The sequence below is a fragment of the Micromonospora musae genome (genome assembly GCF_003626635.1).
In the GTDB taxonomy this organism is placed as follows: Bacteria; Actinomycetota; Actinomycetes; order Mycobacteriales; family Micromonosporaceae; genus Micromonospora; species Micromonospora musae.
Window position 1 is genome coordinate 1 of the sequence record NZ_RAZT01000024.1, and the last position, 57,124, is coordinate 57,124.

At 72.2% G+C, this 57,124-nt stretch carries 53 protein-coding genes, 1 tRNA gene and 4 pseudogenes (1 of these 58 cut by a window edge); 29 read left to right on the forward strand and 29 right to left on the reverse strand.

What is annotated here, in order from left to right:
* Positions 1-127 (forward strand): annotated as a pseudogene (locus D7044_RS31115) (IS5 family transposase); the annotation flags it as partial.
* Positions 128-375: 248 nt separating this feature from the next.
* Here the strand turns inward: D7044_RS31115 and D7044_RS31120 are convergent.
* A tRNA-Leu gene (locus D7044_RS31120) sits at positions 376-462 on the reverse strand.
* Positions 463-682: 220 nt separating this feature from the next.
* On the opposite strand from D7044_RS31120, the pseudogene D7044_RS33600 reads away from it, so the two are divergent.
* From D7044_RS33600 to D7044_RS31150, 7 genes and pseudogenes are all read left to right on the forward strand, one after another.
* Positions 683-904 (forward strand): annotated as a pseudogene (locus D7044_RS33600) (tetratricopeptide repeat protein); the annotation flags it as partial.
* Between the two features lie 1,800 nt (positions 905-2,704).
* The gene (locus D7044_RS32755) at positions 2,705-3,466 is read left to right on the forward strand and encodes a fibronectin type III domain-containing protein (RefSeq protein WP_199716851.1); all 762 of its coding nucleotides are present in this window, start codon (positions 2,705-2,707) and stop codon (positions 3,464-3,466) included.
* Positions 3,467-3,616: 150 nt separating this feature from the next.
* Entirely contained in the window at positions 3,617-6,256 is a 2,640-nt protein-coding gene (locus tag D7044_RS31130; protein ID WP_120691021.1) for a fibronectin type III domain-containing protein, read from the forward strand.
* Positions 6,257-6,283: 27 nt separating this feature from the next.
* Positions 6,284-7,279: an AAA family ATPase gene (locus D7044_RS31135; RefSeq protein WP_120691022.1), complete on the forward strand. Its 996-nt coding sequence runs from the start codon at positions 6,284-6,286 to the stop codon at positions 7,277-7,279.
* The gene (locus tag D7044_RS31140; RefSeq protein ID WP_120691023.1) at positions 7,276-8,556 is read left to right on the forward strand and encodes a DUF58 domain-containing protein; all 1,281 of its coding nucleotides are present in this window, start codon (positions 7,276-7,278) and stop codon (positions 8,554-8,556) included. Before D7044_RS31135 ends, D7044_RS31140 begins: the two co-directional genes overlap by 4 nt.
* On the forward strand, positions 8,532-10,925 hold the full coding sequence (locus D7044_RS31145) for a DUF3488 and transglutaminase-like domain-containing protein (protein WP_411711013.1): 2,394 nt from the start codon (positions 8,532-8,534) through the stop codon (positions 10,923-10,925). The genes D7044_RS31140 and D7044_RS31145 overlap by 25 nt, the downstream gene beginning before the upstream one ends.
* A gap of 94 nt (positions 10,926-11,019) precedes the next feature.
* Positions 11,020-11,514, forward strand: coding sequence for a GNAT family N-acetyltransferase (locus tag D7044_RS31150; protein WP_120691024.1), 495 nt, complete (start codon positions 11,020-11,022; stop codon positions 11,512-11,514).
* A gap of 288 nt (positions 11,515-11,802) precedes the next feature.
* On the opposite strand, the gene D7044_RS31160 is transcribed toward D7044_RS31150, so the two are convergent.
* The 5 genes from D7044_RS31160 to D7044_RS31180 form a co-directional block, all read right to left on the reverse strand.
* Positions 11,803-12,042, reverse strand: a complete 240-nt coding sequence (locus D7044_RS31160; RefSeq protein ID WP_120691025.1) for a hypothetical protein — start codon at positions 12,040-12,042, stop codon at positions 11,803-11,805.
* Between the two features lie 685 nt (positions 12,043-12,727).
* Positions 12,728-13,153, reverse strand: a complete 426-nt coding sequence (locus tag D7044_RS31165) for a hypothetical protein (RefSeq protein ID WP_120691026.1) — start codon at positions 13,151-13,153, stop codon at positions 12,728-12,730.
* Between the two features lie 274 nt (positions 13,154-13,427).
* Entirely contained in the window at positions 13,428-13,733 is a 306-nt protein-coding gene (locus D7044_RS31170) for a hypothetical protein (protein WP_120691027.1), read from the reverse strand.
* 25 nt (positions 13,734-13,758) lie between these two features.
* A complete protein-coding gene (locus tag D7044_RS31175; RefSeq protein WP_120691028.1) occupies positions 13,759-14,382 on the reverse strand; it encodes a DinB family protein in 624 nt (207 codons plus the stop codon).
* A 40-nt stretch (positions 14,383-14,422) separates the two neighbouring features.
* Positions 14,423-14,875 (reverse strand): MarR family winged helix-turn-helix transcriptional regulator, encoded by a 453-nt coding sequence (locus D7044_RS31180; protein WP_233565190.1) that lies wholly within the window; start codon positions 14,873-14,875, stop codon positions 14,423-14,425.
* A gap of 89 nt (positions 14,876-14,964) precedes the next feature.
* Between D7044_RS31180 and D7044_RS31185 the strand changes: the two genes are divergently transcribed.
* The gene (locus tag D7044_RS31185) at positions 14,965-16,293 is read left to right on the forward strand and encodes a haloalkane dehalogenase (protein WP_120691029.1); all 1,329 of its coding nucleotides are present in this window, start codon (positions 14,965-14,967) and stop codon (positions 16,291-16,293) included.
* A 9-nt stretch (positions 16,294-16,302) separates the two neighbouring features.
* Here D7044_RS31185 and D7044_RS31190 read toward each other — a convergent pair whose 3' ends face one another.
* The 3 genes from D7044_RS31190 to D7044_RS33180 all read right to left on the reverse strand — a co-directional run bounded on the left by D7044_RS31190 (position 16,303) and on the right by D7044_RS33180 (position 19,020).
* Positions 16,303-16,791: a YcxB family protein gene (locus tag D7044_RS31190; RefSeq protein ID WP_120691030.1), complete on the reverse strand. Its 489-nt coding sequence runs from the start codon at positions 16,789-16,791 to the stop codon at positions 16,303-16,305.
* 154 nt (positions 16,792-16,945) lie between these two features.
* Positions 16,946-17,830, reverse strand: coding sequence for an alpha-amylase family protein (locus D7044_RS32760; protein ID WP_325050928.1), 885 nt, complete (start codon positions 17,828-17,830; stop codon positions 16,946-16,948).
* Complete coding sequence (locus tag D7044_RS33180) at positions 17,791-19,020, reverse strand: alpha-galactosidase (protein WP_233565196.1); 1,230 nt, start codon at positions 19,018-19,020, stop codon at positions 17,791-17,793. Before D7044_RS33180 ends, D7044_RS32760 begins: the two co-directional genes overlap by 40 nt.
* A gap of 508 nt (positions 19,021-19,528) precedes the next feature.
* Here D7044_RS33180 and D7044_RS31200 point away from each other — a divergent pair.
* The 7 genes from D7044_RS31200 (at position 19,529) to D7044_RS31230 (ending at position 27,300) form a co-directional block, all read left to right on the forward strand.
* Complete coding sequence (locus tag D7044_RS31200) at positions 19,529-20,320, forward strand: GntR family transcriptional regulator (RefSeq protein WP_199716842.1); 792 nt, start codon at positions 19,529-19,531, stop codon at positions 20,318-20,320.
* A 781-nt stretch (positions 20,321-21,101) separates the two neighbouring features.
* On the forward strand, positions 21,102-22,403 hold the full coding sequence (locus D7044_RS31205; protein ID WP_120691032.1) for a D-tagatose-bisphosphate aldolase, class II, non-catalytic subunit: 1,302 nt from the start codon (positions 21,102-21,104) through the stop codon (positions 22,401-22,403).
* Positions 22,400-23,647 (forward strand): SIS domain-containing protein, encoded by a 1,248-nt coding sequence (locus tag D7044_RS31210; protein ID WP_120691033.1) that lies wholly within the window; start codon positions 22,400-22,402, stop codon positions 23,645-23,647. Before D7044_RS31205 ends, D7044_RS31210 begins: the two co-directional genes overlap by 4 nt.
* A gap of 5 nt (positions 23,648-23,652) precedes the next feature.
* Complete coding sequence (locus tag D7044_RS31215; RefSeq protein WP_120691034.1) at positions 23,653-24,636, forward strand: N-acetylglucosamine kinase; 984 nt, start codon at positions 23,653-23,655, stop codon at positions 24,634-24,636.
* 10 nt (positions 24,637-24,646) lie between these two features.
* Positions 24,647-25,609: a DMT family transporter gene (locus tag D7044_RS31220; RefSeq protein ID WP_120674052.1), complete on the forward strand. Its 963-nt coding sequence runs from the start codon at positions 24,647-24,649 to the stop codon at positions 25,607-25,609.
* Positions 25,610-25,745: 136 nt separating this feature from the next.
* Entirely contained in the window at positions 25,746-26,333 is a 588-nt protein-coding gene (locus D7044_RS33605; RefSeq protein WP_411711014.1) for a hypothetical protein, read from the forward strand.
* A 103-nt stretch (positions 26,334-26,436) separates the two neighbouring features.
* On the forward strand, positions 26,437-27,300 hold the full coding sequence (locus D7044_RS31230) for a MarR family winged helix-turn-helix transcriptional regulator (RefSeq protein ID WP_120691035.1): 864 nt from the start codon (positions 26,437-26,439) through the stop codon (positions 27,298-27,300).
* A gap of 137 nt (positions 27,301-27,437) precedes the next feature.
* Here the strand turns inward: D7044_RS31230 and D7044_RS31235 are convergent, their stop codons facing one another.
* A complete protein-coding gene (locus D7044_RS31235) occupies positions 27,438-28,082 on the reverse strand; it encodes a hypothetical protein (protein WP_120691036.1) in 645 nt (214 codons plus the stop codon).
* 530 nt (positions 28,083-28,612) lie between these two features.
* Here D7044_RS31235 and D7044_RS32765 point away from each other — a divergent pair.
* Complete coding sequence (locus tag D7044_RS32765) at positions 28,613-28,903, forward strand: hypothetical protein (protein WP_199716843.1); 291 nt, start codon at positions 28,613-28,615, stop codon at positions 28,901-28,903.
* A 3-nt stretch (positions 28,904-28,906) separates the two neighbouring features.
* Here D7044_RS32765 and D7044_RS31245 read toward each other — a convergent pair whose 3' ends face one another.
* The 4 genes from D7044_RS31245 to D7044_RS31260 all read right to left on the reverse strand — a co-directional run bounded on the left by D7044_RS31245 (position 28,907) and on the right by D7044_RS31260 (position 31,328).
* Complete coding sequence (locus D7044_RS31245) at positions 28,907-30,040, reverse strand: methyltransferase (protein ID WP_120691037.1); 1,134 nt, start codon at positions 30,038-30,040, stop codon at positions 28,907-28,909.
* A gap of 277 nt (positions 30,041-30,317) precedes the next feature.
* On the reverse strand, positions 30,318-30,500 hold the full coding sequence (locus D7044_RS31250) for a Tn3 family transposase (protein WP_120691038.1): 183 nt from the start codon (positions 30,498-30,500) through the stop codon (positions 30,318-30,320).
* Positions 30,472-30,810, reverse strand: coding sequence for a hypothetical protein (locus tag D7044_RS32770; RefSeq protein WP_199716844.1), 339 nt, complete (start codon positions 30,808-30,810; stop codon positions 30,472-30,474). The genes D7044_RS31250 and D7044_RS32770 overlap by 29 nt, the downstream gene beginning before the upstream one ends.
* Before the next feature lie 131 nt (positions 30,811-30,941).
* Positions 30,942-31,328, reverse strand: coding sequence for a nuclear transport factor 2 family protein (locus D7044_RS31260; RefSeq protein WP_120691039.1), 387 nt, complete (start codon positions 31,326-31,328; stop codon positions 30,942-30,944).
* A gap of 224 nt (positions 31,329-31,552) precedes the next feature.
* Here D7044_RS31260 and D7044_RS31265 point away from each other — a divergent pair, with 224 nt between their 5' ends.
* The gene (locus D7044_RS31265; RefSeq protein WP_120691040.1) at positions 31,553-32,521 is read left to right on the forward strand and encodes an SLAC1 family transporter; all 969 of its coding nucleotides are present in this window, start codon (positions 31,553-31,555) and stop codon (positions 32,519-32,521) included.
* Between the two features lie 89 nt (positions 32,522-32,610).
* Positions 32,611-33,606: a DUF1152 domain-containing protein gene (locus D7044_RS31270; RefSeq protein WP_120691041.1), complete on the forward strand. Its 996-nt coding sequence runs from the start codon at positions 32,611-32,613 to the stop codon at positions 33,604-33,606.
* 155 nt (positions 33,607-33,761) lie between these two features.
* Here the strand turns inward: D7044_RS31270 and D7044_RS31275 are convergent, their stop codons facing one another.
* The 3 genes from D7044_RS31275 to D7044_RS31285 form a co-directional block, all read right to left on the reverse strand.
* Positions 33,762-34,514: a GNAT family N-acetyltransferase gene (locus D7044_RS31275; RefSeq protein WP_120691042.1), complete on the reverse strand. Its 753-nt coding sequence runs from the start codon at positions 34,512-34,514 to the stop codon at positions 33,762-33,764.
* A gap of 262 nt (positions 34,515-34,776) precedes the next feature.
* Positions 34,777-35,961, reverse strand: a complete 1,185-nt coding sequence (locus tag D7044_RS31280; RefSeq protein ID WP_199716846.1) for an RNA polymerase sigma factor — start codon at positions 35,959-35,961, stop codon at positions 34,777-34,779.
* Positions 35,962-36,043: 82 nt separating this feature from the next.
* Positions 36,044-36,406, reverse strand: coding sequence for a YciI family protein (locus tag D7044_RS31285; RefSeq protein WP_120691044.1), 363 nt, complete (start codon positions 36,404-36,406; stop codon positions 36,044-36,046).
* A 447-nt stretch (positions 36,407-36,853) separates the two neighbouring features.
* Between D7044_RS31285 and D7044_RS32205 the strand changes: the two genes are divergently transcribed.
* From D7044_RS32205 to D7044_RS31295, 3 genes are all read left to right on the forward strand, one after another.
* A complete protein-coding gene (locus D7044_RS32205; protein WP_147434747.1) occupies positions 36,854-37,102 on the forward strand; it encodes a hypothetical protein in 249 nt (82 codons plus the stop codon).
* A gap of 45 nt (positions 37,103-37,147) precedes the next feature.
* On the forward strand, positions 37,148-37,426 hold the full coding sequence (locus tag D7044_RS31290; protein ID WP_120691045.1) for a hypothetical protein: 279 nt from the start codon (positions 37,148-37,150) through the stop codon (positions 37,424-37,426).
* A gap of 200 nt (positions 37,427-37,626) precedes the next feature.
* Positions 37,627-38,991, forward strand: a complete 1,365-nt coding sequence (locus D7044_RS31295) for an acyltransferase family protein (protein ID WP_120691046.1) — start codon at positions 37,627-37,629, stop codon at positions 38,989-38,991.
* 108 nt (positions 38,992-39,099) lie between these two features.
* Here D7044_RS31295 and D7044_RS31300 read toward each other — a convergent pair.
* Positions 39,100-39,300 (reverse strand): annotated as a pseudogene (locus D7044_RS31300) (dehydrogenase); the annotation flags it as partial.
* A 59-nt stretch (positions 39,301-39,359) separates the two neighbouring features.
* Positions 39,360-39,722, reverse strand: coding sequence for a YciI family protein (locus D7044_RS31305; protein WP_120691047.1), 363 nt, complete (start codon positions 39,720-39,722; stop codon positions 39,360-39,362).
* 225 nt (positions 39,723-39,947) lie between these two features.
* Between D7044_RS31305 and D7044_RS31310 the strand changes: the two genes are divergently transcribed.
* On the forward strand, positions 39,948-40,754 hold the full coding sequence (locus tag D7044_RS31310; protein WP_120691048.1) for a LysR family transcriptional regulator: 807 nt from the start codon (positions 39,948-39,950) through the stop codon (positions 40,752-40,754).
* Between the two features lie 44 nt (positions 40,755-40,798).
* Here D7044_RS31310 and D7044_RS31315 read toward each other — a convergent pair whose 3' ends face one another.
* From D7044_RS31315 to D7044_RS31325, 3 genes and pseudogenes are all read right to left on the reverse strand, one after another.
* On the reverse strand, positions 40,799-41,551 hold the full coding sequence (locus tag D7044_RS31315) for an SDR family NAD(P)-dependent oxidoreductase (protein WP_120691049.1): 753 nt from the start codon (positions 41,549-41,551) through the stop codon (positions 40,799-40,801).
* A gap of 137 nt (positions 41,552-41,688) precedes the next feature.
* Positions 41,689-42,480 (reverse strand): SDR family oxidoreductase, encoded by a 792-nt coding sequence (locus D7044_RS31320; protein WP_120691050.1) that lies wholly within the window; start codon positions 42,478-42,480, stop codon positions 41,689-41,691.
* 96 nt (positions 42,481-42,576) lie between these two features.
* Positions 42,577-43,533 (reverse strand): annotated as a pseudogene (locus tag D7044_RS31325) (LLM class F420-dependent oxidoreductase); the annotation flags it as partial.
* 194 nt (positions 43,534-43,727) lie between these two features.
* On the opposite strand from D7044_RS31325, the gene D7044_RS31330 reads away from it, so the two are divergent.
* From D7044_RS31330 to D7044_RS31340, 3 genes are all read left to right on the forward strand, one after another.
* On the forward strand, positions 43,728-44,582 hold the full coding sequence (locus tag D7044_RS31330) for a hypothetical protein (protein WP_147434748.1): 855 nt from the start codon (positions 43,728-43,730) through the stop codon (positions 44,580-44,582).
* Positions 44,579-45,970 (forward strand): outer membrane protein assembly factor BamB family protein, encoded by a 1,392-nt coding sequence (locus D7044_RS31335; RefSeq protein WP_120691053.1) that lies wholly within the window; start codon positions 44,579-44,581, stop codon positions 45,968-45,970. The genes D7044_RS31330 and D7044_RS31335 overlap by 4 nt, the downstream gene beginning before the upstream one ends.
* A gap of 145 nt (positions 45,971-46,115) precedes the next feature.
* Positions 46,116-46,982 (forward strand): DUF1028 domain-containing protein, encoded by an 867-nt coding sequence (locus tag D7044_RS31340; RefSeq protein WP_120691054.1) that lies wholly within the window; start codon positions 46,116-46,118, stop codon positions 46,980-46,982.
* Between the two features lie 68 nt (positions 46,983-47,050).
* Here the strand turns inward: D7044_RS31340 and D7044_RS31345 are convergent, their stop codons facing one another.
* From D7044_RS31345 to D7044_RS31360, 4 genes are all read right to left on the reverse strand, one after another.
* Positions 47,051-47,653: a class I SAM-dependent methyltransferase gene (locus tag D7044_RS31345; protein WP_120691055.1), complete on the reverse strand. Its 603-nt coding sequence runs from the start codon at positions 47,651-47,653 to the stop codon at positions 47,051-47,053.
* A gap of 250 nt (positions 47,654-47,903) precedes the next feature.
* Entirely contained in the window at positions 47,904-48,245 is a 342-nt protein-coding gene (locus D7044_RS32515; RefSeq protein ID WP_158610049.1) for an MmcQ/YjbR family DNA-binding protein, read from the reverse strand.
* Positions 48,246-48,355: 110 nt separating this feature from the next.
* Positions 48,356-49,543 (reverse strand): low temperature requirement protein A, encoded by a 1,188-nt coding sequence (locus D7044_RS31355; protein ID WP_120691056.1) that lies wholly within the window; start codon positions 49,541-49,543, stop codon positions 48,356-48,358.
* A 222-nt stretch (positions 49,544-49,765) separates the two neighbouring features.
* On the reverse strand, positions 49,766-50,434 hold the full coding sequence (locus D7044_RS31360; protein WP_120691057.1) for a maleylpyruvate isomerase N-terminal domain-containing protein: 669 nt from the start codon (positions 50,432-50,434) through the stop codon (positions 49,766-49,768).
* A 108-nt stretch (positions 50,435-50,542) separates the two neighbouring features.
* On the opposite strand from D7044_RS31360, the gene D7044_RS31365 reads away from it, so the two are divergent.
* Complete coding sequence (locus D7044_RS31365) at positions 50,543-50,914, forward strand: VOC family protein (RefSeq protein ID WP_120674032.1); 372 nt, start codon at positions 50,543-50,545, stop codon at positions 50,912-50,914.
* Between the two features lie 35 nt (positions 50,915-50,949).
* Here D7044_RS31365 and D7044_RS31370 read toward each other — a convergent pair whose 3' ends face one another.
* The gene (locus D7044_RS31370; protein WP_120691058.1) at positions 50,950-51,831 is read right to left on the reverse strand and encodes a phosphatase PAP2 family protein; all 882 of its coding nucleotides are present in this window, start codon (positions 51,829-51,831) and stop codon (positions 50,950-50,952) included.
* A 194-nt stretch (positions 51,832-52,025) separates the two neighbouring features.
* Between D7044_RS31370 and D7044_RS31375 the strand changes: the two genes are divergently transcribed.
* Together D7044_RS31375 and D7044_RS31380 are read left to right on the forward strand one after the other, a co-directional pair.
* Complete coding sequence (locus D7044_RS31375; protein WP_233565194.1) at positions 52,026-52,637, forward strand: DUF3159 domain-containing protein; 612 nt, start codon at positions 52,026-52,028, stop codon at positions 52,635-52,637.
* Between the two features lie 244 nt (positions 52,638-52,881).
* Positions 52,882-54,222 (forward strand): GH1 family beta-glucosidase, encoded by a 1,341-nt coding sequence (locus D7044_RS31380; RefSeq protein WP_120674030.1) that lies wholly within the window; start codon positions 52,882-52,884, stop codon positions 54,220-54,222.
* Between the two features lie 72 nt (positions 54,223-54,294).
* On the opposite strand, the gene D7044_RS31385 is transcribed toward D7044_RS31380, so the two are convergent.
* Complete coding sequence (locus D7044_RS31385) at positions 54,295-54,717, reverse strand: roadblock/LC7 domain-containing protein (RefSeq protein WP_120674029.1); 423 nt, start codon at positions 54,715-54,717, stop codon at positions 54,295-54,297.
* Positions 54,714-57,124: the 3' portion of a sensor histidine kinase gene (locus D7044_RS31390; protein ID WP_233565191.1), read on the reverse strand. It continues 82 nt past the right edge of the window; 2,411 of the gene's 2,493 nt are visible here — the last part of the coding sequence; its start codon lies beyond the right edge, outside the window; it ends in the stop codon at positions 54,714-54,716. Before D7044_RS31390 ends, D7044_RS31385 begins: the two co-directional genes overlap by 4 nt.

A 57,124-nucleotide genomic window follows, 5' to 3' on the forward strand; every position in this document is an offset into this window, starting at 1 on the left:
CATCAACCGGCTCAAACGCCATCGCGGCCTGGCCACCCGATACGACAAGCTGGCCGTCCGCTACGAAGCCACCATCCACGTCACCGCCATCAACGAGTGGCTACACGCACTTCGAGACAGGACCTAGAGCCAAGCCGAACGGACACACGCACAGGAGGATTTCACACGGCGGACTTCGCGACAACACACCAGATGAGCCACGCGGAGATCGCCACGCTGGTCCCAGCCCTCGGGGAAATCGTCACCGCACTCCTGCTGCCGACTCCGCCGACAAGGCCGAGGTCTACCTGCAGCTCGAGCGTCGACTCACTTTCAGCAGAAACACAAACGGTGCGCGCTGTCGTGGATCTCAGCGCACACCGTTGGATAAGTGTTTGGTGTCCGAGGGGGGACTTGAACCCCCACGCCCTATACGGGCACTAGCACCTCAAGCTAGCGCGTCTGCCATTCCGCCACCCGGACTTACTCGTTCAGCCTACCGTGTCGACCAGGATGATCTCGCACCCCTATGGCCGCCCCGGCGGGCCGCACGGGGAGTTACTGTACACGGCCGCCGTGGATCATGCACATCGTGTTCCCCCGCTCCATTGGGCGCGCCGTCTGCCCAGGTCACGGCGGCAAGCTCGGGCACGCGGTCAGGTCCGGGTAGCGTGCGGAGGCTTTCTACAGGCAGCATGACTATGTGTCCCATCCCTCCCCTCTGGCCGCCGTTCAGCACCGGGCGCTCGCTCTGCGCGCCGCGGGCGACTTGTCCGCCGCCCGTCAGGTGCTGACCGAGGCCGTCGATTCGGCGCGCCCGCCGTACGGGAAAGACCACCCGGACGTGCTCAACACCGCACATCTGCTGGCCCGGCTGCATCGGGAGGCCGACGACCCGCTCGCCGCACGGCGGGTGCTGGAGGAGGCGTACACCGCCGGTGAGCGCCGCTGGCCGCCGACGGACCCGATGATGTTGGCCCTCGTCTACGACCTGGCCGGGGTCTCGGAGGAGCTCGGCAATCGGCACGAGGCCCGTCGCAATTACACCCGGATCGCCGACGCCGGGCCGGCGGTGCTCGGTGCGGATCATCCGGCGGTACGCGCCGCGCGTCAGTACCTCGCGCAGCACGGCGGCACTGCCCCGCCTGTCGCTCATCCGGCCGCCGCGCCGCCCGACCCGGCCCGGGCCGGCGCGATGGCGGCTCTGTCCGAACCGACGCTGGCGTTTCGCGCCCTGCCGCCGGTCCAGCGGACCGCCTCGCCGGCGGCCGGCAGCCAGTCGCCGGCCGCCGTTCCGCCGCCGCCGGGTCCGTTCCCGTCGGCTCCGCAGCCGGCCCCTGCCGCTCCGGTGCCACCGCCTCCGTCGCCGTGGGCGCAGCGCGGCGCCACGGTTCCGTCGCCTCCGGTCCCGCCGCGGACCGGTGGGCCGGTGCCGCCTCCGCCCGCGGTTCCCCCGGTTTCACCGGCCGCGCCGGGCGCTGCGGCGGCGTCCCCCTCGTCGCCTTGGGCGCCGCAGCCCGGTGCCCCTGTTCCGCCGCCGTCCCCCCGGCGGCCCGGCTCGGCGGAGCCGCCGGCTCCGCCGAGTGGGGCGTGGGCGCCGACCGCAGAGCCCACGCCGGCGCAGGTCCCGCCGCCGCCTGCCGTGCCCGCACCGCAGGTCCCGCCGCCACCTCCGCCCGCGCCCGCGATCCCGCCGCCACCGGTGATCCCTTCCCCGCCGCCGGGGTACGCCGGGCCGCCTCGGCAGCCCGTGCCGCCGGTCCCTCCGCCGCCGGCACCGCGCACCGTGCCGGCACCGCCCACCGTGGCGGCGGTGCCGCCGTCCCAGGTGTCTCCGGCGGCACCGCCGCACCTGGCGGGGTCTCCGGTGCCGCCGCCCCCGATGCCGGCGCCTCCGGCGGTGCCCCCCGCCCCGCCGGCGCAGCCGGTGACGTCTGCCCGGCCGGCCGCCGGCACGGAGCCCGTGCCGACCCGTGCTGAGCCCGAGCAATCGGCACCCGGGGAGGCCGCGATCGGCCCGGACTCGTCGCCGGCGGCCGGCTCACCGGGCTGGGACAAGCCGACGATCCGGGTCCAGCAGATCGAGCCGCTGCTCGCCGCCGAGCCCAGCCGGGACCGAGCGGACCGGCAAGGCGGGGTCCAGGAGCCGGCGCCGTCCCGGGCGAACGAGGCCGGGGCGCCGGTACAGCAGCCGGTTCCGCCGCCCCCGGCCGCCGGAGCGGTCGGTCACACCGCGCCCGTGTCGGCGCCGCCCACCCACGTACCGCCCGTGAGCGCGCCGCCGCAGCAGCCCAATCCGGTGTCGGCACCGCCGCACCAGCCCGGCCCGTTGTCGGCACCGCCCACCAACACGCAGCCCGTCAGCGCACCACCGCACCAGCCCCAACCAGGACCGGCACCGCAACCCGTCAGCGCTCCACCGCACCAGCCGGTGTCGGCGCCGCCCGTGAGCTCACCACCCCATCAACCCGGCCCGGTGTCAGCGCCGCCCGTGAGCGCACCACCCCAGCAAGCCGGGCCAGGAGCGGCACCGCAGCCCGTCAGCGCGCCACCGGGCCAGGCCGGGCCTGTGTCGGCCTCCGCCACCGGCCAGGTGCTCTCGCGGGGCCAGTCGCAGCCGATCCCGGTGCCGCCGCTCCCGCCGCCGCCGTTCGGCGGATCACCGGTGCCCCCGCCGCCGACCACCGCTCCTGCGCGATCCACGCCCACGGCCGGCGAGCCGGGGGTGAGCATCCCACCGGCGCCGGCGTGGGGGCCGAACGCGCTTCCGTGGGGGGTCACCGCCGAGTTGCAGGTGCTGCCGGCGGGCGCGCCCGCGTCCACTCCGATATCCGAGTCGACGCCGCGGACCGAACCGGCGCCGCACCCGTCGACAGAGCCGGTGAACTTCGCGGCGGCGCAGGCCCCGACCGGAGCGCTGCCCCTGGCCACGCCGCAAACGACCGGGGCGGACGCGCCGACCGCCGGTTGGAACACCCAGGCTGCCGATCCGGGCGGGCCGCAGCGACCGCCGTCCGGGTCGACCGGCCCGGCGCCGGGCGAGCCGGGGCGGCGCGGCCGTAGCCGGGCGGCGACGACCGTGGCGGTGACCGCCGCCGTGGTCGTGGCCGCGGCAGCGGCGGCGACCGGGGTGGGTGCTCTGGTGGTGGGCGGCGAGAACGGGGCGGCGGCGACCACGCCGTCGGCCTCGGCCGTGACCGGGCCGCCCCCCGGCGACGTGCGGTTGCACGACGACTTGAGCACGATCACGTTGAACTGGACGGACCCGTCCGGCGGAAAGGTGCCGTTCATGGTGGTCGGCGGTCGGGCCGGGCAGCCGATGCGGGCGATGGCCACGGTGGACCCGGGCCAGAACAGCTACACGGTGAACGGGTTGAACCCGGGGTTCGACTACTGCTTCACCGTGCTCGCGGCCTGGTCGTCTGGGACCTTCGCCACCTCCGCGCAGGTGTGCACGGCGCGTGGAGGTGGCACCCCCACGACCTGACGTGAGGATCTTCCGCACACGCTCGGTGTCCACAGGGGGACGCTGCGGGTTCCCCCGACTGTGACCTGGCCCATATGATGGCAGCGGCTCAGGCCGGGGGTTGCCGACAGCGGCCGTCACCTGGCACGACGACGCGGAAGGCAGCCGGTAGTGGCCACCATCGACGACGCGGTGAAGACCGGGTCCGGCACCCCTCGGCGCCGGCGCCGGCCGCGCGGCGGCCTGGTCACCATCGCGACGGTGGTCGCGTTGCTCGCCGCGATGGGGCTCACCGTCCACGGGCTCGGCGCGGCCGACAACGCGGTCAGCAACTACGACGCCAGTTCCTGGTTGTGGAGTGCGGGGCGCAGCGAGTTGGCCCGGGTCAACGGGGTCACCGCCCGCGTCGACACGCGTACCGAGGTGCCGGGCACCCGGCGGCATCCGATGGAGGTCACCCAGACCGACCGGCTGCTCATCCTGCGCGACCTGAGCACCGGGCAGGTCAGCTCGCTGGACCTGGCCACGCTCCAGATCACGGCGACCACGCGGACCACCCCCGGGTTGGGGGTCAACGTCGCCCTGCACGAGGACGCGGCCTTCGTGGTCGACGCCGTGCAGGGGGTCGTGCGGCAGTTGGATCCACGTTCGCTCGCGCCGGTCGGCGAGCCGGTCCGGTATCCCCCGGGCATCACCGGCGGCGCGTTCGACGGTGCGGGTCGGCTCTGGATCGCGGTGCCGAGCGAGGGCACCGTCTCCGCGATCACCGCCGCCGACCTGCCGGACACTCCGGCCTCGGCCCCCGCCGCCGGGGGCGGGGGCGGGCTGAGCCCGGAGCGGGTCGAGACGTACGACGTGGCCGACCCGGCGCACGAGCTGGTGGTCTCCACCCTGGACGACGGTGTGGCGGTGCTCGACCGCACCGCCGGCGCGCTGGTCACGGTGCACGGCGGCAAGGTCCGGCCGACGACGCTCACGACGACCGCGCCGGGTGCGCTTCCGGCGCGCACCAGTGGGTCGATGGTGCCGGTCACGGTGCCCGGGCAGCGGCGGGTGCACGTGGTGGCCGAGGGCGGCGGCGAGGTGGGCGCGTTCACGGTGCCGGGCAGCGGCGACCGGCTCCGCCCGGCAGTCGCCTGGGCGGACCGCTTCTACTGCGCCGACGAGGCGACCGGGCTGATCTACACGTTCGACGCGCAGGGCAGGCTGGTCGACACCATCCGTGGCCGGAGCGCGGGGCCGTTGGAGCTGGAGGTGCGGGAGAACTACCTCTTCATCAACGCGCCCGACTCGGCGACCGCGCGGGTGGTGGACGACAAGCATCAGGTCCGCGAGGTCGACAAGTACGCCAACGACGTGCTCGGCGGTGACCCGCCGCCGGCTCCCCCGCCGCCGCCCCCGCCGAAGAAGCCGAAGGTCGGCAAGCCGGGAGCGCCGCGCAGCGTGACCGCCACCGCCGGGAACGCGCAGTCCCGGGTGAGCTGGCGGCCGGCGCCCGCCAACGGCGCCGAGATCATCCGGTACGTGGTGGAGGGCGCCGGGCAGCGGCGTGAGGTGGGCGCCAACCAGCGGGCCGTGGAGGTCAAGGGCCTGACGAACGGTGAGACGTACCGGTTCTCGGTGCACGCGGTCAACGCCAAGGGCGCGGGCCCGCCGCGGAGCAGCAACCGGGTCACGCCGACGGCGGCCGTGCCCGATCCGCCGGCCCGGGTCACCGCGCAGGCGCGGGCGGACGGCACCGTCGTCGTCCGGTGGCCGGCCGCGAACGGGCAGGGCAACCGGATCGCCCGGTACGCGGTGACCGCCTCGTCGGCGGGCGCGAACGCCCCGGCCGGGGAGTCCACGAAGACCGAACTCGTGGTGCCCGCCGGTGAGCTGGAGTTCGGCCGGCAGTACGCGTTCACCGTCTCCTCGGTCAACAACCGGGGTGTCGCCTCGGCGGCCTCCCCGGTGAGCAACACGGTGGTGCCGTACGCGGCGCCGGGACGCCCGACCGACCTGCGGGCCGCCACGGTGCCGGACCGGCCGGGCACGGTGTCGCTGCAGTGGGCGCCGGCGGAGCCGAACGGCCGGCCGGTGGCGAAGTACCTGGTGGACGTGGGTGGGCGCAGCATCGAGGTGACCGACACCCGGGCCACGGTGGACGGGCTGGGCAACGGGCGCGACGTCACCGTGCGGGTGAAGGCGGTCAACGAGGCCGGGCCCGGTCCGGAGAGCACCGCGACCGCCCGTACGGTCGCCGAGCCGCGGGTCACGGTGACCGGTTCGTCGGCGACCACCACCTCGGCCACGGTGAGCTTCACCGTGGACGCCGGTGGCGGGAAGGCGACCTGCACGTTGAGCACGCCCGGGAAGCCGGCGAAGTCCGGCGGCTGCTCCGCCCTCACCGTGAGTGGTCTGAGCCCGGGGACGAGCTACACGTTCACGGTGACCGCGAGCAACGCCGCCGGCCGAGGCACGACCACCCGCGCCCAGGCCACCGACGCCCTGTACGGCATCGCCACCTGCAAGAACGGGGACTCCGGCGAGGAGGCCACGTACTGCGACCGGGACGTGGACGGCCGCAACGGCAACGAGATCTTCGCGGTGACCCGGCAGGACAACGACCGGCAGGTCGGGTGGGCGAAGCCCGGGACCCGGCTGAAGGCGTACTGCAAGAAGCGGGGCGAGGAGGTGTACGCCTACATCTACAACCGGGACAAGCGCAGCACCTGGTGGGTGCAGGTCGCGTACGAGGGGAAGAACTACATTCCCTGGGCCTGGCTGAACCTGGAGGGTGGCGACAACATCAACGTCCTGCCCACCTGCTGACCCGCCCAGGCAAGGAGCGCCACGCACGTGAACACCCCCGAACCGCTCGGCCAGGCGGAGGTACAGCGCTTCGCCGCCCTCGCCGCCCGCCTGGCGGAGAACGTCAACGCGGTCGTGTTGGGCAAGCCGCAGGTGGTCCGGCTGGCGCTCACCGCCCTCTTCGCCCAGGGGCACGTGCTCCTCGAGGACGTGCCCGGCGTCGGTAAGACCACGCTCGCGCGGGCGGTCGCCGCGACGGTGCAGGGTCAGTGGCGGCGCATCCAGTTCACCCCGGACCTGCTCCCGTCGGACGTCTCCGGGGTGACCATCTTCAACCAGGCCACCCGGGACTTCGAGTTCCATCCGGGCCCGGTCTTCGCCAACATCGTCATCGCCGACGAGATCAACCGTGCGTCGCCGAAGACCCAGTCGGCGCTGCTGGAGGTGATGGAGGAGCGCACGGTCACCGTGGACGGTGTCCGGCATCCGGTGCCGCAGCCGTTCCTGGTGGTGGCCACGCAGAACCCGGTGGAGATGGACGGCACCTACCGGCTTCCGGAGGCCCAGCTCGACCGGTTCCTGGTGAAGCTCTCCGTCGGCTATCCGGACGAGGCGGTCGAGGTGGAGGTGCTGCGCGGCGCGACAGTGCGCTCCCCGGAGGCGCTCGCCGCGATCACCGACACGGAGACCGTCGGGGAGATGGTCCGGATGGCCCTTCGGGTGCACATCGCCGAGCCGCTCTACGGGTACGCGGTGCGCCTCGCCGCGGCCACCCGAACGCACCCGCAGGTACGGGTGGGCGTCAGTCCCCGGGGCGTCATCGCGTTGACCCGCGCGGCGTGCGCGTACGCGCTCATCGACGGCCGGGGCTGGATCATGCCGGAGGACCTGAAGACGCTGGTGGAGCCGGTCTTCGCGCACCGGCTGCTGCTGACCCCGGAGGCGCAGGTGCGGGGGGTGACCGCCGCCGAGGTGCTGCGTCAGGCGGTCGCCTCGGTGCCGGTGCCGCTCCCCTCGGGTCAGCCGGCCCCGGTGCAGAGGTGACCGGTCGTACCGGCCTCGTACTGTCTGCCCGGGGTGTCGGGCTGCTCGTCGCTGCCCTCGTGCTGCTCGGCGCCGGCGTCCGGTTCGCGTACCCCGAGTTGACGCTGCTCGGCGCGGCGGCCGGCGTCGCCGTCGGCTACGCCGTCGCGGTCGCGGCGCGGCGGCCCCGGCTGACCGTCACCCGCGTCGCCTCCCCGGACCGGGTGGGGCGCGGCGAGCCGGCCAGCATGGAGCTGACCGTAGGCAACTCGGGGCGTCTGCGGGCGGTGAACCTCCTCGCCGAGGACCGCTGCGGCGGCCGGCCGGTGCCGGTCCCGCTGCTGCGGCTGCGGCCGGGCCGGGACACCACCGTCCGGTACGACGTGCCGACGGTGCGCCGGGGCGTGGTCCGGGTGGGGCCGCTGCGGGTGGTCCGCCGGGACCCGCTGGGGCTGGTCGCGTCGGCCCGCCCCTACGGCGGCACCGTGCCGGTCTGGGTGCATCCGCGGATCCACCCGCTGGACGCGGTGCCGACCGGCGCGGGGCGCAGCCTCGACGGCCGCGTCGACGCGGTGCCGCACGGGTCGATCACGTTCGACTCGTTACGCGAGTACGTGATCGGCGACGAGCTGCGCCGGGTGCACTGGCGTACCAGCGCCCGGGTGGGGCAGCTGATGGTGCGGGAGAACGTGGACACGAGCCTGCCGCGCTTCGTGGTGCTGCTGGACAACCGGGCCGCCGCCCACCCGGACCGCGGTGGCGGGTCGGCCGCGTCGTTCGAGGCGTGCTGCGAGGCGGCGGCGTCGATCGTCACCGCCGCGCACCGCGCGGACCTGCCGGTGCTCCTGCTGTTCGTGGCACCGGAGCGGGCGGCGAGCCCGGCTCCGGCGGCGAGCGGCGACGCGCCGGCCCGCGGCGGGGCCCGCGGATGGGTGGGCCGGCGGATCAGGTCGCGTCGGGCGGGGGACGGCGACGCCGGCTCCGGCGGTGACTCCCCCGCCGCTCCGCTGGACCGGCTGGCCGCCGCCGAGCTCGTCGCCGAGGACGACGCGCTGCGGGCCACCGCGACCCGGCTGCGCGCCGACCGGCTCGGCGACACGCTCGTCTTCCTCACCGGGCCGGGCGGCCGCGGCGACCTCGGGCACGTCGGGGCGCTGCGCGGCGCGTACCCGTCGGTGGTGGTCGGAGTGCTCGGCGCGGCCGAGCCGACGCCGCCGGGCGCGGCCGCGCTGGTGGTGATCGACGCGGCCGACGGGGCGGGCTTCGCCGCCGAGTGGGACGGGATCAGCCGATGGTGACCGTCCACGACGCCCCGGCGGCGGCCGACGTGGAGCGGGCCGCCGCCGGAAGCGGCCCGGCCGGCGGACCAGGCCGGCGGCGTTGGATCGTGGCAGCGCTGCGGGCGGCACCCGTGCCGCTCGCGCTCATCGTCATGACCGCGTTGTCGGGGGTGGTGCTTGGCCGGGTGTACGCAGGCCCGCTGCTGCCCCAGCTCGTCGCCGTCGCCGCAGCCGGTTCGGTGCTGGTCGGGGTGGCCGCCCGACGGCTGCCGTCCTGGCTGGTCGCACCGCTGTCGGTGCTGGCCATGGCGGCCTTCACCGGCTGGTCGATGCGGCTGGCCGCGGCCCGCGCCGACCTGCCGGGCGGCCTGGCCGACGTGACCGTGGACGCCGCCCGCAACGGCATCCCCCGCCTGCTGACCGCGATGATCCCCGTCGAACCCACGCCGGACACGCTGCTCGTCCCGCTGGTGGCAACCTGGCTCGCCGGGCTCGCCGCCGCCGAGGTGGCGCTGCGGGGCGGCCGGGTGCTCGCCGGCTACCTGCCCGCCGTGCTCCTGTACGCGGGCGCGCTCTACCTGGTCGGGCCGAACGCCGCGCCCGCGCTGTGGCCCACCATCGTCTTCGTGACGGTCGCGGCCCTCGGCCTGGTCACCTCCGCCCGGCCGGGCCCGGACGCCGTCGACCCGGTCGCCGGGCCGGCGCCGACGCTGCGGGCCGTCGTACGGCTGCGCCTCGCGGCGGGCACGGTGCTCGGGCTGGTCGTGGTGATCGGCCTGGTCGCGGCGCTCGGCCCGACGGTGGTCGCGCAGGTCGACGGCCGGCCGGTGGACCCCCGCCGGTACGTCGAACCGCCGAGGGTGGAGACGCTGGACGAGAACCCGCTGGTCCGGATCTCCGGCTGGGCGCTGCACCCGGAACAGGAGCTGCTGCGGGTACGCACCGACGGGCCGGTCTCGGACGCGACGGCGTCGCCCGGTTCGTCGGTGGGGCCGGCCGACCGGTCGCGCGGCGACCGGGCCCGGATCCGGCTGGCGGTGCTCAGCGACTACGACGGGGTGACCTGGCGGGTCGGCGCGACGTACCGCAACGCGGGGCGGATCCTGCCGGCGGTCACCCCGACGTCCGGCAGCACCATCGAGACCGTCCGGCAGGAGATCACCATCAGCGAGTTGAGCGGACGGCTGCTGCCGGCGGTCGCCACTCCCCGCGAGGTCAGCGGCTCGCGGGTGGCGTACGACCCGCTGACTGGCACGCTGATCCGGCCCGAGGGGCTGGCCCCCGGACTGCGGTACACGGTCACGTCGGACCGGGAACGCCCCGACGAGAATCTGCTCTCCATCGCGGACGTACCGGCCGGTGACCCGGTGGGCCGGGTGCTGCGGGTACCCGACGGGGTGCCCGAGCCGCTGCGTCGCCTCGCCGCCCAGCTCGTCGAGGAGAACGGCGCCCCGTACGCCCGGGCCACGGCCGTCGAGGAGTTCCTCGCCGAGCACTACCGGCTGGTCGCGGACGCGCCGAGCGGGCACGCGTACCCGAACCTGGCGTTCTTCCTCTTCGGCCCCCGTAACGGCGGCGGGCAGCGCGGCACGTCGGAGCAGTTCGCCGCCGCGTTCGCGGTGCTCGGCCGGCTCACCGGCCTGCCGACCCGGGTGGTGGTCGGCTTCGAGTCGACCGGGGACGGGCCGGTGCGGGCCGGCGACGCCTACGCCTGGCCGGAGGTGCTCTTCGACGGGGTCGGCTGGGTGCCGTTCAATCCGCTGCCCCGCCCCGACGACGAGCCCCGACCGGTGGAGGAGGACTTCCGCCCGACGCCGGAGGACCCGCCGCCGTCCGAGGCGCCCCAGCCGTCCGCGGAGCCCACCGGGTCACCGGAGCCCGCGGCGGCACCGGGCGGGCCCGCGCAGAGCCGGGGCGTACCGACAGCGGTGCTGGTGGGGGGCGGGACCGGCGGCCTTCTCCTGCTCGTCGGGGCGGCGCTGCTGGTCCTGCTGGCGATGCGCCGGGCCCTCACCCGCGGCCGGCTGCGACGGGGTGACCCCGGTGAGCGCATCGCCGGCGCCTGGCGGGAGGTCACGGACGCGCTGCGGCTGGCCGGCCGGCCGGTCGGCGCCGACCTGGCCGCCACCGAGGTCGCCCGGCTGGCCCGCAGCGCCGTGCCCGGGCCGACGCCCGCCGTGCCGGACCGGCCCGGGGTGGCCGCCGACGTCGGCGAGTTGGCCGACCTGCTCAACCAGGTCGGCTTCGCCCCCGGCTCGGCCACCGGTGAGCAGGCCGACCGCGCCACCGGGATCGCCCGGGCCTACGTGGACGGTCTGCGCGCCAGCCGTCCCCGCTGGCGGCGGCTGCTCTGGCCCATCCACCCCGGCCCGCTGCGCTGGCGCTGACCGGATCGAGGTGCGGGTCGGCTGTTCGTCGACCCGTCGACGATGCGACCGAAAGGCCATTGCCTGCTTCTCCGGGCTGCGGCAGCCTTCAGGGGTGATCGAGACGCTTGTGCTGACCGAGGGTGACTGGAAGATCTGGCGGGAGCTGCGGCTCGCCGCGCTGACGGAGGCCCCGTACGCCTTCGGTTCGCAGCTGGCCGACTGGCAGGGCGACGGCGACCGGGAGGACCGCTGGCGTGGTCGGCTCGCCATCGCCGGCGCGTTCAACGTGGTGGCGATGCTCGACGGGCAGCCGGTCGGGATGGCCAGCGGGGTGCCGACCGATCGGGACGGCGTCGTCGAGCTGATCTCGATGTACGTGGCGCCGGTCGGACGTGGCCGAGGGCTTGGCGACCATCTCCTGCGCGCCGTGGAGCGGTGGGCTCGGCAGGTGGGCGCCGGAACGCTACGGCTGGCCGTGGTGGAGGGGAACGAGAACGCCTCTGCGCTTTACCGACGCAACGGCTTCCACAACACGGGCGAGCTCGGCGACCTGATGCCCGACGGGGTCCGCCGGGAGCACATCATGGTCAAGCCTCTGGCTGCTTAACGCGCCGGCTGCTCTCGGCCGGTTCACCGCCGGCCGTGGGCGTCCGGCGCTGCACTCGGCCGTCGCCTCGCCGAGCACTTCGCCGCCGCCGAACGCGAGCCCGGCGTCAGCCACCGACGCCTTCTTCGACCCAGCTCCGAGGAACTGGTGGCGAACCTGCTGCTCGCCGCCGCCGTTTCCGGCCGGGACATCCTCGCCGCTACAGGTGGTCGGTCAGCCCCCGCGACGACGAACCGGCGATGCTGCTGCGCGAACATGCGCTGGGGCGGACGACCGCTCGCCGCGTGATCAGTCGCTGACGTTCAACGTCGCGTACTCCTGCACGCCGAGCCCGGCCAGCACGGAACGAACCCGTTCCAGTGTGACGCCGCGATCGAGGCTTCCCTCGATCTCCAGGTCGAGATGACAACGTCCGATCCCGCTGCCCGCGCCCGTGATCTCGCCGTCGGGGCCGAACGCGGCGTCCAGCGCTTCCTCGACCTCATCCCGGTCGATGGGCAGACCGGCAAAGACGATCTCAACGAACACCGCGTTCCTCCCCTGCGACCCGGCGAACCATACCGGTCACGGCACTAGCTCGGCCAGCCATGACCAAGGGATGTGCGTGCTCCTTTGCGCACTCTTCGTCGTCGGGAAGCACGGCGTTCAACACTTGCTGGGTGATGCTTTCCCGAGTCTCAACGAGCGGAATGACACCACCCGGGACGCCGGTTGATCTAGCAGTGACAGCGAACCCACGTTGCGCGTGCAGGAGCACGCGCCGCCCGTCCTCCAGAATCGCGAGCTCACTGACCGTGAAGCTCCGGGTAGTCGCATCATGGCGGTACGCCCCTCGGAGATTGCAGCTGGCAACTAGGCCAACGATGCGGCCGGGCTCGACTGGGGAAAGATTTTCGGGAGCACGGTAGGCGCCCGGGTGCGGGCGCCAACCGGCTTCTCCGCTGCTCACTGCCTAACTCCCGAGATTCCCGTGATCGTTCCTGCTGTACCTAACTAAACCGTGTCATCTGATCACCGGTTACGGGCGTCGCCGGGACGGCGGCAGCTAACGATCAGGGGCTACACGCGCGGTTCACGGCACCCCCGTAGTACCACCCAGAAGCGTCGACAACACCGTTAGATCCACACTCCCGGCCGCGCATCGTGGAGAAGTGCTTGGAGTCATCACCGAGGTGGTCGGCCTGCCGCTTCGCACGGTGAAGGCGTCGACACGCTACAGATGGAGTACGGGTTGGTCGCCATAGGGACCGATGGCTAACACTCTGGTGAGACCCTCTCGGAGGGCAGCGCGGTCGTCGGCGCTGACGGCGAGTTGGAGTTCCAGGACTGGTGGCCAGCCAAAGATCCGCTGGGCTTCGTCGTTGACCGTGAGCATGAGGTGGTCGTGGGTCATTCGGCATTCGGCTACGCCGCCGTAGAGCGTCCGGTGGCCGGCGACCATGGCTGCAACCGCGAGAGGATTGGTGACATTCACCGGCTCTGGTGGACTGTCGACCATGCAGTACCCCTCCTCCCGCTCATCCTCGTCATCGGCGAGTTGGAACTCGAGGTACCGGCCGGTCAAGTCTGGCAACTCGGCGAGGCTGACAGCGAGGTACGCCATCCCCACCTGGTCTTCGGTGTGCTGGGTGACATCCACCCGGCGAATAGTCCATGCCATCTGGCGCTCCCTTCCACGCGCGTGACCGTACGCTATCTCGCTACAGGCCCCCCATGTCCGCGGTGCCACCTACCTCGGAAACCTCGATCAGTGAGCCTTTGCTGGCCAGAGGGGCCTTGCCCGCCAGCAGGTACCAGTGGGGATGGCGGACCCACTCGAGGTCGGTACTCGGTGAACTGCTCTCCCTCAGCCCTGTCGATGTCATTGAGCAACGACTGCGAGGCCACCGGCGGGAAGTCCTGTCAGCTCATGGTCACTGCAGGTAGGCGCAAGTGGCGAGGAAGGTCTTCATCGACTCGGCGTCAGCCACCATCCGCACCTCGTGGATAGTGGATGTCCCACCGGGGCCGTCGATGCGCAACTCGAAGGAGTCCTTTCTTTGCCCAATGAAGGTAGAAAGCAGGGAACCGATCTGCTCACAGTCGTCCCAGCTGTTGACCTGAACCGCGACACCCGAGTCGGTGGTGGCAGCCGGGGCACCCCGATCGGCGATCCACTTCTGAACGGCGAAGTTGACCTGTGGGTCATCGCCGATGAACTCGATCGTCAACTCAGTCACCGTTGTACCACCTTCGAAGCACGACCTAGCGGAAATGAAAGGACGCTGGCGTCAGGCCTGGACCAGAACGATGGTTTCGAGCGGTCGCTGTTGGCGGCGCGGCGGGACCGGCGTTATGCGGGACGAAAGCCGGATCGCGTTGCGTGTTCGCGTACTGGGCCGCCGTCCCGGTCGAGCCGTCGAGCTGTTCGCGCAGGATGTCGGCGTGTCCGGCATGCCGATTGGTCTCGGTCAGCACGTGCACCAGGATGTTGAACAGCTTGACGTTGGGGCGTGGCCACCAGGGCACGTGCCCAGGGGCGTCGACGGCGAGCGCGGTGATCGTCGCGTCCGAGTGCTTCGACACGCGGCGGTACCGGTCGATGATCTCCTCGCGGGTCTCGTGCTCCGTCGCCCACAGAAGCGCGCCGGGCTCCCGGACGTCGTTCCACCGGGGCATCGGCTCGGGGAACGGCCGGTCGAAGACGTCGCCGAAGTACCAGGATTCCGAGATCGACAGGTGCTTGACCAGGCCGAGCAGGTTGGTTCCGGTCATGGTCAGCGGGCGGCGGATGTCGTACTCGGGCAACCCGTCGAGCTTCCACAGCATCGTTTCGCGGATCTCGCGCAAGTCGTTGTGCAGGTACTCCTTTGCGAATTCATCGATCATGACGATCGAGCCTGCCACGCGCACCCGGCCGGCTCAAGCCTCACATGTGTTGGCCGTGCTGCTCGACCAGGGCGGTCAGTAGCCGCGCGAGCTGCTCCCGTTCCGCCGCGGTCAGCGGCGCCAGGACCTCGTCCTCCACGTCGGCGAGCAGCTTGTCGAGTTTGTGCAGCTGCCGACGTCCCTGCGGGGTGAGCGTGATCAGGTTGCGGCGGCGGTCGGCGGGGTCGGGTGCGCGCTCCACCTGGTCGCGAGCGGCCAGCTCGTTGATGACGGCGACCAAGTCGCTGCGGTAGATGCGGGTCCGGTCGCTGAGTTCGGCCTGGCTGACCGCGCCGAACTCGTCGAGCGTGGCGAGCACGGCGTAGTGCCACTTCCGGGCGTCCGCCCGCGCCAGCTCCTCGTTCACCCGGCGATCGGCCTGCATGGCGGCCTGGGACAGCAGCCGGGTCCGGAGGTCCCGTAGCCGCTGCGCGCCCGTCGTGCTGTCGTCCACGGCACGAGGGTACCACTTGCGTTAGTCACACTAACGATCTACTGTGAGGCGAACTAGCGTTAGTGTGACTAACGATTGGAGGTGGCGTCGTGCCACTGACGAACGTGCTCGACTCGACGATGTACTACGAGGAGACCGGCACCGGAACTCCCCTGGTGTTCCTGCACGGCAACCCCGGCTCATCGCACCTGTGGCGCAACGTCCTGCCGGCCGTCGACCTGCCCGCGCGGATCCTCGCCCCCGACCTCATCGGGATGGGCCGCTCCGGCAAGCCGGACCTGCGTTACCGGTTCGACGACCACGCCCGCTACCTCGACGCCTTTTTCGACCGGCTGGACCTCGCCGACGTGATCCTGGTCGGTCACGACTGGGGTGGGTCGCTCGCCTTCGACTGGGCGGCGCGTCACCCCGACCGGGTCCGGGGCGTGGCGTTCCTCGAGGCCATCGTGCGACCCCTGTCGTGGAGCGAACTCGGCGACGCCCCGCGAGCCCGCGCCGAGGCGATGCGCGGCACGCAGGGTGAGGCGCTCGTGCTCGACTCGACCTACTTCCTGGAATCGGCGTTCACCGGCGGCGTGCTCAGTCCGGTGCGCGAGCCGGACCTGCGGGCGTACCTGTCGCCCTACCCCACCCGGGAGAGCCGCCGGCCGATCCTGGAATGGGCCCGCTCGCTGCCGCTCGACGGCGAGCCGGCCGACGTCGCCGAGCGGGTCGAGCAGTACGGCAAGTGGCTGGCCGCCAGCGACGACACACCGAAGCTCCTGCTCACCTTCGACTCCTCGCCCACGCTGCTCATCGGGACCGAGATGGCGGCCTGGTGCCAGGAGAACATCGCCGCGCTGACCACCGCGCACTGCGGCCCAGCCGGACACCACGCACCCGAGGACCAACCCGACGCCATCGCCCGGGCCGTCACGACCTGGGCGCGACGCCACGACCTGACCCACGACCGCGATACGACTCGAAGGAGCACCATGACCGCCAGCGACGCCATCCCCTTCGGCACGCAGCTCATCGGCCGGACGGAGAAGGCCCTCAACGCCATCCTCGACCGGCAGTTGGCCGGAACCGGCATCACCGAACCCCAGTGGGTCACGCTGACGCTGACCGTCGTCAGCGGCGGACTGCCCACCGCCGCCCTCGTCGAGCGGATCCGCGACGCCCTGAAGGTGGACCAGGCCACGGCGCGGGAGCACGTCGCGGCACTGACCGCCGCCGGCCTGCTGGTGACGACCCCGGCCGGCGCCGTCGAAGCCTCCGAGCGGGGTACGGCGCAGTGGAACGAGGTCCGTGCCGCGACCGGGCTGGTCAGCCAGCGGCTCTGGGGCGACCTGCCCGAGGATGATCTGGCGGCCGCCGGACGGGTCCTCAACACCGTCCTCAGCCGCGCCGACGGAGTGCTGGCTGCCGCTGGATGAGCGGTACGGCTAGAGCAGTCCACGCTGGGCCATGAAGGCTCGCAACGTCTCGGCGTCCTCGGCGGACATCAGGCGGCGCGGGATCACGGTCGCCGGCATCCGGCCGACGTACACGATCCAGAAGTCATCGGTGCTCCGCACCTGGGCGACCCCGTCCCAGGCAATACCGCCGGACTCCGAGCCGCTGCGCATCATGATGTTGTCATCGGTGATGTCGTAGGCGCCCGCGACCGCGTAGCCACTGGAGCGGCGTCGGGCGCGCCACCGCACGAACGGCGCGTACAGCATCGACAGCACGCCGGCCACCACCAGCGCCGTAAAGAGCGGCACGATCCGGTCGCCCCGCGCGGACCCCTGCGAGACGGCGAGACCGATCGCTCCGAGCACCGCCAGCACCGCGCCGATGTATCCGTACCGACGCAGCCGAACACTGCTGAGCGCGGCGGCCACGCGGCCCGGGTAGGCGGGATCGGCTGGGACGTCAAAACGGATCTGCACGGCCAGAACGATAGTGCCCCGTCGAGATGCCGGCGGCCGGTGTCGCTCGATGACCTGGCGGGACAGGTGCTCTCCGGTCCGGGAGGGCCGCGAGGTCTCCGGTGCTTCGATTCCGCACCGGAGACCTCGCGGCTCATCCTCACCTCGGGTCAGCTCACCCGATGGGCTCGGCCACGACGAGCTGGAACTTCTCGAAGGTCAGCTTGACCGTGTTGCGCTTGGCGTCGACGGTGCCGAGGGAGACGCCGTTGAACGGGTCGGTCACGCGGTAACGGCCCCGGCCCAGACCGCGCAGCTCCACCGTGCCGTTCCACTGGTCGGCGTAGAAGGCGTAGTGGAGGGTCTTCTCCTTGGCCACGACGTGCGCCTCGGGCTTGTCGAAACCGATGTCGTACAGCTCGCCCCGGTACTCGCCGGTGGGCAGCATGTTCTGGCTGTACAGACTCACCCACTTGCGCCAGATCGCCTCCTTCTCCGGGGTGAGCACGTTCTCGTCGTCCGGGCCCGCCGGGTAGGTGAACTTGGTCGACAGGACGGCGCCCACGCCGTAGCTGGAGGCGAAGTCGTTGCCGTTGTCGCTCAGCTCGACGTGGTCGCCGGCGTAGCTGGCGCCGTGGCCCATCAGCGCCTTCATCGTCTTGCCCTTGGTGCGGACCTGGTAGGACGAGGTCGGGTCCGAGCCCGGGTACTGGTCGATGTAGGGCAGGTTGTGGAAGGCGAAGGCGGTGCCGCAGGGGCACAGCTCGATGACCGCGTTGCGGTTCGCCTCGTGCGCGGCCTCGTACACCGCCCGCCAGAACTGCGCCAGGCCCTCGGTCGACTCCTCGGGGCGGGCGTGCCCGTGCGCCGGGTTGTAGCAGGGCGTGACCCCGTTGAGGTGCTGGCCGTCGATCTTGAGTCCCTCGTAGCCCCAGTCACCGATGAACTTCTTCACCTGGCCGACGAAGTAGTCCACAGTGGGCTGGTACGCCGGACACAGGGTGTAGGCGTCCCACCAGGTCACCTCCTGCTTGTTGCCGTCGCGGTCGAGCAGGAGCATGTCGGGGCGCGACTTGAACAGGTTGCTCTCGGGGTCGGCGGCGAGCGGGGCCCACCACAGGCGCGGGCGCAGGCCGGCGTCCCGGATCTGCTTGGTGAAGAGCGCATGTCCGCCTCGCCCCGGGGGAACTTCTGCGGGTTGAGGTCCCAGTCGCCCTCGTTGGTCTGCCAGCCGTCGTCGAGCACCGCCCACTTGAGGCCGACCTCGCGCACCTTGGGAAGAGTTGCGACGACCTGCTCGACGGTGAAGTCGCGCTCGTAACCCCAGGCGCACCAGATCGGTTCGAGGGCCGGCTTCGGCGTCTTGGGGGCGCGTAGGCCGATGTCGCTCATGTAGTCGCGGTAGCGCTGCAGCGGTACGAAGTAGTCGCCCGAGTGGGCGGTCAGGAAGGTGGTCTCGGTGGTCAGCTGCTGGCCCGGCTTCAGGGTACGGACGACGTCGCCCTCGACGGCGATGCTCGCCCCGACGGCCGTCTTGCGGACCGGCAGGCGCAGGATCTTCGCCACGGGTTCGACGTGCCCGACGGAGATACCCCCGCCCGAACGCCAGACGGACGCCATCGGCGTGCCGCCGCCGTAGTCGGAGGAGTCCATCCCCAGCGAGTTCTTCTGGTCGAAGTCCTCCGTCACCGGCTGCACCCAGTCGCGACGGTCCTCGTACGTGGTGCCGGAGAAGGTGTAGAAGCCGCCGGGCTTCGCGAGGAGCTGGTGGGCTCCGCTGCGCCACCCGGTGACCTTCAGGTCGGCACCGGACTTGTTGGTGTAGGTCACCCGCATCACGATCATGCCGGTCAGGCGCTGGAAGGAGGTCAGCTCCACCGTCTTCCGTACGCCGGCCTTGGAGTCGCCCTCGATGGTCACCTGGACGCCCGCGCCGTGCCGGTGATGCTTGGTCTTACGGGTCTCGTGTCCACGGTAGGCGAAGTCTTCGATCGCGGTGTCGCCCAGCAGCAGCGCCTCGCTCGCGTCGAAGCGCGTGACGTCGACGTCCTTCAAGGCCACCCGGCTGTGCAGCTTGTCGTCGAACTCCACGGTGATGGAGGTGTCGCCGACGCCGACGACGTCGGGACCGCGGTGCGGTGCGGCGGCTGCGGGGATCGCGCCCACTGCTGTGGTCACAGCAGGGAGCGCGGTCAGGCCGGCACCCCCCAGTGCCACCTTCAACATGGTCCGCCGCTTCATGTTGCTCATGTCAATCTCCCTTGGGGCTCGTCGCGCAGCTCTACGACCGGTCGCGCCGGTCGCTCGTCGCTGTGGATCCTCGAGATCGGGTCACCTCGAACGTGCCGATACGTACTGCCGGGCCGCGGACCGGGTCACACAGATCCGACGACTGCCCGTGCGGGCAACCGCGAGCTCCGGGCGACCTGGTTCGACCTGGCATCCACCGAGAGCGAGACGGCATCGGCAAGGAGCGCGGCGCCGCCTCGTTCACCTGAAGTCACGATGCAGGCCAGAGGGATACCAAGTGCCGGCCCGAGCCGCCGGTGGCGACAAGGCCGAGCAGAAGCTCACGCATGTGGGGTTCCCCATTCCGCGCCGGATGGTCTGCCCGACGAACGTAGGTGGTATATTCTTGGCTTGTCAATGGCCGGTTCCCGGTAGTTTTTGGTTCGTTCACCGCGACCCGAGGCGGAGCGGCACGCCGGACATGGGCGTCCGGCTCCAGAGATCGATCGCACTGGTATGGTTGGCTGGTATGACTGTTGCGAGGACGCGGATGCCCCGTGGCCTGTTCGCCGACGACGCGCTTCCCCTCTACGAGCGAACCGCCAAGCAGCTGCTCGACGACCTGCGCGCCACCGCCGCCCACCCAGGTGACCGGCTACCCTCCGAGCGAGCGCTGGCGACCCGATACGCCGTCTCGCGTGTGACGCTGCGAGCCGCCCTCGCCGACCTGGAGTCGCGCGGCATCGTGCGCCCGTCGTCGACGCGCGGATGGTTCGTCGCCGACCTCGACCAGCTCCCCGAGCCGCCGGCGGCCACCACCGCCGAGGCGACCCCCCAGGTGCAGGGCCTCGCCGACTTCGCCCGCGTCAACGGCCTCACGCCGAGCAGCCGGGTCCTCTCCGCCGCGGTCCGCCCGGCGACGGTCTCCGAGGCCGAAGACCTCCGCATCGCCCCCGGCGCCGACCTCTTCGAACTGCACCGACTTCGCTTCCTCGACGGCCTGCTGGTCGTGCTCGAGCACAACCGGCTCCCGCTGGCGGCCTGTCCGGCCCTGGCCGAGACCGACTTCAACTCCGCCTCGCTCTACGCCACCCTGCGCGCGGCCAACCCGCCGCAGACGCCGCGCGTCGCCGACTACTCGTGCGAAGCCCGGCACCCGACGCCACGGGAGATGGAGCTCTTCGAGATCGGCGACACCATGCCGATGCTCGTGGCGACCACGCTCACCTTCAACCAGGCGGGCCGCCCGATCGAGCTGACCGTCCAGGTCTACCGCGGCGACCGCTACCGCTTCCGGGCCTCCATCACCAATCCGGCCTGATCGACCTCGTCCTCGACACCGCTCAGGGTCGGGGCACACGACTTCCTTGACATCGGAGTGTCCAGGTCGACGGATGCCCCGACCTGTTGTCGAGTTGATCTCGCGCCGTCGCGGCGCCTCAGCCGCAGGCGGGGCGCGATGGATCGCCCGCGCGGCGGGCATGCGCCGCGTCGGTGCCTGCCGCCGCTCTCATCGAGGCCCGGCAGGGGGCCGGCGGCGACTCCCGCCGTCGGCCGCAACCATCGTGGTGAGCTCGATACCTCAGAGGCATAAACATGCCTCTGAGGTATCGGCCGCGCGACGGCCAGGCCAGGCAGCACGTCGCCGCGCCGCACATCGGCCCGCGCCGCGCTTCGGCCCGCTCCCGGCAGGACCGGCGGCGCACTTCGCCCGGCCGACGCCGCGCTTCGGCTGGCACCGCGCCTCGGCCGGCACTGGCAGCTCGGCGCCCTGTTCGGCCGGCACCTCGCTGGTCGGCGCTCTTCTCCGCACCACAACCAGCCCGTTGAGATAGGCGCGACGACTCCCAGCCCGTTGAGGTGGCGCGTATAGGCGCCTCAAACCCTCCGGCGTCGGCGTCGTGGCCGCCACCGCGCCCGGGCCGGGCCGGGCGCGCCGGTGCCGAGGATCTGGACCTCCACTGTCGAGCGGGGCCACGTCTGACCTCTGGCCGACCTTTAGACCAGACCAAATTACATACCAGCTAGACAGTAGCCGACCACCGGGAATACCAGTAGGGTCCGTTACCAGCTTCGCAACGGCGAGGAGGAGGAACCGCCCCGTGAGTAACCCGCTCGACACTGTCATCGCCCTGCACAAAAGGGGAAGATCGGTCGGCATCACCTCGATCTGCTCCGCCCATCCACTGGTCCTGCAGGCCGCGATGGTCCAGGCCAGGGAAGACGGCGACCTGGTGTTGATCGAGGCGACCTCGAACCAGGTCGACCAGGACGGTGGCTACACCGGTATGCGACCCGCGGACTTCCGCGATCTGGTGCACGAGGCCGCCGACCGGGCCGGACTCCCCCGCGAGCGGGTCGTGCTCGGCGGCGACCACCTGGGTCCGAACCGGTGGCGCTCGTTGCCGGCGGAGGAGGCCATGGCGCGCGTCGACGTGCTCGTGGCGGCGTACGTCGAGGCCGGCTTCACCAAGATTCACCTTGACTGCAGCTACCCCTGCGCCGACGACCAGACCCCGTTGAGCGACGAGGTGATGGCGGCCCGCGCCGCCCGCATGCTCGCCGTCGCCGAGAAGACCGCCGCCCCGATGGGGCGGGCGGGGCAGCTGCGGTACGTCATCGGCACCGAGGTCCCGGTCCCCGGCGGCGCCGAGGAGACGATCGAGGAGCTGCGACCCACCACCGCCGACTCGGCCCGCAGCACTCTGGACCGGCACCGTATCGCCTTCGCCGAGCAGGGCCTCGATCACGTGTGGCCGCAGGTGATGGCCCTGGTCGTCCAGCCGGGTGTGGAGTTCGACCACCTCCGGGTCGTCGACTACGACCGGGAGCGCAGCAAGGAGCTCCAGCAGATCCTGGACGACGAGCCGACGATGGTCTTCGAGGCCCACTCCACGGACTACCAGACCGTCCCGCGCCTCGTCGCCCTGGTCGAGGATCACTGGGCGGTGCTCAAGGTCGGGCCCGGCCTGACCTTCGCGCTGCGGGAGGCCCTGTTCGCGCTGGCCGCGATCGAGACCGAACTCGTCCCCGAGCCCGACCGCTCGCACCTGCCGGAGGTGGTCGAGCAGCGGATGCTCGCCGAGCCCGGGCACTGGGCGAAGTACTACACCGGCGCCGCCGCCGAACAGCGCCTGGCCCGGCGGTACAGCTACAGCGACCGGATGCGCTACTACTGGCCGGACCCGGAGATCCAGGCCGCCGAGCGGCGACTGCTGGGCAACCTGACCGAGCGGAGCATCCCGCTGCCGCTGCTCAGCCAGTACCTGCCCGACCAGTACCAACGGGTCCGCGACGGCGTCCTCGACAACCATCCGGTCGAGCTCGTCCTCGACCGCGTCCGCGACGTCCTGCGCGGCTACCGCCGGGCGGCCTCCCCGGCGGAAGGGCGGCGGGCCGCATGAGCACCCTCCTCGGACACGACGTCGAGCACCTGCGCCGGCGCGGCGCCGTCGACACCAGCCGCGAGATCGCCCAGCAGCCGGCCGTGTGGCGCGAGATCGGACGGCTGGCGGCGGAGTCGGCGGCGTCGAACGCCGCCTTCCTGAAGCCGCTGCTCGAACGACCCGACCTGCGCATCGTGCTCACCGGGGCGGGCACCTCCGCGTACGTCGGCGAGGTGCTGGCGTCGTCGCTGCGCCGGTCGCTGGGCCGGCGGGTGGACGCCGTCGCGACCACCGACATCGTGGCCGACCCGCTGGCCTGCTTCGCCGAGGACGTCCCGACGCTGCTGGTGTCGTTCGCCCGCTCCGGTGACAGCCCGGAGAGCGTCACCGCCACCGAGCTGGCCAGCCAGGTGCTGACCGAGTGCTGGCACCTGGTGGTGACCTGCAACGCGAACGGTCGGCTCGCCGCCCGGCACGCCGACACGGCCACCGGGCAGGTGCTGCTGCTGCCGGAGGCGGCCAACGACCGGGGCTTCGCCATGACGTCCAGCTTCACGGGCATGGTGCTGGCCGGCCTGCTGGCCCTCGGCGGCCCCGACGACGGCCTGGCGGAGCGACTCGCCACCGCGGCCGAGCAGATCCTCGCCACCCGGCCGGCCGCGGCCGCCGACCTCGCCGCACGCGGGTACTCCCGGATCGTCTATCTCGGCAGCGGCACTCTGCACGGCGTGGCCCGCGAGTCCGCCCTGAAGGTCATGGAGCTGACCGCCGGCCGGGTGGTGGCCCTGGCCGAGTCCGCGCTGGCCTTCCGGCACGGACCGAAATCCGTGCTCAACGACGAGACCCTGGTCGTCAGCTACGAGTCCAACGACCCGTACACCAGCCGGTACGACCGCGACATGGTCGCCGAGCTGCTGCGGGTCGTCCCGGAGCGGAGCCTGGTCACCGTCAGCAGCCGACCCGGGCGGCCGGCCCGGGACAACACCTGGACCCTGCCGGACGTCGAGGACGTGGACGACGCCGCGCTGGTGCTGCCCGCCGTAATCTGCGCGCAGCTGATCGGTCTGCACTTCTCCCTGGCGCTCGGGCTCACCCCCGACAACCCCTTCCCCGGCGGGGAGGTCAACCGGGTCGTCCAGGGCGCGATCATGCACCCCCTGCCCGTTAGCCCGTGGCAAGGCCGGCAACAGGTCCAGCTCAGGGCCCTCCCGGCCCGAACCGGCGAGAGAGCTGACGTCAACAGTGGCGCCAGCCGGAGGTGAGACGAATGTTCCTCGGCGTCGACGGCGGCGGCACCAAGACCGCCTTCTGCCTACTGCGGGCTGACGGCACGGTGGTGGCCCAGGCCACCACCGCGAGCAGCTACTACTTCAGCGAAGGCATCGACCTGGTGGCCCGGGTCCTCAAGGAGGGCGTCGACGCCGTCTGCGCGGAGGCCGACATCACCCCGGCCGAGATCGACTTCGCCTTCTTCGGGCTGCCCACCTACGGCGAGGTGAGCGAGGACGTCGCGGCCCTCGACGCGGCGCCCCGGGAGGTGCTCGGCCACGACCGGTACCGGGTGGACAACGACATGCTCTGTGGCTGGTCCGGCTCGCTGGGCGCCGCGGACGGCATCAACGTGATCAGCGGAACCGGATCGATGACGTACGGCGAACGCGCCGGTCACGGCCTGCGCGTCGGCGGGTGGAGCGAACTCTTCGGCGACGAGGGCTCCGCGTACTGGATCGCCATCCGTGGCCTGCAGGCGTTCTCCCGGATGAGCGACGGTCGGCAGCCCGCCGGCCCGCTTTTGGACGTTCTCCGCGACCACCTGGGGCTCGCCGCGGACCTGGACCTGATCGACGTCGTGCTGAACCGGTGGCACGGCGACCGCGGGGAGATCGCGGCGCTGAGCCCCTTGGTCACCCGCGCCGCCGACCAGGGCGACGAGGCGGCCGCCGCGATCCTCGCCGAGGCCGGCCGGGAACTCGCCCTGCTGGTGGAGACCACCCGCAGCCGGCTCGGCTACCCCGTCGAAGAGCAGGTGCTGGTCTCCTACTCCGGCGGCACCTTCAACGCGCCACAGGTACGCGAGGCATTCCGCGCGCACCTGCACACGCTGCACGGCGGGTACGACCTTCGTCAGCCCGTCTACTCACCGGTCGTCGGCGCGGCGCTCTACGCGGCGAAGCAGGCCGGCAGCCCATTGAACACCGACGCGCTCGAGCATCTCCGGACCACCTCCACCCCCACCGCCACCGCCCCCTGAGGAGGCGCAGATGACAACATCCATCTCCCGCATCAGCCGCAGTTGGATCCCGTACGCCGGGCTGCTCGTGCTCTTCTGGGGCGTCTGGGGAGCCTTCTCCGCCGTCCCGACCAGCGACTACGGCTACCCCGACGGCATGGTCTACGTCGTCTGGTCCCTCACCATGATCATCCCGGCCGTCGCCGCGCTGCGCGGCAACCGGCTGGACCGCCGCCCGATCGCGGCCGTGTACGGCCTGCTCGTCGGCCTTACCGGCGCCGGTGGCCAGCTGCTGCTGTTCAAGGCGCTCACCATCGGCCCGGCCTACCTGATCTTCCCGCTGATCGCGCTCTCCCCCGCGATCACCGTGCTGATGGCCACGGCGCTGCTGCGTGAACGCATCCCGCGACTGGCCGTGCTCGGTGTGGTCGCCGCGCTGGTCGCGGTCGTGCTGTTCAGCGTCAGCGACGGCGACGGCTCCGCCACCGGTGGACTGTGGCTGCTCCTCGCCATTCTGATCTGCGTCGCCTGGGGTGTGCAGGCCTACTTCATGCGGAAGGCGGCCACCGTCGGCGTCAACGACGCCACCACCTTCACCTGGATGACGATCAGCGGTCTGCTGCTGGTCCCGGTCGCCATCTGGATGGCCGGCGGCCTGGCCTTGGATGCGCCCTGGCAGGCGCCGACCCTCGCGGCGGTCACCCAGCTGCTCAACGCCGTCGGCGCGCTCTTCCTGGTGATGGCGTTCAGCCGGGGCAAGGCCTCGATCGTGGCCCCCACGACCAACGCCCTGGCGCCCGTGCTGACCGTGATCCTCTCGCTGGCCGTCTATCAGAAGGTGCCGTCGGTCTACGCCACGATCGGCATCGTGCTCGCCATCGTCGGGTCCACCCTGATGGTCTACGCCGACGAGAAGCGCGGCGAGGCGGCGGCGGCGAACATCGCCGGCCCGCGCACGCCCGACCACGGCGCACCGGACGTCGCCGTACGGTAACCACCGATCGAACCTTGGCGGCCGCCGGCCCGGACCCGAGTCCGGACCGGCGGCCGCGTCGTTCGTGGCGCACGGCGAGGGCGTACCGGTAGCGCGTGGGCCGGGCACCAGTCCCGGGGCAGCGGAGGTTCCGTCGGTGATCGAGCCCGTTGACTCGCTCGCCATGCTGGAACACGAAACCTTCCCGCACGTCCGAGGAGCATCCATGCAGAAGCCTGCCAAGACCGCCGCAGTCCTCTTCGGGCTCGGTGTCGGCGCCGCGTTCGGTCCGTCCCTCGGACCGGCCGCCCTCTGGTCGGGCATCGCGGTCGCCGCGCTCGGGGTCACGCTCTCCCTCATCGGTACGACGGAATCCGACCTCGTGCCCGACGGTCCGGTCCCCCGCGACGAGGACGCCGGGGAGGCCGGAGACCGGACGACCACGGGACGAGGGGGCGCCGCGGAGCGACGTCGGCGGGACGGGCAACGCCCCACCCTGAGCGGCCTCGGTACCCGGGTGGAGCAGATCCTCGAACTCGCCGAGGAGCAGGCCGACGATCACCGCGCCGAGGCGCGGCGCGAAGCCGAGCGGATCGTGACCGCCGCCCGGCACGAGGCGGAGACGATCCTGAACCGGGCCCATGAACAGGCGACCGGCATCACCGGTATCGGCCGGGATCGCTCTCCGGCACCGCCGGCTCGGACGCCTCCGTCCGGGGTCGGCGACCCGACCCGGCACGCCTGAGGCGGACGCACGAGCCCACCTACCGGCCTCGGCCGGCGGTCACGGACCATCCGGGCCGGTTCGCCGACGGTTTGTCTGACCTCGGTCAGCTAATCTCGGCGGGATGGATAGTGACCTCGTCGAGCAGGTACGCGACTTCAACCGCTTCTACACCGAACGTCTGGGCCTGCTCACCGATCACTACCTCGACCTCGATCGCCCGCTCGGGCCGGCCCGGCTGCTCTGGGAGATCGGCGACCGCACCCCCGTTCGTGAGCTGCGCGACCGCCTCGGTCTGGACTCCGGGTATCTGAGCCGACTGCTACGAGCCCTCGAAGACCAGGGCTTGGTCCGCGTCGTCCCGCACCCCGCCGACGGTCGAGCCAGAATCGCCGAGCTCACCGACGCCGGCCGCGCCGAACGCGGCCTCCTCGACCAGAGATCCCGGGCCGGGGTCGTCGCCCTGCTCGGCCGGCTCGGTCCGGCCGAGCAGGACGAGCTGGTCGCCGCCCAACAGCAGGTCCGGCGGCTGTTACGGCTCGCGACCGTCACCATCACCCCGGTCGCGGCAGATGACCCGCGGGCGTGGCGGTGCCTGCGCCGGTACGCGACCGAGCTGGCCGAACGCTTCCCGGAGGGGTACGACGACGCGACGTTGACCCGGCCCGAGGAGCTGGACGGGGCGCTCCTGCTCGCCTGCGAGCGCGACCGGCCCGCTGGCTGCGGGGTGTGGGTCCGGCTCTCCCCCGGTATTGCGGAGATCCGTCACCTGTGGACCGACACGGCGGCTCGTGGCCTCGGCCTCGGCCGACGCCTCCTGGGCCGACTGGAGACCGACGCCGCCGCGCGGGGCGTGAGCAGGGTTCGACTCGGAACCCACAGCTCGCTCGGCGAGGCCATCGCGCTCTACCGCAGCAGCGGCTACCGCGAAATCGACGTCTACAGCGCCTCGCCGTACAACCAGCTCTGCTTCGAGAAGCGCCTCTGACGGGCACCGCGCGACCTCGAACGCCTCGACGCGGCAGCGGCGGCGACCAGCGCTCCCATCTCCGCCGGCCGGCCGACGACGGGGCGCACGTCGACCGGCCGACGACGGTGCGGACGTCGGCCGGCCGGGTCGCCGCGTCAGCGCCGGCGCAGCGTGACGCCGAGGTCGCGGGCGAGGTAGATCTCGAGGAAGCCGGGCAGCCCGCCCGCCGCGCCGGCCTTCGCGAACTCAGCCGCGTAGCGCGGGTCGACCGACTCGGTCAGCACGACGATCCGCCACAGGTTGACCGGCTCGTCCTCGGTGCCGCCGACAGCGTGCTCGACCTGGAACAGCGGCTGGTACGGGTCGGCGAGCAGGGTCTCACCCTGCGGGCCGGCCAACCGCGGCCGGCCGAGGAAGATCACCCGCCGGGCGGCGAGGTCGGTGAAGACGTCCTCGAGGACTCGGCCGCGCTCCTCGCTCAGCCAGGCCCGCTGGATCGAGGAGCGCAGGTGCCGGCGGCCGTCCGGGAGGTCGGTGGTCGCCCACGACTCACCCTCGCTGACCACGTACGGGATGTAGGTCAGCGGATCCCACGCCTTCCTGACCTCCATGTCCCACACCTGGGCGCCGGTCATCCGGGTCGGCGGATCGGCCTCGTACCGCTCGGCGAGGGTCCGGTTGACGTCGACCGGCGGCAGCTCGATGGAGGTGGTACGCGGATCGTTCCAGGCGGCTTCGAACTCGGCGACGGCCGCAGCGACGGTGGTTTCGGTGGACTCGGCGAACTGGGTCTCGGTCATGACGTCTCCTGCTCTGCGATTCGACGTCAGCCATATTAGTCAAATTTCTTGACAGTCCAACGTATGGACCATCACAGTCCGGGGCGGTCTCGGGGGTTGAGGAATACTCGGCTGGTGCGGCGAGCGCGGGTACGAAGGCCCGTCGGTCCCGGCCTGGGCGAAGCGGATGACTCCGCCGGACTCGGAGACCCCGGCCCGCTCGAAGATGGCGATCGACAGGCTGATCGCGCGGCGCGAGGTGCATCTGCGGGAGAAGACGCTGTGGCGCATGCTGTATGAGACCTGCGCGCGGGCGGAGGAGATCCTCAACGTCAACATCGAGGACCTGGACCTCGCCGGCCGCCGCTGCCCGGTCAAGGCCAAGGGCGCCCGCCCACGCACCCGCCGCCGCGGTCAGGTCCGCGAGGACTTCGTGTTGGAGCCCTGGGACGCCGGCACCGCCCGCCTTCTGCCCCCGGCTGCTCAAGGGCCGTACGCGGGGACCGATGTTTGTCACTCACCGCCGCCCGGGTCCGGGCAAGGTCGTCAGCTTGCGCGACGTTTGCCCGGACACCGGGTTCGCCCGGCTGTCGTACGGGCAGGCCCGCGCTCTGCTGGACGAGCACACCTCAGTCGGCGGCACGCCCGGCACCGGGTGGGACCTGCACGAGTGGCGGCATTCGAGCCTGACCCACCTCGGCGAGGTCGAGGCGAGCCTGCTCATGCTGATGGCGAAGTCGCGGCGCAAGAAGCCGGAGAACGTGCGGAAGTACTTCCACCCCTCGCCGGGGGCGATCGCCGAGGTCACCAGCCTGCTCGCCCCCGGCAACAGCCGGCGCTGATCGTCAAGTGCTGGCGAGGCGCCAAAGCGAAGTGACTTCCGTGGCTCGGGCGGCGTGGAGGGGATCAGTGGTGTCCCTCGCTCGTGAATGCCGCGGCCGAGTATCAGTCCTGTCCACCACATGCAGGCCCGCCGCCTTGATGTCGGCCAGAAGTTCGCTGCGCGTCCTGAGTCCGAGGCGCTCGGCCAAATCCGACAGGATGAGCCACCCTTCACCTCCCGGTTCGAGATGCGCGGTGAGTCCGTCCAGGAAGCTGCGGAGCATGCTGCTGCCCAGGTCGTAGACACCTTGCTCCAGCGCGGAGGTGGGCCGGGCTGGAATCCAGGGTGGGTTGCAGACGATGAGGTCCGCGCGCCCTTCGGGAAACAGGCTGGGGCCCACGATGTCGACGTGCCCGGTGAGGTGCAGTCGGCGGACGTTCTCGCGGGCGCAGGACAGGGCACGCGGGCTGATGTCAGTGGCCACAACGTGATCGATTCCCCGGCGGGCCAGGACGGCGGCGAGGACTCCCGTCCCCGTCCCGAGGTCGAATGCGGTACGGCGACCTGCGCGGTGGGCCGCCAGTGCGGGGAGCGGTGCATGTGCGACGAGGTCGACGTATTCGCCCCTGACTGGGGAGAACACGCCGTAGTGAGGGTGAATGCGAGCGTCGAGGGCGGGTACCTCCACGCCCTTTGTGCGCCACTGGTGCGCTCCGATCACGCCCAGTAGTTCTGTGAGCGAGACGGCCATCGGCTCGGACGGTGGACCGTACGCCTCGGTGCATGCCTGGCGCACATCGGGGGCTCTGCGCAGGTTCAGGCAGTAGTTGTCTTCCAGCCGGACGATGAGCCTGCCGAGCACGCGGGCCCGGCGGCCGCGCGCCCTGCGGTGCAGGTGGAAGGACTCTGCTGGGCTGCCGCCTTGCCAGGAAGGTTTCCGGTCGATGCGGCGGCCCATCGCTTGCAGTAGTTGACGTGCGTTGTGGAAGTCGCCCTGCCACAGCAAGGCGGTGCCGTCACAGGCCAGACGGTAAGCAGCGTCGGCTCTCATACGGTCGTCCGCTCCGATGATCCGGCTGGGAGGCGGTGTCGCGCTCTCGGAATGCCAGCGGGCGGAACGGGGGGTGTTCGTCTCGGTCCAGTGGATCGTGGACACCGCGTACTCCTCGTGATCGAACGTGCAGGGGCACGAAGAGCACTTCGACGAGGAGCAGTGCAAACGGCCCGTGCTGCAGCACGGGCGCGTGTGTCAGGGCAGGTAGGGCTACCGCTCCCGCGTCGAAGCGCGAGAGGAGTAGTCGCCGAGAACCATGCCGAGCGTCACGACCAGCCCTTTCAGAGAGATGAGGTAAGAGGCTCGCACAGCGACCTCTCCGCAGGCAAACCAGCCCATGGGCTGGGCAGGGAGAGCTATCCCCGCCCAACGCGGCGCATCACTCGTCGGTGGCGTCCTTGTCGCGCAGCGGGCGCAGCCGGCCGGGCATGTCCGGCAGCTGGAACGAGTACCGCCCGTGCATGTTGATGTGGTGCCGTACGAACGGGGCGAGGCGGGCGACGTCCTCGTCGCGGACGTCGAACCCGTCCGCCTCATCCGCGTCCGAGTCGATCGGCGGCAACCGCGGTCGCCAGCAGGGTGGCCAGGCGACGGGAGTCGCCGTGGCGCCGCAGCAGGGACGCCTTGCCGTCCACGCCGTACCGCGACAGCTCCGCCAGCCGCCGCGGCGTTATCCCGGACACGTCCAGCTCACCCATACCGAACGCGTCGATCTCCGCCGCCCGCTCAAGCGCCCACTTCATCTGCGGCCCGGAGACCCGCACCGGGCCGCGCCGCAACCGGTCCCGCTCGCCGTACGCCTTCAACGCCGACGCGTCCGCGACGCCCAACTGCTCGACACCCCGGACCTCCAGGCAGTCAGTGATCAACACGACTGCCGAAGGCTCCGCCCCCGCCGAGCCCCAGGTCAAAGCGCTCTCAAACCCTCCAACGGCTAGCGCCGGTTTCGTTGCGATGTTCCTCAACCCTGTCTCCTGCCGTGATCGGCTCCTCGGGCCGGAGTTCACTGCGGCGGGTTCTCCGGCTGCTGCCCCGGCCAGAACGGCCACTCCTCGAAGAGGCGGCAACGTCCGTCCTGGGCGAAACGCATGATCCACAGATCGCGGTACTCCTGGTCGACCGGGTCGCCGTAGCGGACCTCCAGCCGTGCCACCGCGGTGTCGCCGTCGACCGCGACGATCTCACTGGTCATCCGGAACACCTCGTCGGGGCCCTTGCGCTGTTTCTCCCACATTCGGCCGATGGCCGGCAGCCCGACGACGGGCGTCCAGTACGGCCCCTGCTGGTAGCTCGCGTCCTCGGTGAAGAGCGTGACCAGCGCGTTCGTGCCCGGCGTACGCCACGCCCGCTCGTAGGCGGTGAGCCAGCCGGCAACGTGTTCCCTGTCCATGGGCAACCACGTTGCCATTCACCGACGACAGCCGGCGGGAATCCGCCACCCGAGGCGCGCGGGACACCGAAATCCGATGATCATCCGGGCGGCGGGCACCCACAGACCCGGCCGGCCCGCGCCGCCCCTGCGATTGGCCGAATCGACCGCGCGGCGGACCGGGCTGTGGGCAGGATGGAGACCGGAAACGCCCGATCGGGACCGCCCGCCAGGGAAGGTGTCAGATGGCCGTCCGGATTCCGCCGAACTTCTTCGGCATCCCCTTCGGCCTCGCCGGCCTGGGCAACGCCTGGGTCGTGGCCGGACGCGACGGCCACGTGCCGGCGGAGATCGGCAACGCCCTGCTGGCGCTCGCCGCGCTGACCTGGATCGTCGTGGTGGTGGCGTACGCGGCCTACGCACTGCCCCGGCCGAGGACCTTCGTCGACGACATGGTGGACCCGGTCACCGGCGCGTTCGTCTCGCTCGCCGTCATCACCCCGCTGCTGCTCGCCGCGCAGGGCGTCGCTCCGCACAACCGAGGCGTCGGACGGATCCTCGTCGACATCTTCCTGGTCCTCACCGTCCTATACGGCGGCTGGATAACCGGGCAGTGGATGTACGGCCGGCTCGACATAGATCAGATCCACCCCGGCTACTTTCTGCCCACCGTGGCCGGCGGCTTCATCGCCTCGACCGCCGCGCACATCGTCGGTCAGCACACCCTGGCGGACGTCATGTTCGGGCTCGCGCTCATCTGCTGGCTCGTGCTCGGCTCGCTGATCATGAACCGCCTCTTCACCCGGCCGCGGCTCCCGGCGCCGCTCATACCGACCCTCGCGATCGAGATCGCCCCCGCCGCCGTGGCCGGAATCGCGCTCTTCGCCCGAAACGGCGGCGAGATCGACGTCTGGGTGATGCTGATCTCCGGGTACGGGCTGCTCCTGGTCCTCGCACAGATCCGCCTGCTCCCGCTCTACCTGCGGCTGCACTTCGCCCCGAGCTTCTGGTCGTTCACCTTCTCCTGGGCCGCGGTGGCGACGGTCGCCCTGCACTGGATCAGCGACGGCAAACCGCCCGGTCATCGCGTCTACGCGTACCTCCTGCTGGCCGCGATCACGATCCTGATCGGCGGTATCGCCGTACGGTCGGTCGTGGCCGTTGCGCGCGGGCGGTTCCTGCCGCCGCCCACCCCACCGGCGACGCCCGGCTGATCGGCGAGCGCCTCCGCGCCGGCACAGCGGCTCGCGGCCCGGCCCTGGCCGCCATGATCCGGCAAGCGGACGTGAATGATCATTGAGCGGTGACGAACCCCGCTGCGCCGCCGACCGATTCCGGCGCGCTCTCGTTGGCCGTTCCGCCGCTCTTCGCCGCGCTGGCTCCGGCGCGGAACATCCTCATCGCCGGAGCGGGCGGGGGATTCGACATCTACGCCGGCCTGCCCCTGGCGTTCGCCCTCCGCAACCGCGGCGCCCAGGTGCACCTGGCCAGCCTCTCCTTCTCCCAGCTCGAACTGATCGACCGGGAATCATGGGTGGCGGAGCACGTAGCCGCGGTGCGGCCCGACACCACCAGCCCGGACTGGTACTTCCCCGAACGGACCCTCGCCCGATGGCTGGCGGCGCAGGAGCTGCCGTCGACCGTGTACGCCATTCCGCCGCTCGGCGTCCAGACGCTCCGGGCGGCGTACCGGCACCTGGTCGAACGCCTCGACCTCGACGCGGTGGTGCTGGTCGACGGCGGCACCGACATCCTGCTGCGCGGCGACGAGAGCGATCTCGGCACCCCGGTGGAGGACATCACCAGCCTGGCCGCCGTGGCCGAGCTGGATGTGCCGGTCAAGCTGGTGACCAGTCTCGGTTTCGGCATCGACGCCTACGACGGCGTCAACCACGTCGAGGTGCTGGAGAACCTCGCCGCACTGGAGCGCGACGGCGGCTACCTCGGCGCACTCTCCATCCCCGGCTCCAGCCGGGAGGCGGCACTGTACCGCGATGCCGTCGCGGACGCCCAGGCCGCCACCCCGGACCGGCCGAGCATCGTCCAGGGGCAGATCGCCGCCGCCACCGGTGGCGCGTTCGGAGACGTCCGGTTCAGCCGGCGCACCACCGGCGGCGACCTCTTCGTCAACCCGCTGATGGCGATCTACTTCACCGTCGACCTCGACAAACTCGCCGCGCGGTGCCTGTACCTCGACCGCATCGAGAACACCGTCGGCAGGCGACAGGTCATCACGCGCATCCAGGCGTTCCGCGACGAACTCCTGCACGCCCGCATCCCCCGCGCGTATCCACACTGAATACCCCGGGGTGTGCCACGCCCGCTCGGGGATCACCGCGAGCCGGATGAGCCGGCAACCGGGCGGCTGTCCCGCGCGTCCATTCACGACCCGTGGGACAGCCGCGAAGGGCGGCCCGGGCCTCGGTCGGTGGACCTCGGCCCGGGCCGCGGTCCTCACTCCACGGCGATGTAGAGCCGTTGACCAGCGGGTCGGTAGCCGACACGCTCGTACACCCGTCCCGACTCCGCACCGGAGGACTCCAGCCAGGCGAGCTCCACACCCGCGGCGAAGAGTCGCTGGGTGGTTGCGGCGGTGATCGCGCCCGCCAGTCCACGGCGGCGGTAGGGCAGGCGAACGGCGATGCCCGCCACCTCGCTCACCGCACCGACGGGCGGGGACGCCCCTCCCCCACCCACGCAGGTGCCGTCGTCGGTGACGGCCATGACCGCCACCCCGCCGTCGCCCTGCATCCGCCGCAGCCGCGCCACGTCGGCCTCGGAGGCCGCCGGCTCGCCGCCGAAGGCTTCGTTCTGCGCGCTGATCAACGCGGCGCGCTGACCGTCGGTGGCCGGCTCGCACAGCGAGAGCCGGTCGAGCGTGGCAGGTGTACGCAGTGCGCCGGGCACACAGATCAGGTAGGTGTGCCGGGCCTCCACGCTGAAGCCGGCGGCGACCAGAAGCGCCTCCAGCTCCGGGGCGCAACTGGTGACGTACTCCAGGCGGGGTCGGCGATCAGCCGCGCGGAAGGCGGCGACCAGGGCGGTGACGTCGGCCGCGGTGATGGTGGTTCCGGGGCGCGGCGTCGCGTAGTTGATGTGGGGACTGGTCGTCGTCGGATCCATCCCGATCACGAACGGCCCTACCTCGACGGGCGCGGGCCGGTGGGAGAGGTTGGCGACGACGGACTGCTGGATACGAAGATCCATGCTCAACGTGAACCTCGATGCAGGAGAGAAGCTGCGGTCGGCGGAAGAAACGTGGGACCGCTGAACCGAGCTGGAGCCGCGCGACGATCAGTCGTCACGTGCTCGACACTCAGGCGGCCGCTCGGCCTACCTGGATCACAGGCGTCATTCCCTCATGCAGAGTGCCTACGCCGGTCGCGTAAGCGGCTGCCAGATTGCCGCAGCCGACGCGAGCCTGTCAACCCTCGACCGACCGTCGCGCCGGATAAGGCGCACGCAGCGCTCAACCGACGAGCTGGTCGCGGCGGCGGGTGAGGTAGGTGCGCTCCGCGGAGTTGCCGGCGAGGCCGATGGCCCGGTCGTACGCGGCCCGCGACTCCCCGCCGCGCCCGAGCCGTCGCAGCAGGTCGGCGCGCGCGGCGTGGAAGGCGTGGTAGCCGTCGAGGACCCCCGCGAGCCGGTCGATCTCGGCGAGCCCGACCGCGGGCCCGTCGACCTCGGCGACCGCCACCGCCCGGTTGAGCCGCACGATCGGTGAGGGGTCGAGCCGCATCAGGCGGCCGTAGAGGGCGGCGATGGTGGACCAGTCGGTGTCCCGGGCGGAGGGGACGCCGGTGTGGACCGCGTTGATCGCGGCCAGCAACTGGTAGCGCCCGGGTGGGTCACCGCCGGCCGCCACCGCCTCGATCTGCTCGCGGAGCAGGGCGTTGCCCTCCGCGAGAAGCGTACGGTCCCAGGCGCCGCGGTCCTGCTCGTCGAGCGTCACCAGCTCTCCGGTGCGGGAGACTCGCGCCGCCCGCCGGGCGTCGATGAGGAGCATCAGGGCGAGCAGGCCGGCCACCTCGCCGTGCTCCGGCAGGAGGGTCCGGAGCAGGCGGCCGAGGCGGATCGCCTCGTCGGTGAGGTCGACGCGTACCGGCTCGTCCCCCGCACCGGCGAGATAGCCCTCGTTGAAGACGAGGTAGACGACCGCGAGCACGCCGGCGAGTCGCTCGCGGAGGTCGTCGGCCGAGGGCACCCGGTACGGGATGCGCGCCGCGCTGATCTTCGCCTTGGCGCGGGTGATCCGGCGCGCCATCGTGGCCTCCTGCACGAGAAAGGCGCGGGCGATCTCGGCGACGGTGAGGCCGCCGAGCAGGCGGAGGGTCAGCGCCACCCGCGCCTGCATCGCGAGCGCCGGATGGCAGCAGGTGAAGATGAGTCTGAGCCGGTCGTCCCCGACCGGGCCGGTCGGCTCGGGCGGGGTGTCGTCGTACACGATCCGGGCCTCCCGGTGTTTGGCGTCGCGCTGCGACTCGCGGCGGAGCCGGTCGATCGCCTTACGGGTCGCGGTGGTGGCGAGCCAACCGCCGGGATTCGGTGGTACGCCCTCGCGCGGCCACCGCTCCGCGGCCGCGACGAACGCATCGGCGGTCGCTTCCTCGGCGACGTCGAGGTCGCCGAAGCGGCGCGCGAGGCCGGCGACCATCCGCGCCCACTCCTCCTGGTGGAGACGGGTGATCGCCTGCTCGACGGTGGAACCGGTCACCGCGCTCGACTCCCCGGGGCCGTCACGCGGGGCGTGCGCCGGGACCGCGGAACCGGTGCACCTCCTGCGGCCAGTCGAGCGCGGTCGCGAGCCTGCCCGCCCAGTAGCGGGCCGCTTCGTCGTCGGGCACGTCCACGACGGCGAAGCCGCCGAGGTGCTCCTTGGTCTCGACGTACGGGCCGTCGCTGAAGACGGGCTCGCCGTCGACCGCCTCGACGCTGCAGATCGCGGTGGAGCGGTCGAGCCCGCCGTTGCTAAAGAGCAGGATCCCGTCGGCCTGCATCTCCTTCATCACGGCCCAGCTGGCCGTGCGCTTCTGGTCCAACTCCTCCGCCGTGTGCTCGGCCACCCACTCGTCGTTGAAGGTGATCAGGTACTCCGTCATGCTCGTCTCCCCTCGGCCCCGGGCGAGGGCCTGCCCCGAATCCTCGTGTCCGGCGGCCCAGCCGGCTGCCGTACACCGGTTCTACGAACGGCCACGCCTCGATAGGACACCATTCCGCAAAGTCGAGCAGGTCTGAAGCGTCCGGGCTGGTCCGGCCGGAGCGCTCCCCTGCCTCAGCGACGTCTCCGTCACGTGCCGCGCGAACGCGTTGACCCGAACCCCTTAGCTGAGTATTGCCACCGCGGGACGTGCGCGACGCAACGGCCGTACCCGCAAGTCCGTTGCCTGGTCTGCAGCTCCGCCCTACGCTGCGATAGACCGCCTTGGCTGCGACCGCCCGCCCTGGAGTCCCCCATGTCCGCCACCGACACGTCCGCCACACCGCCGCCGCCGGACAGCCCGTTCTCTCGCACCGGCAAGGCCCGCCCCCGCGCGTGACAGGTCCCGGTGCACGACGCGATGGCCGCTGTATCGTCTGCGGGATTCCGCCTGACGCCGCGCAGCGGCCCGTCGCGCGTCTACGTTCAGCGAGACTGGCGAACCGCGGCCACGATCTCGCCCACGCCGAGTGGCGTGGTGGTCAAGCCCGCGTGGACCACCGGCCAGATGGTGCTGGTGGCGGCAATCCTCCCGCTGCTGTTCTTCGGGCTGTGCCTGCCGGTAGCGCCTGCGGAACGTGTGGAGCACCAGACCTAGCAGGATTATCAGCAGGAGGCCGATGTGTCCCGACCAGGTAAGGGAGTGCGCAAGGCGCTGGCCACGGTCTTCTGCGTGGGGTTCTTGGGTCTGCTTACAGCCGGAGGCCTCGCGCTCGTCTGGTTTCCGGTTCAGGAGATCATCAACTTCGAGCCGCAGAGAAACCTTGTGTGCTGCTCGCCTCTTTCCGACGCCCCGGTGAGCGCCGACGAGCAGCGAAATGACCTCATCATCAACTCGCTGTTCCCCATCGGCGGGGGGATTGGGACGTTTGTGCTCGCGATCTACTGCCTGAAGCACTTCATCAGTTACCTGCGAGAGTGAGCGGCAGGCCGGCCGACTGCGGTGGACACGACGGAGAGTCGGGCCCCGTCGACCGAACTTCGCACCTTCACCTCATGAGCTCGCACACGCTCTGCCGCCGGTACACGGTGACGGCCCCGTGCCGCCCGGCACGGCATCGGACGGGGCGCATCCCATCACAACAGGGCAAACGTTGCCTGACGCGGCACTAGCCTGGCCACATGCGGGGCCGGTTGAGCCAGCTCGCCCAGAACACCCCGGCCGAGCGGGAACGCTATGTCGACCTGCTCCGTGCGTTCGCGATCATCGCGGTGGTGACCGGCCACTGGCTGATCACCTCGATCGGTCACGACGCGGCCAACCGGCTGGTCGGGCACTCCGCACTCGAGGACCTGGTGGACGCTCGACCCGGCACCTGGCTGTTCCAGGTGATGCCGGTCTTCTTCCTGGTCGGCGGGTACGCCAACGCCGCGTCGCTGACCAGTCACCGACGACGCGGCGACGACGCGGTGGCCTGGCTCCAGGATCGCAGCGGCCGGCTGATGCGGCCGACCACCGTGCTGCTGGTGACCCTCGCCGTGGCCGGCCTGGTGGCCCGGCTGGTCGGCGCCGAGCCGTCCCAGGTCCGGATGGTGACCTGGTACGCCACTATCCCGCTCTGGTTCCTCTCCGCCTATCTGTTCGTGGTGCTGCTCACCCCGGTGATGTACCCGCTGCACGAACGCTTCGGGCTGACCGTACCGGCCGCGTTGCTGGTGCTCCTCCTCTTCGGTGACATCGCGCGAGTCCTCGGCGAGAAGGAACTCGGGTACGGCAACTTCCTCTTCGGTTGGCTGGCGATGCATCAGGTCGGGTTCGCCTGGCGCACCGGCGACCTGCCGATCCGGCCGCGGCTGGGGGTACCGCTGCTGGTGGCCGGGTTGCTCGCGCTGATCCTGCTGACGGTGGTCGGCCCGTACCCGACCAGCATGATCAATGTGCCCGGCGAGCGGCTGCAGAACATGTCGCCGCCGAGCTTGGCCCTGCTCTCGCTGGCCACCGCCCAGCTCGGGCTGATCATGCTGCTGCGCGACCGGGCGGAGCGCTGGCTGCGCCGGCTGCGCCCGTGGACGGTGGTGGTCGGGCTCAATGCCGTCGTGCTGACCCTCTTCCTCTGGCACCTGACCGCGGTGATCCTGCTCGCCGGGCTGCTCGATGCCGTGAACGCACTCCCCTCCCCCGCGGTGGGCAGCGTCGCCTGGTGGCTCTTCCGGATCCCCTGGCTGATCATGCTGGCCGTGGTCTTAGCCGCGCTGGTCGCCATCTTCGGGCGGATCGAGCTGCGCCGCGAGCGGCGGCCGCGGATCCGACCGGCGTGGCTGCCCGCCGGCGTCGCCGACCTGTTGAGGCGCCCGCTCCCCCGGTTACTGCTCACCGTCGTCGGCTTCGCCGCCGCCGTGGTCGGCCTCTTCACCAACAGCACCGCCCCGCGCACCGGCAGCTACCTGATCGGCCTGCCGCTGGCCGCGCTGATCGCCTACCTGGCCGGCGCGGCAGTGCTGCGGATCCAGCGCTCAATACCGTCGGCGGGCCGACCGCGCGACTGAGACCCGGACCGGATCCATGCCGGACCACTATGACCTGCGCCCATGGGAAGCCGCGCACCGTATCCGGCACGAGAGCGACGTGTCGCGGAGTCGGACCGCGCGGGCAGGTCAGGGCGTGAGGCGGCGGACGAGCTTGCGCAGGCCCGCCTGCCAACCGTCCGGGTCCTCGACGCGGCGGCGGGCGTACCCGGCGACCTCCGGGTGCGGAAGGATCAGGAACCGCTCCTCGGCCAGCCCGGCCACGGCGGCGTCGGCGACCTGGTCGGGGGTGAGCACCGCGTCGGAGGCGGCGACGACCCGCGCGGCGAGGACGGGTGATCGCCTGCTCGGCGGTGGAACCGGTCACCGCGCTCGACTCCCCGGTGCCGTCACGCCGGGCGTGCGCCGGGACCGCGGAACCGGTGCACCTCCTGCGGCCAGTCGAGCGCGGTCGCGAGCCTGCCCGCCCAGTAGCGGGCCGTTTCGTCGTCGGGCACGTCCACGACGGCGAAGCCGCCGAGGTGCTCCTTGGTCTCGACGTACGGGCCGTCGCTGAAGACGGGCTCGCCGTCGACCGCCTCGACGCTGCAGATCGCGGTGGAGCGGTCGAGCCCGCCGTTGCTGAAGAGCAGGATCCCGTCGGCCTGCATCTCCTTCATCACGGCCCAGCCGGCCGTGCTCTTCTGACGCAACTCCTCCGCCGTGTGCTCGGCCACCCACTCGTCGTTGAAGGTGATCAGGTACTCCGTCATGCTCGCCTCCTCCCAGGTCCCACCCGAGGGCATGCCCCGACGCCTCGTCTCGGGTAACCCAGCTAGCTGCCGCACACCGGTTCCACGAACGGCGATGCCTCGATAGGACAGCATCCCGGAAAATCGCGCAGATCTGATCTGCGGCACGGCGTGACCCGGCCCGAAACGGGCAGGTCGCGGCCGCGGGCACGGTATCGCCACGGTCACGATCGGTACCCTGGGGGTATGGATCGACCGGAGGTTCGGGACCTCGTCTACTTCGTCGCGGTGGCCGAGCACCGGCACTTCGGCCGCGCCGCCGAAGAGCTGGGCATGGCCCAGCCGCCGCTGTCCCGGGCGATCAGCAGGCTGGAGCGCCGGCTGGGCGTCCGCCTCTTCGATCGCACCAGCCGACGGGTCGACCTCACCCCGGCCGGTGAGGTGTTCCTCCGGGAGAGCGGCAAGATCCTCACCGCGCTCGACAGCGGGGTACGGCGTACCCAGCAGGCCGCCCGGCCGCGGCGGTTGGTGCTCGCCGCCCCGGCCGGCACCGGCGTGGGCCTGCTCGCCGAGACGCTGGACGCCTACCGGCGCGGCCCGGATCCGGTACCGGTGGAGGTTCTCTTCACCACCGACATGGGCGCCGCCCTGCGCTCCGGAACGGCCGACGCGGCGTTCATGTGCAGCACCGACGAGTTCGACGGGCTGGACGCGGTCGACCTCCTCGACGAGACTCCGGTCGCGCTCCTTCCGGCGGGGCACCCGCTCGCCGCGCGCGACGGCCTGACCGTCGAAGAGCTGGAGGGCGATGAGCTCTTCCGGGCGCAGCCGCCGCCGGTGGGCCTCGACGAACTCCTCGACCGGATCGCGCTCGGCGAGTTCGTGGTCGTACTCGGGGCGAGCGCGACTGGCCGGCTCGGTTCCTCCGTCGTCGCCGTTCCGGTGCTCGGCGTGCCGAGCAACCAGATCGTGCTGGCCTGGCCGCGCGCCACCAGGTCGGCTCCGCGTGACCAGCTCGTTCGTACCGCGGTCGCGGTCGCCTCGCAGGGCTGACGGCTGACCGGGCCGGCGCGCCGGCGCCGGCCCGGCACCCGCGGTCAGATCTGGTTGACGCCGCCGTCGACGAGCAGTTCGATGCCGGTGATGTAGCTGCTCTGGTCGGAGGCGAGGAAGAGCGCCGCAGCGGCCTGCTCCGCCGGGTCGGCGACACGCCCCAGCGGCACCCCCGCGGCCAGCATCGCGAGGAACTCGTCCGGGCTGGTACCGGCGGGCGCGTTCCCGCGCAGCATCGGCGTCTCCGTGGTGTGCGGCGCGAGCGCGTTGACCCGGATACCCCGCTCCTTCAGCTCGTTGGCCCAGGTGCGAGTCAACGACCGGACCCCGGCCTTGGCCGCGGCGTAGAGCCCGACGCCGGCCGCCCCACGGCCGGCGGTGGTGGACGAGCAGAGGATGACCGAGGCGTTGTCGTTGAGCAGCGGCAGGGCCTTCTGCACGGTGAAGAGCGCGCTGCGCAGATTGAGCCGGGTGGCGTTCTCGTAGTCCTCCTCGGTCACCTGGGCCAGCGGAGACATCGGTGTCCCGCCGGCGTTGGCGTAGAGGACGTCGATCCGGCGCCCGTCGGCGCCGATGGTGGCGAAGAGCCGGTCGAGGTCGGCCAGATCCGTCACATCACCCTGCACTCCGCTGGCGCGCGCCGCACCGATGCGCGTCACCGCGGCGTCGAGTTCCGGCTTGCGCCGTCCGGTGACGTAGACGTACGCGCCCTCCTCGGCGAAGCGAAGCGCGCTGGCGAAGCCGATGCCCTCGCTGGCCCCCGTCACCACCGCGACCCTGCCGTCGAGCTGACCCATGTTCGATCTCCCGTGATAGCTGCTGTGAGCGGCGGCCTGTTGACCGCCTGCTTCGCCAGTGCACCTCGCGGGAGCTGCGTGAACAATGATCGATTTGGCAAGCACTGATACCCGACGGGTATCGGTCGAGGTGGCTCTCAGGTGGTGAGGCGACGGACGAGCTTGCGCAGGCCGGCCTGCCAACCGTCCGGGTCCTCGGCGCGGCGGCGGGCGTACCCGGCGACCTCCGGGTGCGGAAGGATCAGGAAACGCTCCTCGGCCAGCCCCGCCACGGCGACGTCGGCGACCTGGTCGGGGGTGAGCACCGCGCCGGAGGCGGCGACGACCCGCGCGCCGAGGTGACCGGCGGCCAGCCCGTCGGCGAGCATCGGGGTGTCCACGCCCTGCGGGCAGAGCGCGCTCACCCGGATCCCCCGGTCCCGGTAGGTGACCGAGAGCCACTCGGCGAAGCCGAGCGCGGCGTGCTTCGTCGCCGTGTACGGCGCGTCCCCGACCGCCGTGAGCACGCCCGCCGCCGAGCAGGTGTGCAGCAGGTGACCGCCGCCGCGGGCGAGCATCCCCGGCAGCACCGCCCGGGCCGAGTAGACGTGCGCGAGCACGTTCACCCGCCAGGCGCGGTCCCAGCCCGCGTCGTCCACCTCGACCCCACCGCCGGTGGTGACGCCCGCGTTCGCGCAGAACAGGTCGATGCGGCCGTACCGCTGCTCGGTGTCGGCGACGAGGGCGCGGACCTGCGCCTCGTCGGTGACGTCGACGGCTGCGGGGTGCGCGAGCGGGCCGATGCCGTCGGCGACCGCGCGGGCGGCCTCGGCGTCCACATCGGCCACGACCACGGCGGCGGCCCCCTCGGCGCTGAACCGGCGGGCCAGCGCGGCGCCGATGCCGCCCGCCCCACCGGTGATCACCACGACCCGGTCGGTCAGGTTCACCTAGCTCTCCTCTCCCGGGCCGGACAGTGGGCCCGAGCCGAACGTCGATGCCGACACCGCCGTCGCGCCGGAGGCCGAGGAGAGCACCGCCGCCGGGCCGAGCCGGGCGATGAGGTCGGCCAGCGCCGCCGGTCCGCCGGAGGCCAGTTCGGGGGTCGGCAGCACCGCGAGTACGGGCACCTCGACGCCCGCGTCGACGTAGCGCTGCACCTGCGGCCGCAGCTGCTCGGGCGAGCCGTGCAGCACGAGCGCGTCGACCAGGTCGTCCGGCACGGCGGAGAGGGCCGCGCGCCGGTCGCCGTCCGCCCACGCCTTCCACATCGGCCCGAGTACGTCCTCCCGGCCGAGCCAGCGGTGGAACGCCGCGTACGCGGGGACAGTGAGGTAGCTGGTGATCAGCCGGCGGCCCAGCTTCCGGGCGTGCGCCGCGTCCTCGGTGGGGCAGACGAAGATCCGGGCGGTGACCTCGAAGCCCGGCCCCGGCGCGCCCAGCTCGGCCAGCACGCGGGGCACGTCGTCGGCGGCCAACCAGTTGAGGATGACCCCGTCGGCCTCCGCACCGGCCAGCCGGAGCATGCCGGGGCGCAGCGCGGCGAGGACCAACCGCGGCGGTACGGCGGGCGGACGCTCCAGCGCGAACCGGCGCACGGTGAAGGTGTCGAAGTCGCCGTCCACGGTCTCGCCGGCCAGCGCGGCGCGCAGGAAGCGCAGCACGTCCCGGGTCCGCCGGTACGGCTCGGTGAACGGCACCGCGTTCCAGTCCTGCACGACGACGGGTGACGAGGACCCGACGCCGAGGGTGAAACGGTCGGGCGCGATCTCGGCCAGCGCGGCGGCGCTCATCGCGAGCAGCCCGGGCCCCCGGGTGAAGGCGGGCACCACGGCGGTACCCAGCCGCAGGCGCGGCTGCCAGACCGCGGCGAGCGTCAGCGGGGTGAACGCGTCGGTCCCCGCCACCTCGGAGGACCAGACGTCGGTGAACCCGGCCCGGTCGAGGGCGGCGTAGACCGCGGCGTGTTCGGCGAGCGGAACTGCGGTCAGCGGCACCGTCATGCCCCATCGCTTCGTCATCGGTCGATACTGCCCGGTAACCGGGTACCGGAGCAAGATCCGCGTTCGGCGGGATCGGGCACCGGCCGGCGGTAGGGATCCATCCGCTCATGTCGTGCTCGCGACAGAGCTGCCGGCGGCGGGTTCGCCGTCCGTAGGGTGTCCGTACAGCCGCTGCCGGAAGCCGAGGTGCTCTCGTGCCGCCCCCTCAGCCGCGTCGCCCGGCCGAACGCCGGAAGGTCTCCTGGGAGGCTGTCGCCGGTGTGACCGCCGTCGTCGGCCTCGTCGCCACCATCGTCTTCAGCGTGCTGCAGCTGACCACCGCGGACTCCCCGGAGGCGGCGGCCCCGCCCGATGAACGCCTCGAACTGGTCGAGGCCGAGTTCACCGGGGAATCGACAGCGGTCAGGGTGCTGGAGGAGGTTCCGCCGGGCGCGCAACCGAGAGTGTCGCCGTACCCGGAGGCGTCGGCGGATGCCGGCACCGCGAGCGTGCCGGCCCTGCGCCTGCTGGTCACGCTGCGCAACCCGACGGAGGAGACCGCGGTGCTCACCGGCGTGAAGCTGGTCGTGCACGAGGCGCTACAGGCACCAGTCTGCGGCCGGCCCAGTGGCGGCGGCATCGCCGCCAGCGTCAACTACTCGTTCCGCTTCCCGGCGAAGCTGCCCGGCCCGTGGAGCCAGACCAATCCGCAGAACTTCGCGGTGGCACCGCGCGACGTCGACGCCCTCTCCGTGTCGATGGGCCCGGAGCTGACCGCCGACGTCCTGACCGTGTGGCGCTTCTCGGTCCACGGGGTGTCCAAGGGCGGCCGGGAGGTGCACTGGGCCGACGGGGTGGCCACCGAGCTCGCCACGACCGACGAGGACGCCTACACCGACTACGTCTGGCCGAAGCCGAGGAACCAGGGCGGCGAGGAGGAGATCCGTGCCTGCGCCGCCGACGCCGAGCAGCGACTGCGCCGGCTCGCCGAGGCCGCCGGACCCGACGCGGTGACGCATCCCGGGTTCACCGCGCTGCTCGGCGCCTACCGCACGCTCGCGGTGCGATGAGACGGCGGACCCTGCTGCTCGCCGCCGCCGCAGGCGGCGCGGCCGGAGCAGCGGCATGGGCCTGGCGCTCGCGTACCGACGCGCCCGGCGCAGCCCCCGACGGCGTGTTCACCGACCCGGCCCCCGTCGACTCCCCATCGAGCGACCGGTGGCAGGCCGCCGTCGGCACGGACGGCATCGAGCCCCGGCACGATGCCACAACCCTGTTCCTGCTCGACGGCTCCGGCACGCTGACCGCCCTCGACCGCGCCACCGGGTCGATCCGCTGGCGCGTCACGACCGGCGTCACCTCCAACGGCTCGCTGCTTCAGACTGACGGACTGCTGATCGCGGGCGGGTACGACGACAACACCCAGCACGGTCTGCTGGTCGCCGTGGACCCGCAGGGGCGGGAGGTGTGGCGGCAGACGATGCCGCGCAACGTGAACCTCTCCACCGGCCTCACCCGGGGCGGCATCGTCGCCGCCGGAGTGAACGAGACCCTCTACCTCGTCGACGCGGCCACCGGACGGACCCGGTGGGCGGTCGACATCCCCGACAGCTCCCTGGGCCTCATGTGGCCGACCGCCGACGACGACCGCATCCTCGTCGAGGCCGTGGACCGCGACCTGACCGGCGTACTGACCTGCCATGATCCGGAGACCGGCGCCGAGCGCTGGCACGTCGACGTCGGCGCCGCCCGCTGGCTGCCACGCGCCCCCGGCGAGACCACCGACGGGCCGCGCACACCCATGCGGCTCGCCTGGTTGATCACCACCGGACAGGGCCTCGCCGTCACGTGCCGGCACCGGTCACGGAGCCGCCCGACCGGAACGGGCGATCCGTTTCGTAACGAGATCGTGGCGTTCGACCCCGGCAGCGGCGAGTTGCGCTGGTCCTTCCTCACGGCCCGGCTCGACCAGCACCACGCCGACGAGGACACCCTCTACGTCAGCCACCAGCAGCCCTTCGACGCGCCCACCGAGATCAAGGCGTTCGAACTCTCCTCCGGACGCACCCGGTGGGCCCACCGCACGCAGGGTGAGACCGCCGAGTTGCTCGGCCTGAACTCCACCACCTTCGTCGTCGCCGACGATGTGGTGTGCGTCTCCGGCGCGACGGGTCTCTTCGTCCTGGACCGGGCCACCGGAGCGCTACGGTGGCACGCCCGCCACCCCGACCAGTTCGGGCCCGCGACACCGGTCATCGCCCGAAACACGATCCTCGTCCCCCGCAGCGACTCTCGGACGAAGGAGGGCGGCCTCTGGCGGTTCCGCGCCCCGGACGGCGAGCGGCTGCCCACGATCGAGCCGCAACCGGTCGCCATGCGCCTACACCTGGTCGACCCGAGCCTCTACCTCCTCTCCGAGACCGCCACGCTCTCCCTGCCACTGGACAGCCTGACCTGAATGGGTCGCGCGAGCACGGCCCGGCTGACGGCGGTCGCGGTGGCGAACGCCCGCCGAGCGCGCGGACACCCACCGGAGCCGGCCACCCCGCCGCACTGATCATCCACGGGCGTTGATGGTCCGGCGCGCGGGTTAGTCTCTGCGAGTGACCTTCTCGATCGTCGCCCGTTCCGATGACGGCAAGCTGCACGGCGTCGCCGTGGCCAGCAAGTTCCTCGCCGCCGGCGCGCTCGTCCCGGCCGCCGAGGCCGACGCCGGCGCGCTGGCCACCCAGGCCAGCGCCAACCTCGCCTACCGCCCGCAGGGGCTGACCATGCTCCGCACCGGGGTGGCCGCCGCCGACGTGGTCGCCGGCCTGGTCGCCGCGGACGCCGAGCGGGACCACCGGCAGCTCGGCGTGGTCGCCGCCACCGGCCCGGGCGCCACGTTCACCGGCGCGAAGTGCCACGACTGGGCCGGCGGCCAGGCCGGGGACGGGTGGGCCGCGCAGGGCAACATCCTCGCCGGTCCGCAGGTCATCGACGCGATGCGGGACAGCTGGCTGGGCGGTTCAGTGCTCGGGTTCCCGCAGCGGCTGCTCGCCGCGTTGCGGGCGGGTGACGCGGCCGGAGGTGACCGGCGGGGCCGGCAGAGCGCCGGGCTGCTCGTGGTGCAGGCGGGCGGCGGCTACGGCGGCAACAGCGACGTCGTGGTGGACCTGCGCGTCGACGACCACCCCGACCCCGTCACCGAGCTGGACCGGCTGCTCGCCGTGCACACGCTGCTCTTCAGCCGGCCCGACCCGGCGACCCTGCTCGACCTCAGCGGCGCGGTGGCCACCGAGGTCGGGGGGTTGCTCGCCGCGCTCGGCCACCCGGTCGACCCGGCCGGCCCGGAGGAGGCGCTGGCCTCCTGGGCCGGGATGGAGAACCTGGAGGAGCGGCTGGTCCCGGGGCGCATCGACCCGGTGGTGCTGGAGCATCTGCGCCGCGCCGCGCCGCACGTGCCCGCCCCGCGCACCGGCGGCGCCTGAGCCGGCCGGTCACCTGGCGTGGGGTGCCCGCCGCCGTCCGGCGGGTACCTCGCCGCCGGCCGGCGAACTCAGCGGACCGGGGCGCCGGTGACGCAGGTGAGCACCCGCCCCTGACCGCGGGTCGCGATCGAGGTGGTCGTGGTGAAGCCGTGCCCCGTGAGCAGGCGTTCGGTGGCGGCGGCGTTCGCCGTGGCGTGCACGGACGTCGGCCGCTCGCCGAAGACGTAGAGCCGGCCGCCCGGGGCCAGCAGGTCACGTATCCGCTCGATCTGTGCGGTCGTGGCACCCAGCCAGAACAGGCTCACGTTGACCGCGAAGATCTTGTCGAAGTGGCCGGGCGGGTAGTCGGCCGGTTCGAACTCCGCACACCTGATCTCGGCCCGGCCGGAGTCGACATGGAGCTGGTTGCGTTCGGCCGCGAGCCGGGCCATCGCCGCTGAGCGGTCGACGGCGACGATCCGCCCGGACGTGAGCCGGCCGGCGACGAGGGAGACGGCGGTTCCCCGACCGCAGCCGATCTCCAACACCTGGTCGTCGGGGGTGACGGCCATCGTCTCCACCGCCCATTGCTGTCGTGGGGAGGCCACCGCCGGCCGAATCGGCTGCTGCGGTCGCGGGGCGGGACCGGTGCCGTCGACGTCCGAGTGCCGGCCCAGCACGCTGCAGCTCACGGGGTCTCTCCGGCCTCGCGGGCGGCGGTCGTCCTCGCGGTAGCGCTCACCGAAGCGAGGCTACCCGCCCCGGCTGAACCCCGGTTCGAAATGTGACGTGACGTGCAGGGCGCGCTACGTGGCGCGCGCGGCCGGTGGCCGAGACTCGCGGCACGCGTCCTGCGCTCGGGTTCCTTGAAGTCGGGCCATCACGCGGCCGGGACACCCCGACATCAAGGAAACCGAGTCGATCAAACGGGTCCGGCCGGGGTCAGCGGTTGTCGTACTCGGCGACCAGGCGTTTCGGCGCCCGGTTGCGCCAGGCCTGCTCGACCAGCTCCCGCATGCGCTCCTCGGTGACCCTGGCCAGGTCGACGCGGAGACCGACGAAGATCCGGCCGTTGCGCCACACCTCCTGGTAGACGTCCGGCTGATCGGCGACCGCCGCGCCGGCCTCCGCATGCCCGACACACACGATCGCGTGCGCGTCGCCCTTCTCCAGGTGCGCGAGGAGCCGGTCGGCGACCCGGAAGCCGGGCAGCCGGAAGTGAGTCTGCTCCACGACGTCGGGCAGCGCCGTCGCGTAGCCCCGGAGGTCAGCCAGACTGATCACGGACGGGCTCCTCGCTGTCGTCTCCAGTGGCCGGACCCCGTCGACGATAACCAAGCGGACCCGGGGCGGCAGCCACGAACACGGCGCAACCGACCGGCGGCGGGCGCTGGTCACACGCCCGCGGTCGCCGGCCCCGAATCCGGGTCCTCGTCGCTGAACGGCCGGTACCCGGCCGAGCCGCCGGCCGCGTCGCCGCCCTGGCGGCGGACGGCCAACTGCTCCGCAGCGGCCACCAGGGCGACCACCAGGATCAGGCACACGACACCCGCCAGGGCCGGCATCACCATGGCCGGTGGCACGAGAAGCAGGCAGGCCACGGTGCCACCGATCCGGCGCCAGGCGATCGTCCGGTGGATCCGCCAGTGGGCGTACGCGAAGGTGCCCAGGAAGAGCGCGCAGCCGCCGAAGAGGAGCATCGCCTCGCGGGTCGGCAGCGGGTCGAGCGGCGCGGGAACCGTGTCGGCCAGGCCCACGGCGATGGCGATGATCCCGAAGCTGAAGAGCAGGTGCCCGTAGACCAGGATCGCGCGACGGAGGTCCACCTGGTCCGCGGCACGGTCCAGGGCCTGGCGGAAGTCCGGCAGGCCGAAGCCGAAGTACAGCCACGCGAGGACCCCGACCATCGCGTAGGCGGCGCCGATCGCGGTGAGCCGGACCGGGTTCAGCTCACCGTCGACGGAGACCGCGCCGACCTCGATCACCGACTCGCCGAGCACCAGGATGATCAGGAGGCCGTACCGGTGGGTGTAGTGCACGGGCTGCGCCCTGGGCTGGATGGTCAGATGACGCACCACCCAGGGGCTCAGCAGGTCGACGGTCGCGGCGACGGCCCAGAAGGCGATCCGCGGCGCGCCGTCCATGAGCGCGCCGGCGACCAGGAGCGGCCCCACGAGCAGGAAGAAGACGTACGGACCGACGAAGAGGTTCCGCCAGGAGAGGCGCTTGCGGAGGGCGAGGGCGGCGAGCAGCGCCCGGCTGGCGATGTAGACCCCGACGAAGAGCAGCCCGTGGTGCTCGTACGCGCCGGGAATGGTCAGGGCCATCAGGAGGCTGGCGAAGCCGAGCGTGAAGACGCCGACGCGGTCCACCAGGGCGTCGGTGTCGCGCTGGTTGATGTAGAGGGTGACCCCACCCCAGGCCCAGTAGACGGGGACGAAGAGGATCAGCACTCGGCCGATCCCCGTCCAGCCGTGGTCCTCGTGCAGCAGCTGCGAGAACTGGGTGAGGGCGAAGACGAAGGCGAGGTCGAAGAAGAGTTCCTCCCAGCTCACCCCCTTGTCGGAGGGTCCGGGTCGCATCGGCGGCCGTCAACCGGCGGGCGCGGCCCGGTCACGTGGCCGGGTGACCGTGGACGGCGGCTGATCGCCGGCCGCCTGCTCCGCAAGGTTCGCCACCGGCCCGCCTCCGCAACGCCCATCGTTCCGACGCGCCGAGGTTAACGTCGGGAACCGGAGCGGGTGACCGGATCGCGACGCCGTCACCGGGAGGGGGCGTTTCGACGAGCCGGGTGAGCCGGCGGGTCAGCCGCCGAAGGAGAGCCAGCGGAGACCGGCCGCGTCGACGAGCGCCCGCTCCCGGTCGTCGAGCCGGGCGCGTCCGGTGGCCTTGCGGATCAGGGTCAGCCGGTCCCAGCCCAGTTCGGCCGGGACCGGCCGCCCACCGGCGAGCAGCTCGGCGATCACCTGCGCGGCGGTCGGGGTGAGCCACGGCTCGCGGGCGAGCGCGGCGGCCAGGTCCAGGCCGTGCACGCCGACCTCGACCACTCGGGTACGCAGGAACTCGGTGAGGCTCATTGCGTCGCCGTGCCGGGTACGCACCACCCGGCCGGCGGGTGCGCCCGCGACCGCGACGTCGGCGGCCCGCCACGCCCGGTCGAAGTCCGCCACCAGCGCCGGGCCGTCGAGTTCGCGGGCCTCTCGCCGACCGCTGTCGATGCGGGCGGCGTCCACCTGCTGGGTGAATTTCGGCGCGCCGAAGTACCCGGCGGCGTCCACCTCCGTCCGCGGCGGGGCGGGCGCGGCGAGCATGTCGGCGAGTCGGCCCGCGCCACTGCGGACGTGGGCGAGCAGCTCGCGTACGGTCCAGGGCCGGCAGTCGGTCGGCCGGTCCAGGTCCGCCTCGGAGCGGCCGTGCAGCGCCTCGCCCAGCCGGGCGCACTCGTCCCGAAATGCCGCTCGTACCGTCTGCACAGCTGCTCCTTTCTCACGCGGCCTGTCCGGCCGGCCGTCCCGGGACTCGACGGGCGGGTGCCCGCGCTGCGGCCGGGAATTGTCGTATCGACGCCCTACGGTGGTCCGATGGACTGGAAGATCGAGCTCATCCCCGTACCGGTGACCGATGTCGACCGGGCCAAGGCGTTCTACCAGAAGGTCGGCTTCAACGCCGACCACGACCACCGGGTGCACGAGAGCCTGCGGTTCGTTCAGCTGACACCGCCCGGCTCGGCGTGTTCCATCGTGATCGGCGACGGCATCACCGAGAAGACCCCTGGCACGCAGGAGATCCAGGTGGTGGTCGCCGACGCCGAGGCGGCACGCAAGCAGCTGCTCGACGCGGGCGTCGAGGCGAGCGAGGTCGATGCGCAGGCGTGGGGCAACTTCGTCTACTTCCGTGATCCCGACGGGAACTCGTGGTCCCTGCAGGCGATCGAGTCGCGCCCCAACGGCTGATCGACGCGACGGTCGCTCACCCGGCCGGTGCCGCGTCAACCTTGGTGGCGCGGCACCAGCCGGTGCACCACGGCAAGGACCAGCGCCATCACTACCGCCATCGTTCCGGCGATGCCGGCCGCGCTTCCGGCGTACGCGACGAAGAGCGCCCGCCGGGAGAGCGCCTGCGGCGAGACGCCGCGCAGATCCGTCAACCAGCCCAGAGCCAGCCCGGAGATCACCAGGGCGATCACCCCTCCGGCGCCGAGCACCATGGCGGCGACCCGGTGGGCGTCGGCGGTGGAGACCTGCGCCTGCTCGCGCTGGGTCACCAGCAGGACCAGCCCGGCGAGCGCCGCCCAGACCCCCACCACGAGGAACGCGGTCAACGCGTCGCTGGGCCGGTGCCAGCCGGCGGAGAGGGTCGCCACCCCGGCGGCGGCCGCGTAGCCGGCGCCGACGAACGCGCCGAGCGGCCGCGCCTTGGCCGGGAGGACGAGCACCAGCGCCACCGCGACCGACGCGGCCACCGCGGTGTGCCCGCTCGGCAGGCTGTTGCCGGCGTAGATGCGTTCGAGGTCGATGCCGAGGTCGGGGCGGGTCAGCCCGTACTTGAGCAGCTGGGTGGTCACGTTGGCGCCGGCGATCAGCAGGGTCGCGGTGATCGCCAGCGCGATCCGGCCCCGCATCAGCGCGATGAACCCGATCACGATGGTCGCGGCCAGCAACGAGACCACCGACATGGCGTTCAGGATCCGGTCGACCGGCTCGTCGATGCGATCTTGCCCGATCCGGTTGCCGGTGAGCGCCACTGTGTCGATCCACTGGCCGAGCCCGGTGTGTACGGCCACCCGCCAGGCCACGAGGAACGCGGCCACCTGCGCCAGAACGAACAGGACCAGCCAGACCGCCGTCCAACCCCTCGCCGTCGCCCGCACGTGCCAACGTTAGCGAGCGCTTCGATGCGGGCGACGGGTGGGCCGACTCCTTCCTACGGTTAGGTTTGTGCCGAGGTCAGGAGGTGACGGTGGCGGGAGGACCGCAGCACGAGGTCCCGCCTTCGGGCGGCGCGCCGCAGCGCCCCGGAGACGCCGAGGCCGCTGATCGGGGGCGTCCGGAGTCCCTCGCCGACCTGCTCGGCGGCCGCGCGGGTGCGATCGACGCGACCCTGCCGCCGGTGGCGTTCGCCGTGGGCTGGCTGCTGGGCGGCGAGTCGATCTGGGTCGGGGTGGGCGCCGCGCTGGTGACCGGCGCCGGGGTGGCGGTCTGGCGGCTGCGGCGGGGTGACCGGCCGCGTTCGGTGCTCATCGGGTTGCTGGCGGTCTGCGTGGCCGCGTTGATCGCGCTGCGGACCGGTCGGGCCGAGGATTTCTTCCTGCTCCAACTGCTCTCCAATGCGGCTAGCACGTTGGCCTGGGCGGTCAGCATCCTGCTGCGCTGGCCGCTGTTGGGTGTGGTGGTCGGCGCCGCGCTCGGCCAACGCACCCGGTGGCGACGGGATGCGGCGCTGGTGCGGGCGTACGGGCGGGGCAGTTGGGTCTGGACCGCCACCTACGTGCTGCGGGTCGCCGTCTTCGTTCCGCTCTATCTCGGCGGGCAGGTGGTGGCGCTGGTGGCGGCGCGGGTCGCGCTCACCTGGCCGCTGGTGGCGGCGGCGTTGGCGCTGAGTTGGGTGGTGGTGCGCCGGTCGCTGCCGGCCGGTCACCCCGGGCTGCGCCATCCGGTCGAACCGGTGGAGCGCTGAGGCGTCGGCGGCGGGAACCGGCGGCTCCACAAAGAAGGAGAGAGGCCGCCACGGGGGGAGCGGCCTCTCTAGTGACGTAGGTTACTCCGTCGAGGTCCCACGCGTGATCCCGCGTCGGCCTCTTTTTTTCGCGCTTCGTCCCCCGGCCGGTCACCGGACGGTCGCCGGCAGGTGCCGACAGGCCTACCTGCGATAATGTGGGAGCGCTCCCGCATCGTGGGCGCCCGGCGCACGAGGAGAACAGATGTCGATGCCCACCCCACGGCGAGCCCCGCTGCGGTTCCCGGCCGGCTTCGGCTGGGGCGCGTCCACCTCCGCCTACCAGATCGAGGGGGCCACGAAGGACGACGGCCGGGGCGAGTCGATCTGGGACACCTTCAGCCGGACCCCGGGACGCGTCCGCAACGGCGACACCGGCGACGTCGCCGCCGACCACTACCACCGGTACCGCGACGACCTCGACCTCATGCGCGACCTCGGGCTGCGCAGCTACCGGTTCTCCATCGCGTGGCCGCGAATCCAGCCCGACGGCACCGGCGCGCCCAACCAACGCGGCCTCGACTTCTACCGCCGCCTCCTCGACGGCCTGCACGAACGCGGGATCACCCCGATGGCGACCCTGTTCCACTGGGACCTACCGCAGGCGCTCCAGGACGCCGGCGGCTGGGAGTCGCGGGACACCGCGTACCGCTTCGCCGAGTACGCCGAGACGATGTTCCGCGCGCTCGGCGACCGGGTACCGACCTGGCTCACCGTCAACGAACCGAAGACGGTCGTGCAGAACGGCTACCTCTCCGGGCACCACGCACCCGGCCGCCAGGACCCGGAGGCCGCCTACCTGGTCGCCCACCACCTGCAACTCGCGCACGGTCTGGCCGTACGGGCGCTGCGCGCCACCGGCCCCGGCCGCATCGGCCCGGCGCTCAACCTGCACCCCTGCTACCCGGCCGACGACTCCCCCGAAGCGGCGGCCGCCGCCCGGCTCTACGACGGGTACGAGAACCGCCTCTACCTCGACCCCGTCCTCACCGGCCGCTACCCGCACGACGTGCTGGCGGACCTCGGGGCGCAGAGCCGAATGGTTCAGGGCATCGCCGACGGCGACCTGGAGGTCATCTCCGCGCCCATCGACATCCTCGCCGTGCAGTACTACACCCCGATCTACGTCACCGCCCAGGGCGGCACCGCCCGACGCCATCCGACCTCGGAAGCCGAGTGGCAGCAGATCCACCCCGAGGGCATGTACGACATCCTCACCCGGGTCACCCGCGACTACGGCCCGATCCCGATCACCGTGACGGAGAACGGACTGCCCACCCCGGACACCGTGGGCACCGACGGCACCGTCGACGACGCGGGACGCGTCGCGTTCCTCCGTGACCACCTGGCCGCCGCACACCGGGCGCTCACCGACGGGGTGCCGCTGGAGAGCTTCCACGTCTGGTCCCTGCTCGACAACTTCGAGTGGGCCGAGGGGTACGACCAGCGCTGGGGCCTGGTGTACGTGGACTATGCCACCCAGCGGCGCATCCTCAAGCGCAGCGCCCACTGGTACCGCACGGTCATCGCCGACAACGGCATCTGAACCCCGGACTCGGCGCCCCGAGCCCGGGGCGCCGGGCTCGGGACAGCCGACCGTTCGGGCCCGCGGCGTCGCTCAGCGCGGCAACGCCTGCTGCAGCTCGGCCCGCAGCGCCGGGGTGAGCATCTCCCCCGCCTGCTTGGCGAGCCGGGCCATCTCGTAGCCCACCACGCCGATGTCGGCGTCGGAGGCCGCCAGGGTGGCGAGGATCGAGCCGTCCCGCACCTGCATGACCAGGAAGTAGCCACGGCCCATCTCGACGACCGTCTGCTTGACCACGTCCCCGTCGAACATCTGCGCCGCGCCCGAGGTGATGCTCATCAGCCCGGAGGTCACCGCCGCGAGCTTGTCCGCGTTGTCGCGGGGCAGGTGGTCGGAGATCGCCACCAACAGCCCGTCCGAGGAGACCACCGCCGCGTGTGCGACACCCGGCACCCGCTCGGCGAAGCCACTGACCAGCCAGCTGAGGTCACGCGCCTCCTGACTCAACGTCGTCACTGTCGTCCTCCTTCGCCGTGCCCGCCGGTCGGCGGCACAGGTATCTCGGTGGTGTCCTCCGCCTCGGCCCGCCGTACTCCGCTGTAGAGGCGGGAGAGCATTCCGCCGACCGCGTCCGGATCCGGGTCGTGCGCGTTCGGCCCCGGCTGGGGTCGTACCGAACCGTGCATCGCGGCGAGCTGCGCCATCGGCACCCGCGTCGGCAGCCCACGCGCGTTCACACCCCCGGTGACCGGGGGCGCGGCCGAGGCGACCGGTCCCGGGGCCTTCGACGCCGGCGGCCCCTGCCGGGACCACCAGCTGCCGCCCCCGTCAGCGGTGGGGGGAGCGAGCACGTCCTCGGCGCGTACCGGCAGCGGTCGGCGCTGGCGCGGCACCGCGACCGGTCGGCGTCCCGCCACCGGCAGGTCGATCGCACCGGCCGACGGGGCCGCAACGTACCCGGTCGTCAACATCCGCGCCGGGATCGCCGCGTCGAGCGGCTCCGCCGGCGCCGGCGCGAGCAGCACGCCCGGCAGCTGGAGCACAGCGACCAGGCCCCCCTGCCCACCGTGCAGCCGCACCCGGACGCCGAGCCGGGCCGCCAGGTGGCTGACCACGAAGAGACCCATCCGCTCGACCGTCGCGACGTCGGCGGCCGGCGGCGTGGCGAGCACAATGTTCGCCTCGGCCAGCGCGGCCGGGCTCATCCCCAGCCCCCGGTCGGTGATCTCGATGACGGCGTCCGCTGCGTCGGCGCGGGCGGTCACCGAGACCACGGTGTCGGGCCGGGAGAAGGCGGTGGCGTTCTCCAACAGCTCGGCGAGCAGGTGCACCAGCTCCCCGACGGCGTGACCGACGATGTGCAGGTCGGCCACCGACTCGTGCCGGACCCGCTGGTACTGCTCGATCTCCGCGGCGGCGGCGAGCAGGACGGCGCCGAGCCCGACGGGCCGCTGCCACCGTCGGGTGGACTCGGTGCCGGCGAGCACCAGCAGGCTCTCGTCGTTACGCCGCATGCGCGCGGCCAGATGGTCCAGCTTGAACAGGTTCTCCAGCTGGTCCGGGTCGTTCTCCTCGCGCTCCAGATCGTCGAGGAGTTCGAGCTGCCGCTCCACCAGCACCTGGCTGCGCCGGGCCAGGTTCACGAACATGGCGTTGACGTTGCGCCGCATCGAGGCCTGGTCGACGGCCACGCTCACCGCACTGCGGTGCACCGCCACGAAGGCCTCCGCGAGCTCCCCGATCTCGTCCAGCGAGCGGACCACAGCCGGCGCGACGTCGATGTGCGGCACGCCGCCGCTGACGGTTCGCAGCCGGTCCAGGGCGTCCGGCAGCTCCACCTGCGCGATCCGTAGGGCCTGGCTGCGCAGCAGACGCATGGACCTGGCGAGCGACCGGCCGATGAGCAGCGAGATGAGCACTGCGACCAGGAGCACCGCGACAATCCCACCGGCCACCAGCAGCGTCGTCCGCAGCTGCCCGGTCGCGGCGTCGTCGGCCTGCCGGACCGCGTCGGCCAGCACACTCTCCTCGGCCTGCCCCAGCAGCTCCTGCCGCCGCTCGCTCGCCGCCCACCACTGCGCGGCGGGCAGCACCGTGGGCGTCACCCCGGTCGTGGGCAGGCTGCGCTCCTCCAGCTCGGCGGCGGCGGCGAACGCCGGGTCGACCGACATCTGGTCGTACCGGCGGACCTGCTCGGTGGTGGCAGCCACCCGGAACGCGCCGAGCGCGGTGAGCTGCTGCGCCCGAAGGTCGGAGAGGACGACCTGGTCCTCCGAGCCGTACCGGCCGGCCCGGGCCGCCGCGTAGAGCTCGGCGCGGATCCGGGAAGCGAGCTCCTTGACCCGCGCGAACTGCACGTAACGCAGCACGGCGTCGCTCAGTGCCGGACGGTCCTGACCCGGGTTCGGCTCGGCCAGCAGGTCGAGCAGCGCACCGACCGCCCGGTGGTAGTTGCTCAGGATGGTGTCGCTGCTGAGCACCGCGGGCGGCACGGCAGGGCGGATGTAGACGACCCGGTCGTACGCCTCCAGCACCTCGGAGAACGCCACCCGCCAGGACGCGTCCGCGTCCGCCAGCGGGTCCGCCGCCCGCCGCAGGTCCGCGATGGCCTGGTCGGTGGCCGCCCGCAACGGCTCCAACTCCTCGATCGCGGCGTTACGGTCGGCCGAGCCCGCCGCCCGGCGAAGCTCGGCGAGCTCCCCCGCCGTTCGGTCCCGCTCCTGCTGGATGCGGTGCACCGCCGTGGTGATCTCCCGACCGATCCCGACCTGCTCGGCGAAGTCGCTGAGCACGGTGGTCTGCCCGACCAGGGAGCTGGTCTGCACGCCGGCCAGGACCAGGAACGCCACCGACGGCACCACCAGGACGGTGGCGAGCTTGGTCCGCAGGCGCCAGTCGCGCAGCCGCATCGGCGAGCGGCGCC

Bases quoted from the DNA above. Each gene is read 5' to 3' on its own strand.
- D7044_RS31175 (WP_120691028.1), bottom strand. From the start codon at position 14,382: ATGATCGATGAATTCGCAAAGGAGTACCTGCACAACGACTTGCGCGAG.
- D7044_RS32760 (WP_325050928.1), bottom strand. From the start codon at position 17,830: ATGCTCCTGCTCGACCGCGACGGCAACAAGCAGGAGGTGACCTGGTGG.
- D7044_RS33180 (WP_233565196.1), bottom strand. From the start codon at position 19,020: ATGAGCAACATGAAGCGGCGGACCATGTTGAAGGTGGCACTGGGGGGT.
- D7044_RS31200 (WP_199716842.1), top strand. From the start codon at position 19,529: ATGACTGTTGCGAGGACGCGGATGCCCCGTGGCCTGTTCGCCGACGAC.
- D7044_RS31210 (WP_120691033.1), top strand. From the start codon at position 22,400: ATGAGCACCCTCCTCGGACACGACGTCGAGCACCTGCGCCGGCGCGGC.
- D7044_RS31215 (WP_120691034.1), top strand. From the start codon at position 23,653: ATGTTCCTCGGCGTCGACGGCGGCGGCACCAAGACCGCCTTCTGCCTA.
- D7044_RS31220 (WP_120674052.1), top strand. From the start codon at position 24,647: ATGACAACATCCATCTCCCGCATCAGCCGCAGTTGGATCCCGTACGCC.
- D7044_RS31230 (WP_120691035.1), top strand. From the start codon at position 26,437: ATGGATAGTGACCTCGTCGAGCAGGTACGCGACTTCAACCGCTTCTAC.
- D7044_RS31235 (WP_120691036.1), bottom strand. From the start codon at position 28,082: ATGACCGAGACCCAGTTCGCCGAGTCCACCGAAACCACCGTCGCTGCG.
- D7044_RS31260 (WP_120691039.1), bottom strand. From the start codon at position 31,328: ATGGACAGGGAACACGTTGCCGGCTGGCTCACCGCCTACGAGCGGGCG.
- D7044_RS31265 (WP_120691040.1), top strand. From the start codon at position 31,553: ATGGCCGTCCGGATTCCGCCGAACTTCTTCGGCATCCCCTTCGGCCTC.
- D7044_RS31275 (WP_120691042.1), bottom strand. From the start codon at position 34,514: ATGGATCTTCGTATCCAGCAGTCCGTCGTCGCCAACCTCTCCCACCGG.
- D7044_RS31280 (WP_199716846.1), bottom strand. From the start codon at position 35,961: ATGGTCGCCGGCCTCGCGCGCCGCTTCGGCGACCTCGACGTCGCCGAG.
- D7044_RS31285 (WP_120691044.1), bottom strand. From the start codon at position 36,406: ATGACGGAGTACCTGATCACCTTCAACGACGAGTGGGTGGCCGAGCAC.
- D7044_RS31295 (WP_120691046.1), top strand. From the start codon at position 37,627: ATGCGGGGCCGGTTGAGCCAGCTCGCCCAGAACACCCCGGCCGAGCGG.
- D7044_RS31305 (WP_120691047.1), bottom strand. From the start codon at position 39,722: ATGACGGAGTACCTGATCACCTTCAACGACGAGTGGGTGGCCGAGCAC.
- D7044_RS31310 (WP_120691048.1), top strand. From the start codon at position 39,948: ATGGATCGACCGGAGGTTCGGGACCTCGTCTACTTCGTCGCGGTGGCC.
- D7044_RS31315 (WP_120691049.1), bottom strand. From the start codon at position 41,551: ATGGGTCAGCTCGACGGCAGGGTCGCGGTGGTGACGGGGGCCAGCGAG.
- D7044_RS31335 (WP_120691053.1), top strand. From the start codon at position 44,579: ATGAGACGGCGGACCCTGCTGCTCGCCGCCGCCGCAGGCGGCGCGGCC.
- D7044_RS31355 (WP_120691056.1), bottom strand. From the start codon at position 49,543: ATGCGACCCGGACCCTCCGACAAGGGGGTGAGCTGGGAGGAACTCTTC.
- D7044_RS31365 (WP_120674032.1), top strand. From the start codon at position 50,543: ATGGACTGGAAGATCGAGCTCATCCCCGTACCGGTGACCGATGTCGAC.
- D7044_RS31380 (WP_120674030.1), top strand. From the start codon at position 52,882: ATGTCGATGCCCACCCCACGGCGAGCCCCGCTGCGGTTCCCGGCCGGC.